The 57,671-nt window shown below is 63.9% G+C and carries 48 protein-coding genes and 1 pseudogene (2 of these 49 only partly in view); 14 read left to right on the top strand and 35 right to left on the bottom strand.

The window, feature by feature from the left end:
- The 6 genes from P9254_RS05630 to P9254_RS05605 form a co-directional block, all read right to left on the bottom strand.
- On the bottom strand, window positions 1–1,371 hold the 5' portion of the coding sequence (locus P9254_RS05630) for a type I secretion system permease/ATPase (protein ID WP_278054712.1). The gene continues 453 nt to the left of window position 1, outside the view; the window shows 1,371 of its 1,824 coding nt (coding positions 1–1,371); its start codon is at window positions 1,369–1,371; its stop codon lies beyond the left edge, outside the window.
- A 387-nt stretch (window positions 1,372–1,758) separates the two neighbouring features.
- Window positions 1,759–3,123 (bottom strand): polysaccharide biosynthesis/export family protein, encoded by a 1,365-nt coding sequence (locus P9254_RS05625; protein ID WP_278054333.1) that lies wholly within the window; start codon window positions 3,121–3,123, stop codon window positions 1,759–1,761.
- Window positions 3,124–3,259: 136 nt separating this feature from the next.
- Window positions 3,260–4,480 carry a glycosyltransferase gene (locus P9254_RS05620; protein ID WP_278054332.1) on the bottom strand — a complete coding sequence of 407 codons (1,221 nt, stop codon included), beginning with the start codon at window positions 4,478–4,480 and terminating at the stop codon, window positions 3,260–3,262.
- Between the two features lie 185 nt (window positions 4,481–4,665).
- Window positions 4,666–6,414 (bottom strand): hypothetical protein, encoded by a 1,749-nt coding sequence (locus P9254_RS05615; protein WP_278054331.1) that lies wholly within the window; start codon window positions 6,412–6,414, stop codon window positions 4,666–4,668.
- A gap of 272 nt (window positions 6,415–6,686) precedes the next feature.
- Entirely contained in the window at window positions 6,687–7,250 is a 564-nt protein-coding gene (nusG, locus tag P9254_RS05610) for a transcription termination/antitermination protein NusG (protein ID WP_095802267.1), read from the bottom strand.
- Window positions 7,251–7,271: 21 nt separating this feature from the next.
- Window positions 7,272–9,362, bottom strand: coding sequence for a GumC family protein (locus P9254_RS05605; protein ID WP_278054330.1), 2,091 nt, complete (start codon window positions 9,360–9,362; stop codon window positions 7,272–7,274).
- A 360-nt stretch (window positions 9,363–9,722) separates the two neighbouring features.
- Between P9254_RS05605 and P9254_RS05600 the strand changes: the two genes are divergently transcribed.
- A complete protein-coding gene (locus P9254_RS05600) occupies window positions 9,723–10,331 on the top strand; it encodes a hypothetical protein (RefSeq protein WP_278054329.1) in 609 nt (202 codons plus the stop codon).
- Between the two features lie 466 nt (window positions 10,332–10,797).
- Window positions 10,798–11,502, top strand: a complete 705-nt coding sequence (locus P9254_RS05595; protein WP_278054328.1) for a Crp/Fnr family transcriptional regulator — start codon at window positions 10,798–10,800, stop codon at window positions 11,500–11,502.
- Window positions 11,503–11,594: 92 nt separating this feature from the next.
- Here the strand turns inward: P9254_RS05595 and P9254_RS05590 are convergent, their stop codons facing one another.
- The 3 genes from P9254_RS05590 to P9254_RS05580 form a co-directional block, all read right to left on the bottom strand.
- Window positions 11,595–13,130 carry a 3-hydroxyacyl-CoA dehydrogenase gene (locus tag P9254_RS05590; RefSeq protein ID WP_278054327.1) on the bottom strand — a complete coding sequence of 512 codons (1,536 nt, stop codon included), beginning with the start codon at window positions 13,128–13,130 and terminating at the stop codon, window positions 11,595–11,597.
- A gap of 1 nt (window position 13,131) precedes the next feature.
- The gene (locus P9254_RS05585) at window positions 13,132–13,920 is read right to left on the bottom strand and encodes an enoyl-CoA hydratase-related protein (RefSeq protein ID WP_278054326.1); all 789 of its coding nucleotides are present in this window, start codon (window positions 13,918–13,920) and stop codon (window positions 13,132–13,134) included.
- 173 nt (window positions 13,921–14,093) lie between these two features.
- Window positions 14,094–15,212: an NAD(P)/FAD-dependent oxidoreductase gene (locus P9254_RS05580; RefSeq protein ID WP_278054324.1), complete on the bottom strand. Its 1,119-nt coding sequence runs from the start codon at window positions 15,210–15,212 to the stop codon at window positions 14,094–14,096.
- Between the two features lie 263 nt (window positions 15,213–15,475).
- On the opposite strand from P9254_RS05580, the gene P9254_RS05575 reads away from it, so the two are divergent.
- Window positions 15,476–16,852: an aspartate aminotransferase family protein gene (locus P9254_RS05575; RefSeq protein WP_095802338.1), complete on the top strand. Its 1,377-nt coding sequence runs from the start codon at window positions 15,476–15,478 to the stop codon at window positions 16,850–16,852.
- 78 nt (window positions 16,853–16,930) lie between these two features.
- Here the strand turns inward: P9254_RS05575 and P9254_RS05570 are convergent, their stop codons facing one another.
- From P9254_RS05570 to P9254_RS05480, 19 genes and pseudogenes are all read right to left on the bottom strand, one after another.
- Window positions 16,931–17,743, bottom strand: coding sequence for an NAD-dependent epimerase/dehydratase family protein (locus P9254_RS05570; RefSeq protein ID WP_127245863.1), 813 nt, complete (start codon window positions 17,741–17,743; stop codon window positions 16,931–16,933).
- A 3-nt stretch (window positions 17,744–17,746) separates the two neighbouring features.
- Entirely contained in the window at window positions 17,747–18,949 is a 1,203-nt protein-coding gene (locus tag P9254_RS05565; RefSeq protein WP_278054322.1) for a pyridoxal phosphate-dependent aminotransferase, read from the bottom strand.
- A complete protein-coding gene (locus P9254_RS05560; RefSeq protein WP_095825002.1) occupies window positions 18,946–20,565 on the bottom strand; it encodes a hydantoinase B/oxoprolinase family protein in 1,620 nt (539 codons plus the stop codon). Before P9254_RS05560 ends, P9254_RS05565 begins: the two co-directional genes overlap by 4 nt.
- Window positions 20,562–22,658: a hydantoinase/oxoprolinase family protein gene (locus P9254_RS05555; RefSeq protein ID WP_278054319.1), complete on the bottom strand. Its 2,097-nt coding sequence runs from the start codon at window positions 22,656–22,658 to the stop codon at window positions 20,562–20,564. The genes P9254_RS05560 and P9254_RS05555 overlap by 4 nt, the downstream gene beginning before the upstream one ends.
- Window positions 22,655–24,324: pseudogene (locus P9254_RS05550) on the bottom strand (thiamine pyrophosphate-binding protein). Before P9254_RS05550 ends, P9254_RS05555 begins: the two are co-directional and overlap by 4 nt.
- Window positions 24,325–24,441: 117 nt before the next feature.
- Complete coding sequence (locus P9254_RS05545) at window positions 24,442–25,176, bottom strand: FAD-binding oxidoreductase (protein ID WP_278054711.1); 735 nt, start codon at window positions 25,174–25,176, stop codon at window positions 24,442–24,444.
- Window positions 25,176–25,847 carry an FAD-binding oxidoreductase gene (locus P9254_RS05540; protein ID WP_278054318.1) on the bottom strand — a complete coding sequence of 224 codons (672 nt, stop codon included), beginning with the start codon at window positions 25,845–25,847 and terminating at the stop codon, window positions 25,176–25,178. The genes P9254_RS05545 and P9254_RS05540 overlap by 1 nt, the downstream gene beginning before the upstream one ends.
- A 53-nt stretch (window positions 25,848–25,900) precedes the next feature.
- Window positions 25,901–26,656: an amino acid ABC transporter ATP-binding protein gene (locus tag P9254_RS05535; RefSeq protein WP_278054316.1), complete on the bottom strand. Its 756-nt coding sequence runs from the start codon at window positions 26,654–26,656 to the stop codon at window positions 25,901–25,903.
- 13 nt (window positions 26,657–26,669) lie between these two features.
- Complete coding sequence (locus P9254_RS05530; protein ID WP_278054315.1) at window positions 26,670–27,749, bottom strand: amino acid ABC transporter permease; 1,080 nt, start codon at window positions 27,747–27,749, stop codon at window positions 26,670–26,672.
- A 3-nt stretch (window positions 27,750–27,752) separates the two neighbouring features.
- On the bottom strand, window positions 27,753–28,919 hold the full coding sequence (locus P9254_RS05525) for an ABC transporter permease subunit (RefSeq protein ID WP_278054314.1): 1,167 nt from the start codon (window positions 28,917–28,919) through the stop codon (window positions 27,753–27,755).
- Window positions 28,920–28,996: 77 nt separating this feature from the next.
- The gene (locus tag P9254_RS05520; protein WP_082980382.1) at window positions 28,997–30,031 is read right to left on the bottom strand and encodes an amino acid ABC transporter substrate-binding protein; all 1,035 of its coding nucleotides are present in this window, start codon (window positions 30,029–30,031) and stop codon (window positions 28,997–28,999) included.
- A gap of 87 nt (window positions 30,032–30,118) precedes the next feature.
- Window positions 30,119–31,066: a LysR substrate-binding domain-containing protein gene (locus tag P9254_RS05515; protein ID WP_066992107.1), complete on the bottom strand. Its 948-nt coding sequence runs from the start codon at window positions 31,064–31,066 to the stop codon at window positions 30,119–30,121.
- An 83-nt stretch (window positions 31,067–31,149) separates the two neighbouring features.
- A complete protein-coding gene (locus tag P9254_RS05510) occupies window positions 31,150–31,899 on the bottom strand; it encodes an SDR family NAD(P)-dependent oxidoreductase (RefSeq protein WP_066992110.1) in 750 nt (249 codons plus the stop codon).
- Between the two features lie 11 nt (window positions 31,900–31,910).
- A complete protein-coding gene (locus tag P9254_RS05505) occupies window positions 31,911–32,621 on the bottom strand; it encodes an SDR family oxidoreductase (protein ID WP_278054312.1) in 711 nt (236 codons plus the stop codon).
- Window positions 32,622–32,902: 281 nt separating this feature from the next.
- On the bottom strand, window positions 32,903–33,691 hold the full coding sequence (locus P9254_RS05500) for a FadR/GntR family transcriptional regulator (RefSeq protein ID WP_278054311.1): 789 nt from the start codon (window positions 33,689–33,691) through the stop codon (window positions 32,903–32,905).
- 76 nt (window positions 33,692–33,767) lie between these two features.
- Window positions 33,768–34,115, bottom strand: a complete 348-nt coding sequence (locus P9254_RS05495; RefSeq protein ID WP_066992119.1) for a RidA family protein — start codon at window positions 34,113–34,115, stop codon at window positions 33,768–33,770.
- A 14-nt stretch (window positions 34,116–34,129) separates the two neighbouring features.
- Window positions 34,130–34,936 carry an SDR family NAD(P)-dependent oxidoreductase gene (locus P9254_RS05490; protein WP_127245853.1) on the bottom strand — a complete coding sequence of 269 codons (807 nt, stop codon included), beginning with the start codon at window positions 34,934–34,936 and terminating at the stop codon, window positions 34,130–34,132.
- Window positions 34,929–35,741 (bottom strand): shikimate dehydrogenase family protein, encoded by an 813-nt coding sequence (locus tag P9254_RS05485; protein WP_278054308.1) that lies wholly within the window; start codon window positions 35,739–35,741, stop codon window positions 34,929–34,931. Before P9254_RS05485 ends, P9254_RS05490 begins: the two co-directional genes overlap by 8 nt.
- Before the next feature lie 3 nt (window positions 35,742–35,744).
- Window positions 35,745–36,635, bottom strand: coding sequence for a 2-hydroxy-3-oxopropionate reductase (locus P9254_RS05480; RefSeq protein ID WP_278054307.1), 891 nt, complete (start codon window positions 36,633–36,635; stop codon window positions 35,745–35,747).
- Window positions 36,636–36,739: 104 nt separating this feature from the next.
- On the opposite strand from P9254_RS05480, the gene P9254_RS05475 reads away from it, so the two are divergent.
- Window positions 36,740–37,504 (top strand): HpcH/HpaI aldolase family protein, encoded by a 765-nt coding sequence (locus P9254_RS05475; protein WP_278054305.1) that lies wholly within the window; start codon window positions 36,740–36,742, stop codon window positions 37,502–37,504.
- A gap of 15 nt (window positions 37,505–37,519) precedes the next feature.
- Window positions 37,520–38,737, top strand: coding sequence for an NAD(P)/FAD-dependent oxidoreductase (locus tag P9254_RS05470; RefSeq protein ID WP_278054303.1), 1,218 nt, complete (start codon window positions 37,520–37,522; stop codon window positions 38,735–38,737).
- Window positions 38,738–38,753: 16 nt separating this feature from the next.
- Here P9254_RS05470 and P9254_RS05465 read toward each other — a convergent pair whose 3' ends face one another.
- The 7 genes from P9254_RS05465 to P9254_RS05435 form a co-directional block, all read right to left on the bottom strand.
- Window positions 38,754–41,423 (bottom strand): nitrate reductase, encoded by a 2,670-nt coding sequence (locus P9254_RS05465; RefSeq protein WP_095802289.1) that lies wholly within the window; start codon window positions 41,421–41,423, stop codon window positions 38,754–38,756.
- Between the two features lie 3 nt (window positions 41,424–41,426).
- Window positions 41,427–41,756, bottom strand: coding sequence for a nitrite reductase small subunit NirD (nirD, locus tag P9254_RS05460; protein WP_095802290.1), 330 nt, complete (start codon window positions 41,754–41,756; stop codon window positions 41,427–41,429).
- 58 nt (window positions 41,757–41,814) lie between these two features.
- The gene (gene nirB / locus P9254_RS05455; protein ID WP_278054301.1) at window positions 41,815–44,265 is read right to left on the bottom strand and encodes a nitrite reductase large subunit NirB; all 2,451 of its coding nucleotides are present in this window, start codon (window positions 44,263–44,265) and stop codon (window positions 41,815–41,817) included.
- Window positions 44,266–44,282: 17 nt separating this feature from the next.
- Complete coding sequence (locus P9254_RS05450) at window positions 44,283–45,584, bottom strand: MFS transporter (RefSeq protein WP_095829417.1); 1,302 nt, start codon at window positions 45,582–45,584, stop codon at window positions 44,283–44,285.
- 63 nt (window positions 45,585–45,647) lie between these two features.
- On the bottom strand, window positions 45,648–45,827 hold the full coding sequence (locus P9254_RS05445) for a hypothetical protein (protein ID WP_095802340.1): 180 nt from the start codon (window positions 45,825–45,827) through the stop codon (window positions 45,648–45,650).
- 357 nt (window positions 45,828–46,184) lie between these two features.
- A complete protein-coding gene (locus tag P9254_RS05440; protein WP_278054300.1) occupies window positions 46,185–47,417 on the bottom strand; it encodes a CmpA/NrtA family ABC transporter substrate-binding protein in 1,233 nt (410 codons plus the stop codon).
- A complete protein-coding gene (locus P9254_RS05435) occupies window positions 47,414–48,016 on the bottom strand; it encodes an ANTAR domain-containing response regulator (RefSeq protein WP_066992153.1) in 603 nt (200 codons plus the stop codon). Before P9254_RS05435 ends, P9254_RS05440 begins: the two co-directional genes overlap by 4 nt.
- 274 nt (window positions 48,017–48,290) lie before the next feature.
- Here P9254_RS05435 and P9254_RS05430 point away from each other — a divergent pair, with 274 nt between their 5' ends.
- From P9254_RS05430 to P9254_RS05390, 9 genes are all read left to right on the top strand, one after another.
- Entirely contained in the window at window positions 48,291–49,175 is an 885-nt protein-coding gene (locus tag P9254_RS05430; RefSeq protein WP_066992353.1) for an AraC family transcriptional regulator, read from the top strand.
- 225 nt (window positions 49,176–49,400) lie between these two features.
- A complete protein-coding gene (locus P9254_RS05425) occupies window positions 49,401–50,468 on the top strand; it encodes an ABC transporter substrate-binding protein (RefSeq protein WP_066992156.1) in 1,068 nt (355 codons plus the stop codon).
- Between the two features lie 229 nt (window positions 50,469–50,697).
- Window positions 50,698–51,510 carry an ATP-binding cassette domain-containing protein gene (locus P9254_RS05420; protein ID WP_066992159.1) on the top strand — a complete coding sequence of 271 codons (813 nt, stop codon included), beginning with the start codon at window positions 50,698–50,700 and terminating at the stop codon, window positions 51,508–51,510.
- Complete coding sequence (locus P9254_RS05415) at window positions 51,507–52,760, top strand: sugar ABC transporter permease (protein WP_066992162.1); 1,254 nt, start codon at window positions 51,507–51,509, stop codon at window positions 52,758–52,760. The genes P9254_RS05420 and P9254_RS05415 overlap by 4 nt, the downstream gene beginning before the upstream one ends.
- A gap of 21 nt (window positions 52,761–52,781) precedes the next feature.
- The gene (locus tag P9254_RS05410) at window positions 52,782–53,510 is read left to right on the top strand and encodes an SDR family oxidoreductase (RefSeq protein ID WP_278054299.1); all 729 of its coding nucleotides are present in this window, start codon (window positions 52,782–52,784) and stop codon (window positions 53,508–53,510) included.
- A gap of 40 nt (window positions 53,511–53,550) precedes the next feature.
- Complete coding sequence (locus P9254_RS05405) at window positions 53,551–54,309, top strand: SDR family NAD(P)-dependent oxidoreductase (protein WP_095802296.1); 759 nt, start codon at window positions 53,551–53,553, stop codon at window positions 54,307–54,309.
- A gap of 40 nt (window positions 54,310–54,349) precedes the next feature.
- The gene (locus P9254_RS05400) at window positions 54,350–55,120 is read left to right on the top strand and encodes an L-iditol 2-dehydrogenase (protein ID WP_127239832.1); all 771 of its coding nucleotides are present in this window, start codon (window positions 54,350–54,352) and stop codon (window positions 55,118–55,120) included.
- Window positions 55,121–55,213: 93 nt separating this feature from the next.
- The gene (locus tag P9254_RS05395) at window positions 55,214–56,272 is read left to right on the top strand and encodes a glycosyltransferase family 4 protein (protein ID WP_278054298.1); all 1,059 of its coding nucleotides are present in this window, start codon (window positions 55,214–55,216) and stop codon (window positions 56,270–56,272) included.
- Window positions 56,273–56,312: 40 nt separating this feature from the next.
- Window positions 56,313–57,671 carry the 5' portion of an amylo-alpha-1,6-glucosidase gene (locus P9254_RS05390; protein ID WP_278054296.1) on the top strand. 804 nt of this gene lie beyond the right edge of the window, so 1,359 of the gene's 2,163 nt are visible here — the first part of the coding sequence; its start codon is at window positions 56,313–56,315; its stop codon lies beyond the right edge, outside the window.

The raw sequence follows: 57,671 nt of genomic DNA, 5'->3' as shown, positions 1-57,671 counted from the left end.
ATCGAAGCGCGCGATATTGTCGGCAACCGTTCCCGCGAACAGTTCGACGTCTTGCGGAAGGTAGCCTATGTAGCGGCCCAGCCGCTCCGACGACCACTGGTCGAGAGCGGCGCCGTCCAGCTTGATACGGCCCGCCAACGGTCGCCATGCGCCGACCAGCCCGCGAACCAGACTCGATTTGCCGGAACCGCTTGGTCCTATGATGCCTAGCACCGAGCCGGCATCCAGGCTGAATTCCACACCTTGCACGATGATGCGTTGCGCGCCCGGCGCACCGATCGCGATGCGCTCCACAGTCAACTTCGACCCGGGCACCGGAAGCGCCATCGGTTGAGCGTCCTGCGGCAACCGGGCGAGCAATTTGCTCAGCCTGCTCCAGCTCTGTCGCGCCCCGACGAAGTTGCGCCAATGGGCGATGGCAAGATCGACGGGCGCCAGCGCACGGCCTACAAGGATGGAGCCGGCGATGATGATCCCGGAGGTCGCCTCGCCCTCGATCACGAGCCAGGCGCCCACACCCAGCATCGCCGACTGAAGCATCAGTCGCAACGCGCGAGCGAAACTGCCGAAACCGCCAACGATGTCGCTGACACGCTGTTGCAGCGCAAGATGCTCGCGGCTCGCTTCGCGCCAGTGGTCGTGCAGGCGCCTGCCCATGCCCATCGCCTGAAGCACCTCCGCGTTGCGGCGGCTGGCCTCGGCCAAGCTGTTGCGCCTCACGCTGCTTTGAACCGCGGCGCCCATCGGTCTGCGCGTGAGGATCTCCGTCGCGACCGTCAGCGTCACCAGCACCAACGCGCCGCAAGCGGCGGTTGTCCCGAGGGTCGGATGAAGGCTCCAGATGATCGCCAGATAGAAGGGCAGCCAGGGAAGATCGAACAGGGTGCCAGGCCCGGCACTCGACAGAAAAGTACGGATGTTGTCGAGATCGCGTTGCGGCTGCAATCCATCTCCCTGCTGGCCGATGTACAGGGGCAACCTCGAAACGGCGGTGAATACGCGTCCCCCAACCGCTTCGTCCAACTCAGCACCGATCCGGTTCATGATGCGGCCGCGCACGAGGTCGATGACTGCCTGCCCGGCAAACAGAGCGCCGGCCAGTATTGCCATGGCGATCAGAGTGGGGACGCTGCGGCTCGGCAGCACCCTGTCGTAGACCTCTAACATGAACATTGCGCCGGTCAGCATGAGGATGTTGCTCACGCCGCTGAAAACCGCAACGCCCGCGAAGGCTGCCTTGCAGGAGCGCAACGCACTGGCCAGTTCGGAGCCGGGCGCCGGTTCCTTGGTCGAGGACCGGGCGCCGGCGTTCGCGAATGCGCCGGGCAAGTCGTTTCTTCGTCTCCGCCTTGCGCTGCGGACGGCTGCCATGAGCAGACCAAGGGCCGCGACCGCCACGAAAACCTGGAGGGCACCCGGACCGGCCAGCAAGGCCCGCGGATCGGAAAAATAGCGCCAGCCAGCCACGAGGTCCGTCCAGGGTCGCGTCTGCGAAACCCTGGCGAGATCAACAAAGCGTGGCAGAAACTCCGCACCCGCAAGCGCGGCGGCGAGAAGGAGCAGGATTGCAGCGGGAAGTCGGACGATGAGGCGGCGGCGCGGGGCCTTGCTCGACTTCTTGCGGCGCGCAGTTGTGCGGGGGCGCTTTGGCGGCCGCTGCTTCGTCTTGGCATGGAAATTCGCCCGGCGGGGACGCGCTCCAAAGGCCGTCAATACTGTGCCAAAGATCACGTCAAAATTCCGAAGATATCTGCTGCTCTATTGGCCGACCATGCTGCGCTGGACGGCCGGATTTTGCACTTTGGGAGAGGTACCAGAGTCCGGAGCGTAGAACCCCTTGTTGGCCACGACGGAAACCTCGATGACGTCGCCGGCTCTCACTTCCGTGTTTTGATCGGCGACGATGTCGTGGGCGATCTTCTGGTCGCGCCTGAAGATGGAAATCCTCACCGAGCCCTGCAGGTCGTCGAAGGTTCTCTGTTCGCCGTAAGTGAAGATAAAGAGAAGCTTGTCGGCCACGTATCTGATTTGACTTTGGATTTTTCCGAGCTCAACTTGCGCGTCCTGAGTCTGGCCGATCAATTCCATTTCGTGACTTTGGTGCTTCTTTCGCAGCTCGCTTTCAGCGTTCAGCATCGCCTGCTGCGCCTGTTCCTGCTGCAATTCCGTCTGCGCCAGTTCAGCCCGATAGGTGGTATGTGCTCGTTCCGCCGTCAACACATTCGAGTTCGTTATCAAACCCTTTTCCCGCAGAGACCGGGCAGACTGCAGTTCTTGCAGTTGGATGTTCGCGGTCTTTTCACGTTCTTCCCTGGCCGCGGCTAGCATGGCCGCTTCCTTCTTCGCCCGATCCAGCGAGGCCTCCAGGTAGGAAACGTCATCCCGATACGCGGCAAGGCGGGCGTCCAGCTGCTGCTGTTCGGACGCGATGATGCCGTCAATCAATTGCCCGCCAAACTCGACGGGCGAATCGGGAGGAGCGACGAAGGACTTTTCCAGTCGACTTTCCGCCTGGAGCCGAGCAAGACGGACCTTCAGGCGATATTCTTCAAGCGCCAGGTTTGAGCGCGCGCTTCGCAGATCAGCTATTTCCAGGGCCGGCTCCGTGTTGCCCACAGCGCTGGCGCGAAACCCGCCTGCTATAGCGAGTGCATGGCGAACCGTTATTCCGGGTTGAAACGGATAGGATCCAGGGTGGGCCACCGTTCCGGAGATGAAAAATGGCCGGTATTGTCCGATCTCCACTTTCACGAACGGCTGGAGGATCAGCTTCTGCTGCTGAAATGCTTGCTGGATGGCCTGCGAGAGGGCAACGGTGGTCAGGCCGCGCGCTTTGATGTCACCCAACATTGGCAGTGAGATAGAGCCCCGATCATCGACCACGACCTCCAGCGGATAGGATTGTTCGCCGATCACGGACACACGCAGGATGTCACCGGTGTCGAAGGTGTATCCATCCGCGCGCGATGCACTTGCGGTGAGCAGTACAATGGCAACGGCAAGTCCACCGATCATTGCGAGCATGCTGCCGACCGCGGGTTCGAAGTTGGAAACTAGCCGTCGGCACCAGCCCTTCATGCGCAGAGGCTTGGGAGGAAATTGCTGGTCAATACGCATACGCATCGTCGGTACTCCGGTTGTCTAGCCTGCTGCCATCGGGGCCCGTCGACATTCGCCGGCGGGAGCGTGACAAGAGGTTCTTCCTATGGTTCGAGAAGTAAGCCTGCATTGCGAACTCCATCGGAGCAGCAAAGGCTGATCAAAATCCGTGCAGCCCGAAGGTTTGCCCGGCGAGGCGGTCGCGAATTCTCGCCTCGTTTGGCCTCGCGGCCGAAGGGGCGGGCTCCAGCACGGATTGATAAATCTGCTCGACGCTTTCGCACATGGCGTCCAGCCCCCAGGACGACAGGTCGGTGCGTTTCGCGCCGTCGGCCAGTTGAGTGCGGTGCTGCTGGTTCTCGAGAAGACCGGCGACAGCCGCCGCCGCGGCGCCCACATCCTCGGCCGGGGTCACAATTCCGTTCACGCCATGGCGGACAACCTCTTCCACGCCCGGCAAATGCGAGACCACGCTGGCTCGACCGCCGGCCAAATACTGCATCATGACGCGAGGCAATCCCTCTCGCATCGAGGTCAGCACGCACACGTCCGCCAGACTGATCAGTCGTTCGGGCTCGCTATGGTAGCCGATCATGCGAATGTTGTTTGCGAACCGGGATCGTTCAATCGCCGATTCAACGTCCGAACGCGCCGGTCCGTCACCGGCGAGGAGCAGTCGCACGTTTGGAACTCGGTCAACGACTTTGCCGAATGCCTCAATGAACTCGACGTGGCGTTTTCTCGGTTCCAGCGCGGCCAACATCAGAACCACCGGCGGCTTTGGCTCCCCGGCAGCCGTCCCCAGGAGCAGATGCGGATCTTGCGGCCATCGCGCGTTCGCGAAGCGTGCCAGATCGAAGCCGGAATGGACGACATGGTGCTGATCGGGGCTGCCCAGATGATTGGCGATGCAGATGTCGCGCATAGCCTGACTGACATCGATGAAAGCGCGCGTGAACTTCGCGGCCAGGCGTTCGGCGGCCAGGAACACCAGCCTCTGCCCGCGGCCGACATGCACGAAAGGCAAGATGTGGACACCGTGTATGATGCCAGGGATATTGGCTTCCTTGGCGGCGAGGCGGCCGACAATGCCGGCTTTGCTTTGATGGGTGTGCACGATGTCGGGCCGCCAATCACGCATAAGGCGGGTGAGCTGCCTTAAGGCGGAAACGTCGCGGGATGGCGCGATCGGATTGATAAGTTTTTCCAGCGTCACCACTCGCAGGGCTCCGGCAAGGGATGCCCGTAACCTTGGGTCGTATTCCGCGCCGTGAACCAACAGCACTTCATGGCCGTGCCGCGCCTGAGCGAGACAGCAAGCCAACGTGTTCTCCTCGGAGCCGGCTCGAAGCAGTCTGGTGATCACATGAACGATCTTCATTTGCTTGTACCTCAGGGACATGAAATCCGGGAGCGGCGAGAGATCGAGGGGATCGAGCGGGAGTGTCGCGGGGCGCCTTCCGCGGGTTTCGGGGCACGGGCCGGGCTCGCCCGTCGTTCGGCGCGATCGCGTAAAAGCTGCACGTCGGGGATGATGCGGGGCGGTTGGACCGCCCGATTTGCCTCTCAGAGAGACAGCCAGATATGCCTGAACAACTCTTGGCCGACGGCCTCTATGCCGGCGCTGGCGTCAACGGTCCGGATATCCTTGTCCTTCGCCCGCAGTTCCGCCATCAGCGATAGCCGCGCGTCGAACGCTTCTTTCCTGATGTCCCCGGGCTTTCGCTGTTCGGAGACCGCAAAGTCTGAAACGAGGTGCAAAACGAGGTGTGGGCGGCGTTCCGCCATCTTCTCGTAGAGTCGCTGCTCAAGCCGGGCGAGAACTGACAGGCCTGGGACGGAGAACAGGCGAGCGGGAATGGTCGGCCCGTCCAGATATCCCCTGCCGAGCGCCTGCGGCCACCGGTCGCAAATGACGATCATGCCGCGCGTCGACCATCGATGTGCGCGTTTCACTACAGCGTATCGCTCAAACGCGATCAAAACCGCCCAAAACGCCAACGCGGCAGCGACAAATCCTCCCTTCGACCAAGCCCGGCCGGAGGAATCGTTGCCATCGTTCTGGGCCAGGGACTTGAGGCGCCGTCTATGGGGAGAGACGACGGCCTGCAGTGCCTTGCGAAGCCGCCATCCATTGCCATCGCCAGTTCCGACATAGACTTGGGCACATCCGAATTTCCACCCGAATATCTGCCTCAGCCAGGTAGCCTGAGTGCTCTTGCCCATGCCATCGGGACCTATCAAGGCCACCACGAATCCACCAGCTGCGGGCCGTCTCTTCGGTGGAAAGCGCCCCGGCATCAAGCGGTGGAGGGATCTCAGGGCGAGATAGCAGGTCTTGCGCACCAGATGGACCGCCGCATCGGCGATAGCGGGGCGTCCCGTATAGCCACACATTTCGCGGATCGAACGCCGCAGCCTGGCCAGATCTCCGCGGTGGGCGGCCAAGCCGTCGGCGCTTTGCAGGAACCTGCAGCGCACCGTTCTTGCGCCGTCAAACGTGCAGTCGACGACCTGCAAGCCGTGCTCGTCCGACGTGGACGGCAGGCGCGCAAAGTGCTGCTTCCAACCCTCGTCGAGGGTGATCCATTGCCTCCATGGAAGCGCCGAGGCGCGGAAGGCGAAGCGGGCAATCGCTATTCGAAGCTCGTCTTCGGGAGAGACCACCGGAACCGATACTCCGTCGACGCAAATCGCCTCCCATCGCGTGATCGCCGCATAATCGAAAGCCGGATAGCGCTTGCGAAATTCCCGGCCGACGCGGGCACCGATATGCATGTCGAGATGGAGATAGCGGCCATGCGTGAAGTCAGGCAGGAACCAGTCTTCTCTGCCGGCACAGACATTATCGTAGCAGGAGAGGCTCACGCCGCGCCGGCCGTGCAATTGACAGACGATAGAGCAGAAGAGCGGGTAGTCATGCTTGTCCAAAAGGACATCCAGATCATCCCGGCCGGCAAATCCGTCGTGCACGGACGCGAGATCCTGAATAATTCCGTACCTCACGCCAGCTTCATTGAGTGCTCGAAACAGTTCGCTGGCAATCGGCAGTGCCGGCGCCGTTTCGATCGGCCTGAAAGGAGCGTCTCCGTCAGTTTGATACGGCGCTGCACCTGAGTGGCTGCCCAATGCGCCCGCGCCAACAGTCTTCGCCGACGCTGAAACATTCGCTCCCGGCGCCAACGTTTCCGCCACGATCTCCGCCTTGGCCTCCGTAGCCCAGCGTCGATACTGCTGCGGCTGCAGACGATCCCGAAGGTCTCCGGCCGCGGCCGGAGGGAAGGCTGCCGATTTGGACTTGCGTGGTGTTTGCAAGAGATTTCTCGTGATTGGTCGCGGGCGAGCGTCACCCGCTCGTCGTCGCCGGAAACGTCGTGGAACTGGCGTGCGGTAAGTCCAAGCCCCTCGGTGGGCTGGTGTTCCTGGGATGTCGAACGACCAATCGTCTCAGTGCCGGCCCGCAGGTTCTGACATCACCTTCGCAGGCTACCGCACCGAGGGTGAATTGGGTGCCAACTCATCACTCCCTGCCGAGTATTTCGGCATCTGTGTAACGAAAGCGGTGAGTAAAAACTCACCGGGTAGTTTCAAGACACTATCGACAACTTGTCCCGATCAATAGTGATAGGAGTAGACCGGTTCATGATGTCGAGAAGGATTCTGACCGCTCCGGCGCTTCCGACATGATCAAGTACCCCGAGCTGGTCCGAAAATGGCCCGTCTATGATCCTGATTTTCTGGCCCGGCCTCAACAGGATGTCCGGGTGCAAAATCCCGTCCTCATCGGTTGCCGATATCAAGGATTCAACCACCCCATAAGGCGCCGGTACCGGCATGCCCTTGCTCATGACGAGCTTTCGGACGCCCACGGTCGAGTTGATCGGGTACCAGCTCTGCTGATGGACAGCCAGGGAGACGAACAGATAGCAGTCGAAATACGCGCTGGAGACGGTCCTGACCCTGCGGGCGTGCCGGACGGTTCGCCTGCGCTTGGGCAGATAGGTCCGGAAGTTCTGCGATAGCAGGTGCCGCTCGGCAAGGCTCTCGGAATGCTGGTGCGTCTGGACCACGCACCAGCGCGCAGCTTCGCCGCCGTGACTTTTGTCCGCCGAGTCAGGAAAACCGTTGTTGCAGAAGTTAGTGTGCAGCATGACGCAATACTTTGTCTTTCCCTAATTGAGGTAGTAACTGTCCGAGACACTGCTTTCGAGCGACGTGTAACGGCCGTATCTGGGCAGCTTTGGTTCGTCCACCATCGTCAGGGCAATGCCGGCAAGCTTGGACCGATCGCCAAGATGTCGAATTCCTTCGGCAACGGCCTCGCGCGAGGTTTCCCGCCACCTCACGACGAAGACGACCTTGTCGACATGCCTGGCCAGGATCGAGGCATCGGCCGCGGGTCCGACGGGTGGTGCGTCAATGATCACCGTGTCGAATTTGCCCCGAACTTCCTCAAGCAGCGAGCGCATTCGCGCCGAAGCAAGAAGGGCAGGCGGGTTGCGGGTTCTTGCTCCTGCGGGCAGCATGGATATGCCCGAGCGTTCGTCCAGATGGATCGCGTTTGCGGCCTTCACCGGCAAGGTCAGGAGATCGACCAATCCGACCTTGTCAGCCATGCCGAAGAAGGCCGTGGCGGCCGAAAGACGCAAGTCCGCGTCGATGACCAGAACCCGTTCGCCGTCGGCAGCCGCCGAGCAAGCCAGGCTCAATGCCAGCGTTGTCTTGCCTTCGCCGGGCATCGCCGATGTCACGAGCACCAGGCGCGGCGAACGGTCCAGTTCCGGCGTGGCCTGGATACCGAGGCGAAGCCGCCGCACCGCTTCGCTGTACCTGGAGAGCGGTTTGCGCTCGAGATAGGCCACAGGCTGAGCATGGACGTCTTTCGACCAGCCTGACATCCTTGGCATCGACGCAAGAACCGGAACGGCCAATTCTTCCTCGATCTGCTTCTTTGCCATGAAGCCAGAAGCGAAGAGTTCACGCAGAACGGCGCCGGCGCCCCCGAAGAAGATGCCGAAAACCACACCCAAAGCCGCAAAAAGAGGCCTGTTTGGGAAGCTCGGAGCGCCAGGAACGCTGGCATCGGTGATTACACGCACGCCGCTGTTGAGGAGGGTGGATTTCTCCTCGGTGAGCTTGGCGCGCGACAGGAACGTCTCAAAGAGTTCCTTGTTCGCGGCCGCGATCCTCTCCAGATCGCGTAACTGGACGCCAACCTGACCTTCGATTTCGGAGCGGTTGGATACCGAGTCCAGGGCGCGAGCCAGAGAAGCCTCCCGAGCTTCGGCCGCGTCGACCTCGTTCTTGAGATTGCCGATCAGGCGCTGGACTTCGGCGGCGATCTGTCCCTCGATGTCGCGGCGCTCGGCCTGAGCGGACAAGACCTCGGGATGCCGCTCGCCATACTTCAATTTGAGGTCGGCTTCCCGCCGGGTCACTCCGGAGAGCTGAGCCCTGAGCGCGTTAATCACCACCGACTGCAGCACGTCCGGAATCGACTGGATGTCGCCTCCGGCAGCCTGTACCTTGCTAACTTGCTGATATTGCGAACGTTTCTCGGACAACTCGGCGCGAGCATTGATTAGGGCGACGTTCAACTCGGACAGTTGCTGGTCAGTCAAGCTGCCCGCCTGCGTCGCTACTAGATTGTGATCGATCCGAAACTTCTGGACAGCTTGCTCCGAGCGGCTGAGCTCCGCTCGCAGATAGGCGGCCCGATCGCTGAGCCACGAGGAGGCCTTCTGGACCCCTTCGTAACGGGACCTTATTCGATCTGCCACATAGGCCTGGGCAATCGCGTTCGCGAGCGATGCCGCTTTTTCCGGATCGTAGGCGCCTACATCAAGCTCAATGACGTTGCCAAGCCCGACGCGCGAAACTCCCAGCGCGTTCTGGAGCCATACCAATGCTCCCGGTCCTATCTTGGGGTCTTCCGCCAGCTTTTGGCTGTCGACGACCTGCTGAAGAAGTGACGCAGACCTCAAGACAGCGATCTGACTTTCAATGAATGTTGGATTGTCAGAAAAATCGGAATTGGAGTAATCCTGTGGAGTCATATAGTCGATCGGAGCGTCGAGCAATATCTGAGAGACGCCGGTGTATGTTGTCGGAAGAATATATGCGGCAGCCATAAACAGTGTGAAAGTGATGACGGCAATTCCGCACACCAGCTTCCACCGACGAAGAAAGAAATCGAAGACTTCCCTGACGTCGAGGGGCAGGAATTCCCGAATCATCCTCGGATTATCAGTTGGACTGGCCATTTCCCGAATCCTCACGATCGACAGCACAACTCCCAGCCCTTCAGCGTCGGCTGAATGGCGTTCATTTCAAAATGGGTCGGGCAGCTAGCCGTTATGCGCTCTCAAACGCATGAATCGTAAGGGTTGGTGTCCCGCCGACATGTCCAAATCGCTCTTCTGCGCCCACTCACCGATCGCGTCACCGGTAAGGCAGAAACATATCAGCTTCGCGGACATCGCCGCCATTACCATTATTGAGTAGTAACTCGGCTAAAGGTCGATCTGGTCTACCCCGTATGCCTCTCCGAGCTTTAAGAAGTCGCCGAGACACCTTCCTCTCGCCCTTCAGGGAGGTCCACTACAACGCTACGATCGCCAAGGATGATCCTGACGATGAGAGAAGCGGCCGGCCTCGGCAGTTCTGAGGTTGACATGGACACTTATAGCGAAGTCGTTCCGAGTTTTGCAGGTTGGGTGCTCGACGGTCCCGGGGTCATTCTTCTGCTGGCGGCAACCCTGCCGCTGATGCTTCTTCTTAAGGGCCGGCAGCTGGGCTACGGGACCCTTGCCGTCGTTATCGGCACTGTCATGTTGCTATTGTTGGGTATCGAGAATTGGGCGGGAGCGGTCGCCGCTCTTCTCGCCTATTGCGTCCTCGTTTCATTGGCTTTGCTTTCCACCTGGAGGCGTATGAAGCAAATCGAGGACCGCCTCGCATTGGTCGCGTCGGCAATAGACGGCCTGGAAGTCGCCGAGGAGCGGCGACAGACCTACAGCGTCAGGCGTTCGCGCCGGAAGCCGGAAGCCGGAGCAATGGTGCAAACCGTCGCGGTCGGCGCGACGGACAATCCAGAAAGCGAGACGCGATATATCCCAGGGCCGCCTTGGCAAGAGCTGCAAGCGCCCGGTCCGCGACCCGAATCCGCGGCTCCGGCGTCAACGCAATCGGCAGGGCGCGATTTTGCCTCATCGACGGGTGGGAGCCCCTGACAAAAGGTTCGAAGACAAGGATCGGTGTTCCGGCGGCAGGTTCTCGGGCAGCCTGTCCGGACCGACAGCGCGGTTCAACTTTTCGCTGCATCCGCAGCGTCGCGCGTAATGACGAGACTCTGCCGGCCTCCCGCCGGGGCTTTGCGATGGTCCAGACGATACTGTCGGGCGCAGTATGCGGGATCGGTGCGGTGGGGCCTGCATTTCGACGGCATGCGGGCACGCCGCGGCATGCTGCTTGGCATCGGTGCGGCACGAGCTGTTGTTCCGAAGTCATCATGCGCTGCAAGCCAAAGCTGTGCTGCCTGAGCGACTTTAATATACCAAGGGTGTAGGGTTGTACCAAAAGGTGGTAGACTGCGCTGCAATTCGGATGAGGTGACAGATGGAACTTTTTGCCTAGTCGATAGTTGCAGCTTCAGGTTGACCCGGGGGGGTGGATCATGGGCTTGGGCGATTCGGGGAAATGAACTTATCGAAGCAAGTTGGATTGGTGAAAGGACCCACGCTTGCTGACGCAAGCTGGGAAAGGGGAATCTCCGTACTGCCAGGAGCCGTGCGCCGCACCTATGCGGCCAACGCGACTATTGCAGGCGAATACCACACCAAATCCTCTATTCTGATTATGATCGCCGGCTGGGCGGCATTTGCGAAGACATTGCCAAATGGCTCACGTCTCATCGTCGATTTTGCGCTTCCTCGCGAAATTGCGGTGATCGAGTTCGCCGGAAAAGCGGGCGATACGGTGACGGCCCTCTCGGACGTTATCGCGATCGAGCTGGCCGGCCCCGTCCGTACATGTTCTGCGCGTTATCCGCAGTCCATCTGCGAAGCAATCCTGCGGGCTGAGGCGGATCGATATTCAAGGGTTGCGGAACACCTGGCAAGCGTCAGCAGAAGGGGTGCCGTTGAGCGTACGGCCCATTTCCTTCTCGAACTGGCCTGCCGCTCACATCGATCGGCAACGAGCTATCCGGCCCGCTTTGAATGCCCGCTGACCCAGGGCGAAATGGCCGATGCATTGGGACTTTCGGCTGTGCATGTGAGTCGCGTGTTGAAAACGTTGCGACAGACCGCCCTGGCCTCATTCCGTTACGGGGTCGTCGAGTTGCACGATCTTCCAGGACTGATCAAAACAGCCGGATTTGATCGGTCCTACATTTCAAGCTGATGCAAGGCGCTCAGGCCTGGCACGGGCAGTTCAGAGCGCGGAAGTGCTGAACTGCCCAAACCGTTAGGGCCAAATCGTCTCCTTCCGGCAGCCTATTCTTCCAGCGCAAGCCCCAATTCGGCGCGCCGTCGCAGCCAAAGACTTGCGCGGTAGCGAGGATCCCGGGTGCGGTCATGGATCGTATCCAGGATGCGCAGAATGCGGGCAGGGCCGAGCTTGTTGCCCCACTCCAGAGGTCCGTGGGGATAGCCGAGCCCCAGCCGTACGGCGGCGTCCACATCCGCCGCCGATGCAATCTTTTGCTCGACGATCTCGCTGCCGATATTGACGATCATCGCGACCACGCGCTGGCAGACCGCGCCGCAACTATCGCTCACCAGGGTCGCCTTGCGGCCGGCGCTTTTGGCAAGCGCGAGGGCGGCGCTCCTGGCCGTATCGGATGTCGCCGCCGACGCGACGAGCGTGACGTGACGGTCCAGGCCGAAATAGGGATCGAACCCGACGCATAGTGAAGATGAGAGGCCAAGACGCATCGCGGCGCCGGCGACATCGTGCCCCTCCAACCCTACGAGGATGAGGCCGTCCCGCCCTAGCGCCTGATCCTGGAGACCGCAAACAGTGGCGCCGGCCGACGCGACCAGTTTTTGCATTTCGCCGGTGTCATTGTCGGCCAGAACGGTGACGCGATCCGGAATCCCGGCGGTCTCCGCCGGCTGTGTCGATGCGGGCGGAACGGCTTGCCGGCTGCCGTCGTAGGCATAGAAGCCGCGTCCGGTCTTGCGCCCGAGCAGGCCCGCAGCCACACGCTGCGCCGCGATGACGGAAGGGCGGTAACGCGGATCCTGATAGAACTGGTTGTAGACACCCTCCATCACCGGGTGGGAGACATCGAGCCCGGTGAGGTCCATCAATTCGAAGGGGCCCATCCTGAAGCCGGCGGCGTCGCGCAGGATCGCATCGATCTCGGCGATCGAGGCCACGCCCTCCCGCAGCATGGCCAGGGCCTCGGTGCCGAAGGCGCGGCCGGCGTGATTGACGATAAAGCCGGGCGTGTCGCTGGCGACGACGGGCCGGTGGCCGAAGCGGGCCGCAAGCTCGACCAGCGTGTGCTCGACCTCAGGCGCCGTGTGAGCTCCTGAGATGACCTCGACCAGTTTCATCACGGGCACGGGATTGAAGAAATGGTAGCCGGCAATCCGCTCAGGTCGCTTGGCCGCGGAAGCGATCGCCGTGACGGACAGCGAAGAGGTGTTGGTCGCGATGATGGCGTCCGGCCTGACGATTGTCTCCAGCGCCTCGATGAGCTGACGTTTGGGCTCGAGACGTTCGACAATAGCTTCCACCACCAGATCGGCGCCTGCCAGTCGCTCAAGTGTTTCGGCAGGTTCGATATGGGCGAGCAGCTTCTCGACCACGTCCGAGCTGACTTTGCCGGCGGCTGCCCTGGCGCGCTGACGCGACGCGATTTGCTCGATGGCCGCCGCCGCCTTTCCGGGGGCATCATCGACCATCATCACATCGATGCCTGCCGCCGCCAGGACCTCCGCTATGCCGGAACCCATCACCCCGGCGCCTACGACACCGGCTTTCTCGATCCGACTGGTGGGCTCCCCTCCCGCGCCTGCCAAGTCAGCGCCCCTTGAACGAGGGTCTGCGCTTCTCCAGGAAGGCGGCAATGCCCTCCCGTTTGTCCGCGGTATCGAAAAGCAGCTGGAAGGCTTTGCGTTCCAGCCTCAAGGCGGTTTCCAACGGAGCGTCTTCGCCGTTGACGACCGCCTCCTTGATCTGCTCGACGGCCAGCGGCGGAAGACGGCCGATCCTCTCAGCGATTTGCAGCGCATGCTGCAAGGCCTGGCCCTCACCCGTCAGGGTGCTGACCAAGCCGGCACGCTCGGCATCCTCGGCCGAAAACATGTCGCCGGTGAGAAGGAGCATCAGCGTCTTGTATTTGCCGATTGCCCTGAGCAGGCGCTGGGTGCCGCCGGCGCCCGGCATCAAGCCGAGCTTGACTTCAGGCTGGCCAAAAGTGGCTGACCTTGCGGCGACGATGATGTCGGCGTGCATGGCAAGCTCGCACCCGCCGCCCAGCGCGAAGCCTTCGACCGCGGCAATGACCGGCTTCGGGCACCTTGCGATCGCGTCCCAGTAGCGGTGGGTGCGCTGCAGAAGCATGTCGGCCGAGCCGAGCTTTTCGAACGCTTTTATGTCGGCTCCTGCAGCGAAGTTGCCGCCGCGCCCAGCAATGACGATCGAGCGGATTTCCGTGTCCTCGGAAAAGCTTGTCACGGCGGCGGCCAGCTTCTCCCGCACTTCGAGGTTGAGCGCGTTGCGCACTTGGGGACGATTGATTTCGACCAGCCCCACATTCTCGACAGGGCGGCTCTCGACGACAACAAGGGATTCTTTCGCGGAACTCATTTCGTGCTGCGGAATCTAACAGGGAAACTCAATTTCATACCCGAACTATGGTCAGCGCCCGCGAGGCCCGCAAGGATATTGTTTGCTGCGACCGGTGCGATCAGGGCGGTCCGCAGGCCTGAGGCGGCTTCTCAGCGTCATGCTTTCGCTCGAGCTCCGATGAGTTCTATCCATTAGCGATGCTCCAGCAAGATGCGCGTCACATGCTCGGCGATGGCCAGGCTCGAGGTCAGCCCAGGGCTTTCGATGCCAAATAGATTGACCAGGCCCGCGATGCCATGCGTCCCGGTATCCTGGATGACGAAATCGCTGTTGGCTTCGCCGGGACCGGAAAGCTTTGGCCTGATACCGCTATAGGCCGGCTGCAGGCTGCCGTCGGCCAGTTCCGGCCAGTATTTGCGGATTTCAGCATAGAAGCGGGTGCCGCGTGCGGGGTCGACGCGGTAATCGAGCGCATCGGTCCATTCGACGTCAGGCCCAAAGCGCGCCGTGCCACCGAGGTCGAGCGTCAGATGGACGCCAAGCCCGCCGGGCTCCGGCACGGGATAGATGAGGTGCGAAAAGGGCGCTCGCGTCGCCACTGAAAAATAGTTGCCTTTGGCGTAGCGAAGCCCGGGCAGGAACCGGCGAGCGAATCCTGTGATCGAGCCGGCAAGCGCGACAGCGTCGAGCCCCGCCGCGTTCACGAGCCGCGATGTGGCGATCTCGAAATCTTCGCCGCTTCCCGTGCTGGTTGTCTGGAGAACGATGCGGTCGGCTTCGATCCGGCCCGACACGATGCGGGTGTTGAGCGACAGCATCGCACCGCCGCCCTCGGCTTCGCCGAGCAGGGCGAGCATCAGCGCGTGGCTGTCGATGATGCCGGTGGAGGGCGAAAGCAGGCCAGCGGTGCAATGCAGCGCCGGCTCAAGCTTGTGAGCCTCGGCGGCAGAGAGGAAACGCAAGTCACCGACACCGCAGGCCGCGGCATTGGCTCGGATATTGGCAAGCACCGGCTCCTGCGCATCATCGGTCGCGACGATCAGCTTGCCGCAGCGCCGGTGCGGAATCGAGCGCTCGGCGCAGTAGCGATAGAGCATCTCGCGTCCGGCCACGCAGAGCCGCGCCTTGAGCGAGCCTTGCGGATAATAGATGCCGGCATGGATGACTTCCGAATTGCGCGAGCTCGTCTCGGTGCCGATGGCATCCGCCGCTTCGAGGATCAGCGTGTCGAAACCTTGCGCGGCAAGGCCGCGCGCGATTGCGAGGCCGACCACGCCGGCACCGGCAATCACGCAGTCAACCCGTTCCATGCCCAGTCCATTCGGTTGCGCGAGCGGCGCCTCACAGCCCTTTCTCAAGGATCATCTGGCTGTTGTCCATTGCTATCGGGCAATGATGTGCCCGCCGCCGCTTCCGAGACCGACCATGCGCCAGGTTCCCATGGCGCTATCGATCGTGACAGGGCGGCTCTTGCGGCTTGAACCCGCGATGATGCATCACAGCTCAGACACGAGGGCAAATTTCGGACTTCTCGACCAGCGAGATGGTCCTACACTCGCAGACAGGAGCCATCATGGACGCCAGACCGAATTCCCCTGAAGCCCGCGACATCCGCTACCACATGCACGCCTACACCAATGCCCGCAAGCATCAGGAAACGGGACCGCTGGTCATCGAAAAGGGCGACGGCGTCTATGTCGAGGACATTGCCGGCAACCGCTATATCGAGGCGATGGCCGGCCTGTGGAGCGTTGCCGTCGGCTTCTCGGAAAAGCGACTGGTCGAGGCGGCCACGCGGCAGATGTCGAAGCTGCCCTTCTACCACGATTTCGGCTCGAAGGCGCATTCGCCGCTGATCGATCTGGCCGAGAAGCTGGTGCAGATGGCACCGGTGCCGATGAGCAAGGCCTACTTCACCAATTCGGGCTCCGAGGCCAACGACACGGCGATCAAGATGATCTGGTACCGGTCGAACGCGCTCGGCCAGCCGACGCGCAAGAAGATCATCAGCCGCAAGCGCGGCTATCATGGCGTCACCATCGCGTCCGCAAGCCTGACCGGGCTGCCGAACAATCATCTGTCCTTCGACCTGCCGATCGCCAATATCCTGCACACCTCGACGCCGCACCACTGGCGCGATGCCGAGCCCGGCGAAAGCGAGGAGCAGTTTTCCAGCCGTCTGGCCGACGACCTGGAAAAGCTGATCCTCGCAGAGGGGCCGGAAACCATCGCCGCCTTTATCGGCGAGCCGATCATGGGCGCCGGCGGCGTGGTCGTTCCGCCCGCCGGCTATTGGGGAAAAATCCAGGCGGTGCTGTCGAAATACGACATTCTTTTAGTGGCCGACGAGGTCATCTGCGGCTTCGGCCGCACCGGCGAGATGTTCGGTTCGCAGACCTTCGGCATCAAGCCCGACATCATGGTGTTGTCCAAGCAGATCTCGTCGTCCTACCTGCCGATCTCGGCGCTGCTGATCAACGACAAGGTTTTCGAACCGATCGCCGACGAGAGCGATCGCATCGGCACCTTCGGCCACGGCTTCACCGGCGGCGGTCATCCTGTCGCCGCGGCCGTCGCGCTGGAAAACCTCAAGCTGATCGAGGAGCGCGACCTTGTCGGCAATGCGCGCACGGTCGGCGCGCATTTGCAGGCCAGGCTGCGCAAGCTCGGTTCCCATCCACTGGTGGGCGAGGTGCGTGGCGTCGGCCTGATCGCCGCCGTCGAGCTGGTCGCCGACAAGGCGAGCAAGGCGCCATGGGGCAAGCCTGCGGCTCTCGGTGCGCTGGTCAATGGGTTCATGCAGCACAACGGCGTGATCTCGCGCAACATGGGCGATGCGATCGCTTTCTGTCCGCCGCTGATCATTACCGAGGCTCAGGTCGACGCTTTGGTCGACGCGTTCGAACGGTCGCTCGAGGCCGCGCTGCCGCAGGTGCGGCCACGGGACTGACCCATCGATCACTATGGCAGCGCCCGTGTCGGCTCGGTCAGATAGGCATTTCCGAACTGACCTGCTTGCGAGGCATGGTTATTCGGGCTTGTCGTCCGGATGACCGAGTTCGCAGAACCAGCCGCCGAGATATTTCACCGACGGCCTCCTTGGGTCGGGAATTGGCGTCTTCGCCTCGACGGCGGCCCGGAACGGCTCGGCGCTGTCCTGCGGGATAAATCCGAGATGATCGGCGCCGCTGTTGTCGACCATCTTCAGCTTGTTGTTGGATAGGCCGAACGAGATGGTGTGGCCGACGCGCGGCGCTGTCAGCGATGCCTCGACCAGGCGCACGCAGTCGGCGAAGGAAAGATACGACCACAGCATGCGCCGGTCGGCCGGCTCGGGGAACGACGAGAAGATGCGCAGGCACACCGTCTCGATGCCGAACTTGTCCCAATAAAGCCGGCTGAGGCTTTCGACGAAATTTTTCGACACGCCATAAAGACTGTCCGGGCGCACCGGCGCGTCGACGCCGATGTGCGCCTCGATTTCGTGATAGCCGATGGCATGTACCGAGGAGGCGTAGACGACGCGCTTCACGCCGTGTTTCCGCGCGCCTTCATAGATGTGGTAGGAGCCGCGAATGCTGGAATCGAGGATGGTATGCCACTCGCATTCGAGCGGCGCGCCGCCGAAATGCACGATCGCATCGCAGTCCTTGGTGGCCGCGATGGTCGCCTCCATGTCGGCAAGATCGAAGACGGCTTCTTCTTCATGAGGCGCAAGATCGCTGAACGGCCCGCGGCCCGCCAGGCGGATCTTGCTTGCCAGCGGCACCAGTCCCTTGCGCAATTGCGAGCCGAGCCGGCCAGCGGCGCCGGTGATCAATATACGTTCGTAGTGCGGCATCGTTTACTCCACTTGCGCGACGGCGGCATTGATCCGCGAGATCGCCTCGGCCAGCACCCCTTCGCCGGTCGCCGTCGAGATGCGGAAATAGGGTGACAGTCCATAGGCGAAACCCGGCACCGACGCCACGCGTCCTTCGTTGAGAAGATAGTTGGCCACGGCCGCGTCATCCTCCAGGACGAGACCCTTGGGCGTCTTGCGGCCGATCAGGCTGGCGCAGCCGATATAGGCGTAGAAGGCGCCCTCCGGCGGCGACAACGTCAGTCCGTTTATCTTCCTGATGCCGTCCACTACCAGGTTGCGGCGCGCCTCGAAGGCCTGCCGGAAGCGCGCGACTTCATCCTGCGGCCCGTTGAGGGCGGCGACGGTCGCGGCTTGTGCGATCGAGCACACCGAGGTGCAGGACTGGCTCTGGATCGTCGACATCGCCTTGATGAGTGGCGCGGGGCCGGCTGCGTAGCCGACGCGCCAGCCGGTCATGGCGTAGGACTTCGAGACGCCGTTGACGATCAGGGTGCGGTGCTTGAGCTCGGGGCAGGCCTTGCCGAAGGAGACGAATTCGCGTCCGTCGAAGAGGATGTGCTCGTAGATCTCGTCGGAAAGGACCAGCACCTGCGGGTGTTTTGCCAGGACCGCGCCCAGCGCCTTGAGATCGGACGCGGAATAGACCGCGCCAGACGGGTTGCCGGGCATGTTGAGGAAAAGCCACTTTGTCCTTGACGTGATTGCCTTTTCCAGCAGCGCCGGCGTCAGCCGGAAACCTGTGGTCTCCGGGCATTCGACGACGACGGGCGTGCCGCCGAGCAGCTTCACCATTTCGGGATAGGAGACGAAATAGGGCGCCGGCAGGATCGCCTCGTCGCCTGGCTCCAGCGTCGCCATCAGGGCGTTGAAGATGATCTGCTTGGCGCCGTTGGCGACGACGATGTCGTCGGCCGTGTAGTCCAGCCCGTTCTCACGGCGGAACTTGCCGGCCACGACTTCGCGCACTTCGATGGTGCCAGCGGCAGCGGTGTAGAGCGTCTGTCCTGCTTTCGCCGCGAAATGGGCGGCATCGATGATGTGAAGCGGGGTCGGGAAATCGGGTTCGCCCAACCCGAGGTCGATCACGTCCACACCCTTGGCGCGCAGCGCCTTGGCGGCCTGCGAAGCCGCCATGGAAGCCGAAGGCTTCACCGCCGAGAGGCGCGAGGCAACGTAACTCATTGGTCGTTCTCCCAGATGTAACCCTTGGATCGGTCGTTGACCCGCGCGGCGGCACTGCGCTTGGCCGGATCGCCATAGCCGCCGCCGCCCGGCAGTTCGAGGATCAGCCGCCGCCCGGCGGGGACGTGCTGCCAGCCCTTGGGGCGCATCTTTGTGCCGTCGTCGAGCTTGACCACGCCGGCGACGCCGGGCTCGCCGCCATTGCGCCCGCGCGGGGGATGGTTCACTCGGTCGAACATGGCGGAGAAGTCGAACTCGTGGCCGTCGGTCGCGGCGATCTCGATGATCTGACCCAGGCCGCCGCGGAACTCGCCGTCGCCGCCGGAATTCGGCCGCAGCTCTTTGCGCCAGATCACGATCGGACCGGTATGCTCCGTCGCCTCGATCGGCATCGTATGGACACCGGACGGGAAGGCCGTCGCCGACAGCCCATCGAGCTCAGGCCGCGCGCCCATGCCGCCGGAGTTGAACATCAGCACTTCGGCGCGGCGGCCGGACGCGCCGGCGACGGGCCGCGCCGAAATGTGGATGTTCCACAGCGCGCCGGCGCCTTCGGCGAGGATCTTTCCGGGCAACGCCTTGGAGAACGCGCCAAGTACCAGATCGGGCACCATGTGGCCGAAGATGTGCCTCAACGCCACCGGGGCCGGCCGCACGGCATTCAGGATGTTGACCGGCGACGACACGGTGAAGAAGGCGAGCGAGGCGGCATTGTTCGGGATGTCGGGCGCCACCATGCATTTCAGCGCATAGCAGGCATAGGCCTTGCTGTAGATGATCGGGCAGTTGATGCCCCAGCGGCTCATCGGGTCGGTGCCGGTGAAGTCGACCTCGACATGGTCCTCGCGGACCGACACCGTGGCCGCGAGTTTCACCGGCTCGTCGTAGCCGTCGGTCACCAGCTCGTTCGACCAGCTTCCCTTGGGCAGCGCCTCGATGCGTTCCAGCATGGCGTCGCGGGTGCGCGAGAAGATGAAATTGCCTAACCCATCCAGCGAGGTCAGGCCGATCTCCTTCATCATGTCGACGAGGCGCCGGTGCCCGACCTCGTTGCAGGCAGCGAGCGAATAGAAATCGCCGACCACCTGGTTGGGCTCGCGGACATTGGCGCGCAGGATCCTGACCAGATCGAGATTGACCTTGCCCTTTTCCGCGAACTTCATGATCGGGATCTGGATGCCTTCCTCGTAGACCGACTTGCCGTCGGCGCCGAAGCCGCGCCCGCCGACATCGACGACATGTGCCGTGCAGGCGAAGAAGGCGACGAGCTCGCCGTTGAGGAAGGACGGGGACACCATGGTGATGTCGTGCAGGTGGCCGGTGCCCTGCCAGGGATCGTTGGTGACGTAGGTGTCGCCTTCGAACATCTGGTCGCGCGGGATTTCGTGCATGAAATGCAGCACCGCCTCGGCCATGGTGTTGACGTGGCCCGGCGTACCGGTGACTGCCTGCGCAAGCATCTGGCCGCGCGGGTCGAACACGCCAGCTGACAGGTCGCCGGATTCGCGCACCGAAGTCGAGAAGGCGGTGCGCAGCAGGGTGAGCGCCTGCTCCTCGACCACCGAGATCAATCGGTTCCACATGACCTGCATGCGGATTTCGCCAATATCGCTCATGCCTGGCTGCCTTTGCGGATCAGTAGGATCGCGCCGTCGCTCTGGATGACGGCGTCGAAGCTGGTGGTGACGACGGTGGAAGTTTCGCGCTCGACGATGACCGCGGGGCCCGCGATCCGATCGCCGGGGCGGAGCGAGTCGCGCTCGACGATGCCGTAGCTGCGCGGTGCGCCGCTGACCGGATCGAACACCTCGCGGCTCGTTTTGAGTTCGCTCGTTGTCTTGCCAGTTGTGAGCTCGTGCCTGGCGACGGCGGGACGAACATCCGTCGCCTTGACCGACCAGGTGACGATCTCGATTTCCAGTCCGTCGAGCCCCTCGATGGCGCGGCCGAAGAAGCGCTGGTAATTCTCCTCGAACAACGCCTTGAGTTCTGCAACGGCATCGTCTCCGAACGGCTCGTCTGCCACCGGCACGGGGATTTCCCAGCCCTGGCCGGCATAGCGCATGAAGGCGGTGATTTCGCAGACGATCCTGCCGCTGGCGCCGCCGCGCACAAAACCCTCGGCGGAGGCCTTGAGATCGGCGAGCAGGGCATTCACTTCGGCAGGCTGGAACCGCGACAGGCGCGTCAGCTTCGAGGCCAGCGCCTCGTAGCCGAACGGCGCCTTGAGGAAGCCGATCGCCGAGCCGACGCCGGCGCCGCGCGGAACGATGCACTGGTCGATGCCGAGCTTTTCGCACAGTCTCGCCGCGTGAAGCGGGGCGGCGCCGCCGAAGGCGATCATCAGATTGTCGGATATGTTCTTGCCGTTCTCGACCGCATGGACGCGGGCAGCATTGGCCATGTTCTCGTCCACTACCTCGCAGAGTCCGAAGGCCGTCGACATGGCATCGAGCGACAGCCGCTCGCCGACATCGCGCAGAATCGCCTGCTCGGACGCAGTGCTGTCCAGCTTGATCGCCCCGCCGGCGAAATTGTCGGGGTCGAGCTTGCCGAGCACGAGATCGGCATCCGTGATCGCCGGACGCTTGCCGCCGCGCCCGTAGCAGGCCGGCCCCGGCTCCGAGCCGGCACTCTCCGGCCCGGTCTGGATACGGCCCATGGCGTCGACCCAGGCGATGGAACCGCCGCCGGCGCCGATCTCGATCATCTCGATAACCGGGATGGAGATCGGCATGCCCGAGCCCTTCGAGAAGCGGTAGGTGCGCGCCACTTCGAAGGTTCTCGCCGTGCGCGGCGCATAGTCCTCGATCAGGCAGATTTTGGCGGTGGTTCCGCCCATGTCGTAGGAGACGACCTTCTCAAGACCAAAGCGCCTGGCGATGTCTGCGGCGAAGATCGCGCCGCCCGCCGGGCCGGATTCGACCAGCCGGACCGGAAATTCCGAAGCGGTCCCCACCGAGATCAGGCCGCCGCCGGAATGGATCATGAAGACGGGGCAATCCGCGCCCATGTCCTTCAGGCGCGTCTGCAGGCGGGCGAGATAGTCGGCCATCTGCGGCCGCACATAGGCGTTGGCGCAGACCGTGTTGAAGCGTTCGAACTCACGCATCTGCGGCGAGACTTCGGCGCTGATCGAGATCGGGATGCCGAGTTTTCTGGCGAGGATCTCGCGCGCCCGGCGCTCGTGGTCGGGGTTGGCATAGGCATGGATGAAGCCGATCGCCACCGAGCCGAAACCACCCGCCGCAATGCGGTCGGCGATGTCCTCCAGAGCGGCTTCGTCGAGCGGCTGCAGCTCTTGGCCTTCCGCGCCGATGCGGCCCTTGACGGTGAAGCGATCCTCGCGCGGAATCAGCGGCGTCGGCAGTTGCAGGTTCAGATCATACTGCTCGAAGCGGTTTTCCGTTCGCATCTCGATCACGTCGCGGAACCCTTCCGTCGTGACCAGCGCGGTCTTCGCGCCACGGCGCTCAATCAGCGCGTTGGTGGCGAGTGTCGTGCCGTGGATGATGATGCCGATCTCGGACGGCGAAATTCCGGCGTCGCGAATGACGATGGCGATGCCGTCGAGGATCGCCTGCTCGGGAGCCGCATAGTTGGTCAGCACCTTGGTCGAAAACATCGTCCCTCGGACATCAAGGGCGATGTCGGTGAAGGTGCCGCCGATGTCCGCGCCGAGACGGATGTCGTCAGTTCTGGAGGTCATGACTTGGCCTTCTGGGAAGCGAGCGCGGCGTCGCGCATCTGAGAGAGGGTCTGCCGGGGCGTTATCGCTTCGGGCGAGATGGCGATGTCGAGGACGGCGCCGGTCGTCGAGCTAAGCGCCCGCTCGAACGCCGCCGCGAAATCCCCCTTGGATTCGACCCGCTCGGCGTGAAAGCCATAGGCCTTCGCCAGCGCCACGAAGTCGGGATTCTCGAGCGAGGTTCCGGAGACGCGAGCCGGATAGTTGCGCTCCTGATGGGCACGGATGGTGCCGTAGATGCCATTGTTGACGATCAGCACGATCGGCTGCGCGCCGGCCTGCATGGCGGTTCCGAGTTCCTGGCAGTTCATCTGGAAATCGCCGTCACCGGCAAAGCAGACCACGGTGCGTTGCGGGTATGCGACCTTGGCCGCGATCGCGGCCGGCAGGCCATAGCCCATGGCGCCGGATTGCGGCGCAAGCAGGCGCGCTTGCGGTCCAAACTTGAAGAACTTGTTCGGCCACACGGTGAAATTGCCGGCGCCGTTGGCAAGGATGACGTCGGCCGGGAGATTCTCGCGCAGCCAGGTGCTGACCGCGACCATGTCGACCGGGCCGGGCTGCACGGGCGCAGCGAACGTGCCTTCATAGGCCTTGCGTGCCGTCGTGCGCCAGTCGGCCCAAGACCCTTGATCGGGGTGAGCGCCTTGGCGAAGGCGTTCGGACCGGCATGGATACCGATCGTGGGCACATAGATCTTGCCGATCTCGCGATCGGAGCCGTGCACGTGGATCAGCTTCTGGCGCGGTACGGGAACTTCGAGCAGGGTGTAGCCGTCGGTCGTCATCTCGCCGAAGCGGACATTGACGGCGAGGATCACGTCCGCATCGCGGATCAGGTTTTTCACATGCGGCACCATCCCGACGCCGGCCTCGCCGACAAACACCGGCGAATGGTTGTCGAACTGGTCCTGATACCGGAAGGCTGTCACGACCGGGATATCGGAGGCCTCAGCGAAAGCCTGAAGCGCCGCGCGTCCGTCAGCCGTCCAGTTGGTGCCGCCCATCAGCAGCACCGGATTTTCGGCGGCGGCAAGCATCTTCAATGCCGACGCAATTGCCTCCTGTGCCGGCGCCGCTTCGAAGACAGACGCCGGTCCGCCGAGCGGCGCGGCTCCGGTCATGGCCGTCAGCATGTCTTCCGGCAGCGCGACCACTACGGGGCCGGGCCGTCCGGTCAAAGCGGTGGTCCAGGCCCGCGCCACGATTTCGGGAAGACGATTGACGTCATCGATCTCGACCGCCCATTTTGCGACGGTTCCATACACCGCCCGGTAGTCTATTTCCTGGAAGGCTTCGCGGCCTTTCATGTCGGTGCCGACCTGGCCGACGAAGAGGATCATCGGCGAACTGTCCTGCATGGCGGTGTGCACGCCGATGCTGGCATTGGTCACGCCCGGGCCGCGCGTCACAAAGCTAATGCCCGGCGTGCCCGTCAGCTTGCCGTAGGCGGAAGCCATGAAAGCCGCACCGCCCTCATTGCGGCAGAGCACGTAGTCCAGCTTTCCACGCGTGTCGTGCAGCGCGTCGAGAACGGCGAGATAGCTTTCGCCGGGAACGCCGAAGCTCTTGGTCGCGCCAAGCGAGATCAGGCACTCGACAAGAAGGCGACCGCCATTGCGGACCATGCTTCGGCATCCTCTTACGCTGGTGGCAAGCAGACGGAGCCTGCCTTTCGAACTTATACCTGCACTCTGGCGGGCCGACGCGAAATCAAGAAATGCGATCCATTCGAAAGTTTTTCTTTATTCTGCAATTCGAACCAGGACACCGGGATTCATCGTGCCCTGCGGGTCGAACGCGCCCTTCAGCCGCGCCATGAGTTCCCGCTCCACAGAACTGCGATTCCGCTCGGCCATGGCGATCTTGGCGCGCCCAAGCCCATGTTCCGCCGCGAAGCTGCCCCCCATCTCGGTAGCGAGCGCAGCCAGCGCCTCGGCAAATTGTCCCGCCTTGCCGTCGAAATCGGCGCGGCCTTCCGGCGGCGACAGATTGTAGTGGATGTTGCCGTCTCCGAGATGCCCGAACGGGTTGATCCGCACGCCGGGCAGGATGTCGTCGCAAATCCCGGCGCCGGTCTCGATGAAGCGGGCGATGGCGCCCGGCGGCACCGAGATGTCGTGCTTCAACTGTTCGCCTTCCAGCCGCTGCCCCTCGGGTTGTTCCTCGCGCAGCCGCCAGAATTGCGCCCGCTGCGCGCCCGAATTGGCCAGCGCGCCATCCACGACCAGACCTTCCTCCATACCCCATTCCAGTGCCGAATCGAGGATCTCGTCCAGCGGAACGCGCGCCGAACCTGACGCCAGTTCGACGAGCAGGTAGACGTCGCCTCGTGTTTCCAGCTGGTAGGCGAGATCAGGCAGATTTTTGAGCGCCAGCGTCAGGCCGACATCGGAGAAGAATTCGAGCCCGGCAAGGAACTCGCCGGCCTCGCCGCGCAGATAGGTGCCGAAGGAAACGGCCGCGGCGAAGTCGGACATTACCAGAAGCGCGCTCGCCTGTTGTTTTGGGGTGGGATAGAGCCTGAGGACAGCGCGCGTGACGATGCCGAGCGTGCCTTCGGCCCCGCAGAACAGCTTGCGCAGCTGATAGCCGGCATTGTCCTTCTGCACCGCGCGAAGGCCTCCCACATCGCGCCGTCCGGGGTCACGATTTCGAGGCCGAGCACAAGGTCCTGCATCATGCCATAGCGAAACGCCTGGCTGCCGCCGGCATTGGTGCCGATCAGGCCGCCGATCCTGGCGCTGCCTTCGGCGCCGAGATGCATCGGGAACATCAGGCCATGCGGCTCCAGCACGTCGTGCAACGCGGCGAGCACAACGCCCGCGTCAACCGCTATCGACCCGCTCTCCGGATCCGGTTCGCCTATTGCCGTCATGCGCGAAAGCGAGACGATCACCGCGCTCGCCCGATCGGCGACGGCGCCGCCGCATAGGCCGGTGTTTCCGCCTTGCGGAATCACGGCCAAGCCCGCCATCCGGCATGCCTTGACGACTGCCGCAACTTCGGCCGTGTTTGCGGGCCTGGCAACGCCCAAAGGCGCGACGCCATAGCGGTTCAGCCAGTCGCGCTGATAAGGCTTGGCGTCGGTGCCCGAAAGCCAGCCTTTCGGTCCGAGAATCTCGCGCAAAGCGGTCACGGGGTCGGTCATTGCGATACCTGCGATGTGTGGCACGCCGCGTATAGACAGCAGCGGCGCCTGGCTCAATGACCCAGCACCTGCGACAGGAATTGCCGGGTGCGCTCGTTCCGGCAAGAGGTGAAGAACTGCTCCGGCGGCGCCTCCTCGACGATTTCGCCGCTGTCCATGAAAATGACGCGGTCGGCGACGCGGCGCGCGAAGCCCATCTCGTGCGTGAGACAGATCATCGTCATGCCGTCCGAAGCAAGGGTCACCATGACGTCCAGCACTTCGGCGATCATTTCCGGGTCGAGCGCCGACGTCGGCTCGTCGAACAGCATGAGCTGCGGCTGCATGCAAAGCGCGCGCGCAATCGCCACCCGCTGCTGCTGGCCGCCGGAGAGCTGTCCGGGAAACTTCGTCGCCTGCTCGGGAATGCGGACCTTCTCCAGATAGCGCCGGGCGGTCGCCTCGGCCTCGGCGCGCGGTCGCTTGCGCACGATCATCGGTGCGATCATGCAGTTCTCCAGCACGGTCATGTGCGGGAACAGGTTGAAGTGCTGGAACACCATGCCGACTTCGCGCCTGATCCCGTCAATGTTGCCGACATCGTCGTTGAGCTCGGTGCCGAGCACGGTGATGCGCCCGCCATTGTGCTGCTCGAGCCGATTGATGCAGCGGATCATGGTCGACTTGCCGGAGCCCGAGGGGCCGCAGACGACGATCTTTTCTCCGCGCTTCACGCAAAGGTTTATGTTCCGCAGCGCGTGGAAAGAGCCGTAGTATTTGTCCAGGTTCTCGATATGAACCGCGGCGCCAGATGACTGCGTCGAATTCACTTTGTGCGCCTCCCTACCGTTCGCCGACCGACATGCGGCGCTCGAGGTAAGCACCGTAGCGGGACAGGCTGAAGACGAAGACGAAATAGATCAACGCAATGAAGGCATAGACCTCGACATAGGCGAAGCGCCATTCGCCGGTGCCGTAGGCGGCATTGCCGGAAGCGAGGATCTCGAAGAAACCGACGATAACCACCAGCGAGGTTTCCTTGAACGAGATCACGAACTGGTTGATCGTCGCCGGCAGCGCGTTGCGCATGGCCTGCGGCAGGAGGATGCGGCCGATTCGCTGCCAGTAGCTCATGCCGAGCGCCATGGCGGCTTCTTCCTGGCCCTTCGGAACGCCCTGCATGCCGCCGCGCACGATCTCGGCCTGATAGGCCGAGAAGAACAGGGCCGAGCCGAGAATGACTCTGTACAGCTTGTCGCCTGCCATCCATTGCGGCAGCGCGAAAGGCAGCACGACGGCGAAGGTGAAGAGGATAGAGATCAGCGGCAGCGAGCGCACTCCGTCGATGATCAGGCCCGTGGTCCTGGATATCCAGGGCAGCTCCGAGCGGCGCAAGAGAGCCAGGCAGATCGCCAGCGGGAAGCCGATCAGGCAGGTGGTGACGAAGATGAAAAGGGTGAGCGCCAGCCCGCCCCAGGCTTCCTCGCCGACATAGGGAAGACCGAGCACGCCGCCTTTCATCAGTACATAGTAGAGCGCCGTTCCGGCGCCCCAGACGAGCGCGATGCGGCTACCGGTCCAAAAGGCCGGGATGCAGCTCAGCACGGTCATGACCACGACGGCCACACAGGCCAAGGCCGAGCGCCATTGCTCCTCGAAGGGATAGAGGCCGAAGAGGATGATGCGCCACCTGGCGGCAATGACCGACCAGCAGGCTCCTGCCGCCGCCTGGCAGGCCTCGGGCCCGCCGCTGGTGGTGAACACCGCTGAGAACACCGCCCAGTTCAGCAGCTTCCAGAGAACGAAAGTCATGATCGCCAGCGATATCAGCGACAGCAGCGCCTGCAGCGGCGTGGCGAAGAAACGGCGCCTCACGTCTTCGAGCTTGCCAGGGGCAGGGGGAGCGACAATTACCATCTCCATCACTCACCCCCTCAACTGATTGCCCTTGAGGGCAATGGTTTTGTTGATGCGGTTGAACACGGCGGCCAGGCTGAGATTGATCGCCAGGAAGCCCGCCATCAGGATACCGATCGCCTCCAGCGTCTGGCCGGAGTGGTTGATGGTCAGCGCCACGATCATGAAGAAGTCGGTGAAGCCCACCGCAATGCCCATGGTCGTCGCCTTCATCAGCCAGACATACTGGTTCGCGAGGATCGGCAGCATGGCACGCAGCGCCAGCGGCAGCCGCACCAGCGTGAACACGCGCCAGGGGCTCAGCCCCAGCGAAAGTGCGGCCTCCATCTGGCCCTTGCCGACTGCCTTGAAGCCGCCGCGCACGATTTCGGCGATGTAGGAGCCGCCATAGATGGCGATGGCGATGGCTAAAGCGGAAAATTCGGGAGGAATGCGCAGGCCGCCCTTGAGGTTGAGGCCTTGCAGGGCAGGGAAGTCGAGCAGCGGCAGGTCCGGCAGGCGACCCAGCGCAAGGACAATGACTGCGCTGGCCAGTGCCGTCGCGGCCGCGGTCAGTTGAATGCCGAGCCGCTCGCCGGGCGGTTGGCTGAGGCGCGTGGTCCGGCCCAGCCAAACCGGCAGCGCGATCGCGGCGATTACAGCAAGGAAAGCTGCCGCAAACGCGACGCCGCCGACATTGGGGACCGGGACATAGAGGCCGCGGCTGGTCAGCAGCATGCCGAAGGCCTCGTGCGCGGCGCGTGGCGTCGGCAGATGCGTGATGACGGCGTACCAGAAGAAGACCTGGAGGATCAGCGGGATGTTGCGGAAAATGTCGACATAAGTGCGGCCAAGCAGCCGCGCCAGCTCGTTCGAGGAGGTCCGCGCCAGGCCGACGATGGTGCCGACGATCGTCGCCAGGATCAGCCCGGTGCATCCCAGGAATAGCGTGTTGATGACGCCGATGAGGACGAACCACCAGTAGGGGTCGTTGGCGGTGGCGGGCAGCAGCGAGAAGTTGACATCCCAGCCCGTCGACTTGAACAGGAAGTCAAAGCCGGAGGTGATGCCTTGCTGCGCCAGGTTCCGCCGGGCGATCATCACGCAGGCAAGGATCATCGCGGCAATCGAGCCGACATAAAGAACCTGTAAAAGCGTATTGCGGACCCTCTGATTTCTTAGCAGGCTGACCATCATGGTCTTCCCCGAATTGTCGCCGGCTCCGCCTGGCGGTGCCAGGCGGAGCTCAGAGCGAGCTGCGTTGAGAGGTGGAGTCAGTCGATCACCAGCGGGAACAGGACGCCGCCATTGTTCCAGAGGTTGGTCAGCTCGCGATCCATCTTGTAGGGCGACTCCTTGCCGAGATCGCGATCGAAGATCTCGCCGTAGTTGCCAACCTTCTTGATCACGTTGTAAGCCCAGTCGTCAGGAAGTCCGAGACCCTTGCCCATGCCTGGCGCGGCACCCAGGAACTTGGCAACTGCCGGCGACGTGGGCTTGGCCTTGATCTCATCGACATTTTTGGACGTGATGCCTTCCTGCTCGGCGAAGAGCAGGGCGGAGAGCGTCCAGTTGGCGACGTCGACCCAGTTGTCGTCGCCTTGCCGCACGATCATGACCTCGGGTTCGACGGCGAGCACGTCGGGCAGGATCACGTGGTCGTCGACCTTACCCTTGGCGACACGCGCGATTGCGAGAACTGGCCCCCACTGGGCATACATGTCGCAGCGCCCCGAAAAGTATGCTTGCTCGAGCTCTTCCGTCTTTTCGATGACGACAGGCTCCAGCTTGATCCCGACCTTCTGCGCATAGGCCGCGACCTGCTGCTCGATGGTCGTCCCCGCGGGGATGCAGATCGAGCCGCCATCGGCGTCCTTGAGCGACTTCAGATTGAGCTCCTTATGCGCCATCACCTTGGTCGTTCCGAGGTAATAGGACATCGAGAATTGCAGGCCGAGCTCGGTATCTCGGCTGAGCGTGCCGCCCGACGCCTTGATGATGATGTCGACGTCCCCCGACTGCAGCGACGGCCAGCGCTGCGCCCAGCTGATCGGGACGATCTTCAGCTTGGCCGGGTCGCCGAACACGGCGGTCGCCACCGCCTTGCAGAGGTCGATGTCCATGCCCTTCCAGTTGCCCTTGTCGTCTACCTCGGCGAAGCCGAGATAGGAGCCGTCATGGCCCGTGCAGTTGAGCACGCCGCGCGCCTTCACGGTTTCCAGCGTCTTGCCGCCCGCCGCCTCGGCCGGCGCCGCAAAATGAACCAGGCCAAGGGCCATGGCTGCGGCCCCCCATTTCGTCATTTTCATGTTTGTTGTCTCCACTGTTGAGGTTCACTTGTTCTTGTTGTTGGAGGCCCGAAACACGCGCTTCGGCCCTCGGTCGCGAAGCCGCTCCTAATCGGAGAGCGGTGTCGGTTTCGGCAGAGAAAGCTTGAGGTCGCTGCCCCAATCCTGCTGGACGAGCCAGCGATGCAGGGCGGCCACCGCCTTCACGCGCAGATGCCCGCGCGGCATGACGAGGTAGAAGCCGGGGACTTCTTCCGGCTTCATGTCCGAGAGGGCGTCACGGCCAAGTGGCGCGACCAGCGCGCCCGACCTGAAGTCCTCCTCGGCATCGATGACGGAAACCAGGCCGACACCGATGCCTTGGAGCGTCGCACGGCGCATGGTGGCGGCGTCATCGAACCCGATGCTGCGGTCGCCCTCAGCCAGTTCCACTCCGAGGTGCCGCAATATGTCGGGCCACAGCCGCTTCGACTTGACGGTGTCGAGCAGCGTGAACCGCGTCAGGTCCTGCGCCGACTTGATCTTCTCGCCGATCGCCGGGGTACAGCATATGATCTTCGGGTCCGGCACCAGCAGCGTGGTCTCGTAGTCCGGCCAGTTGCCATAGCCCCACTGCACCGTCATATCGATGTCGTCACGCCCGAAATCGGGCAGGTCGACCATCGTCGTCAGGCGCAGATCAGCGCCCGGCAGGATCTCGCGGAACAATGAAAGCCTGGGCAGCAGATAGTGCGTTGCGAAGTAGGGGCTCGCATTAAGATTGATGCGGTCCCGGTAGTTCGATTTGGTGACGCGGCGAACGCCTTCGGAAAATTCGTCGAAGCCGGCTTTGACATAGTGCGAGAGCAAGATCGCCGACTCAGTCAGTTCGATCGAGCGCCCCTTGCGCTCGAACAGCGTCACCTGCAGCGTGTCTTCCAGGAGCTTGATCTGCTGACCGACGGCTTGCGGCGTCACCAGGAGCTCGTCGGCGGCCTGCCGGAAGCTCTTGTGCTGTGCGACGGCGTGGAAGACGCGAAGCGCATTGAGCGAAGGAAGGCGAAGCTTGCCGGTCATCGTGAGGTCCGCCTCCTTTCGTTCGAGACTCCGTTGATCATGCACTGCTGGATTTCAGACGCCGCCGGCTTATGAAAACCGATTCAGGCGTAGATGTAACCGCCTGAGACGATTACGTTTTCACCGGTCATATAGGTGTTCTTCGGGCCGCCGGTCATGAGCACCCACTCGGCGATCTCGGTCGGCTCGGCGCCGCGGCCGAGCGGGCTTGCCTTGGCCAATTCCTCGAGAAAACCGAGCGCCTTGGCCTTCTCGGTGGCCATGCCGGCGGGCGCGACGGAATTCACCAAAATCCCGTCCTTGGCGACGTGATGGGCAAAGGAGCGCGTAAGGCTGACGACGGCGGCCTTGGTCGCCGCATAATGGGCGTTCTGCGGATGCGCCTTGAAGGCGTCGACGGAAGTGAGGTTTACGATCCTTCCACGCACATGCGCTTTTGGCTCTTGCGACTGCATGTGGCGAACGGCCGCCACCATCATGTGGTACGTGCCCTTGATGTTGATGCCGTTGGAGGCGTCCCACTCGGCGTCGGTGATCTCGAGGAGCGGACGCCGAGGATAGATCGCGGCGCAATTGATCAGCGTGTCGACGCGCCCGAGCTTCGCGACAATGGCGTCGAAGGCGGCGTGACACTGCGGTCCGACCTGGATGTCGCAAGCTGCGGCAGCCGTGGGCAGGCCCTTGGCTTTCGCCGCGTCGAGAGCGCTCTCAGCGGCTTCCTGGTTGATGTCGATGATGCCGATCTTTGCCGCCCCGGCCTCCACAGCCATGCGGGCGAGAAGGGCGCCAAGGCCGGCGCCGCCGCCGACGATCAGAACGGAAAGATCCTTCATTGCAGTTTTCCTTACTTGGTGCCGCTGGGCGAGCTCGGCCAGGTCGGCATGATGTCGAAACGGGTAACGTCGGCCCATGCGGGGAGCGCCAGCACAGCGACGACCATCCTGCCCACGTCGTCCGGCTGCACTACTTTTCCGGCGTACATCGCCGCCCGGGCGTCGGCGTCGAGGATGCCTTTGTAGAGCTGCGTCTCGACCCGACCGGCGACGATCTCGGTGACGCGTATGCCGGACGGCGAGAGGTCGGCGCGCAAGGCAGCGGCAAAGCCGGAGATCGCCGCCTTGGTGGCCGAATAGACGGCGATGTTGGAATAGGCCGCGTGGCCGGCGGTGGAGCCGGTGAACAAGATGTGGCCGGACTGGCGCTCGCGCATCTGCGGCACGACGAGGCGGGTGAGCAGGATCGCCGCGCTGAGGTTCACCTCCAACGTGGTGTCGATGTCTGCGATCGTCATGTCGGCGAAATTGCCGAGCGGCGGCATGATGCCGGCGTTGTTGATCAGTACATCGATTGTGAGATCGGCCAGGACCGATTCCAAAGCCTCGCGGTCGGTAACGTCAACGGCGATCGGCAGGATGCCCGGGCGCTCGGCCTGCAGTTCTTTGAGCGCGGCCTGGCTGCGGCCGACCGCATAGACGTCGTAGCCGGCGTCGCTCAACGCGATGGCGATGGCTCGCCCAATGCCGCTCGTCGCACCTGTGATGAAGGCTGTCGTCACGTGGGCTTCCCCTTATTGCCTGATCTTCAGTCTGCGGCCTCGACCGGTGACGCGAAACCAAGAAAAGCAGCAAAAAGGAAAGATAAACTTTCGAGAGCCTTTCCGGCAGCTCAAACGTTCCACGCTGCCTGCGCGGCCTCCAACGCTGCGAACCAAAGGAAAACAAATCCCGTCGGCGCGCGGGAGAGGGTTTCCGGTCGCCGGTGGAACAAAAACACGGCTTTCGCAACGCGCGGCAGGTCGCATTCGGTGCCGACGCGAAAGATCGACCCCGTCGCGCCTTACCCGGCCGTTGGTGCAGGCCTTTTCATTTCGGTGAAGAGCGAGGCTGCGGCGGCCTTTTGCTCCGCGTCGGTCGCCTCGACTCCGGAAGCCCGCGCCAGGGCTCGAACGCGCCCGAGGCTGTTGTGCAGATGCTTGCGCATGGCCTGGCGAGCCTTGCCGCCGTCCTGTCGTTCGATGGCATCGACGATGGCTTTGTGCTCGCTGTGGATGCGCGCGTAATAGCTGTCCTTCAGCGCTGGCTCGACGACGTAGCCGAGCTGGAAGCGCGGCACGATCATCGGTCCGAGATAGGTCAGGAAGCCATGGATGAATTCGTTGCGCGCGGCTTTGGCGATCGCGAGGTGGAAATCGTAGTCGTAGTGGATCTGGACGGCTGCCGGGTCCGCCTGCTGCGCGTCGATGTCATCCATCATGGCACGGATGTCGCTCGCCTCCTTGTCGGTGCGGCGTTCGGCGCATAGCCCGGCGGATTCGACTTCGACGCTCAACCTGAGCTCGAGCAAGGCGATGGTTTCCGGCAAGGTTCTCAGCGCCTCGTCCGGGATCGAGAAATTGCGCGGCACGGGCGTTTCGCTGACGAACATGCCGCGTCCCTGCTGCGGCACCACCATGCCCTCGGAGCGCAGCCGCGCCACGGCTTCGCGCACGACGGTGCGGCTGACATCGTATTCGGCGCAAAGCTCCGCCTCGGTCGGCAGTTGCGCGCCCGGCTGCAACTCACCGGAGCGGATTTTTTTTGCCAGGCTCTCCGCCACGAGGGTGGAAAGCGGCTTGCGCTTCGTCATTCAGGCCTTCCGTTCAAGTCCAGACTAGGGCCGTTCAAGTTCAGATTCGGGATGATGCCCGAACCGGCGAGACCATTCAAACCGCCGCGGTGACGATCAGTTCGACCAGCATGCCGGGCTTGGCCATCCGCCCCTCGCCGGAAGAGCGTGCCGGCGCATGCTCTTTCGGCATCCAGGCGTCCCAGACCGCATTGACCTCGTCGAAATCCCGCACGTCGTCCAGCCACATCTGGACGTGGAGGATGCGGGTCTTGTCGGTGCCTGCCGTGGCGAGTAGCGCATCGATCTTGGCGAGCACCTCGCGCATCTGGTCGGCCGCCGGTTGGCCCGGCTTGGCAACCTGGCCGGTCAGGTAGAGCGTGCCGTTGTGGATGACGCCATGATGGATGCGGGTGTCGAAGTCGAAGCGCTGGATATCGCCCACTGGATTCTTCCTCGTCAGATTGCCGGCGTCTGCCGGATGGGGTTGCCCTGCAGGTACTGCGCGTACGGCGCCTGGACGAGCCAGCCCGCATCGACGGGCAGCGTGACGCCGGTGATCGAGGCGGCACGGTCGGAGCAGAGGAACAGCGCCGCCTCGGCGACATCGCGCGGCTCGACGAAGCGGCGCAGCGCGGTGGTGGCCTGGATCGCTTCCGGGTTGCGTTCGCCCTTGGCGATCCTGGCCTTCAGCCCGTCGGAGAGGGTATAGCCCGGCGCTACGGCGTTCACACGGACTCCATGCGGGCCGAGTTCGGCAGCCAGGATCTGGGTGAGCGCCAGGACCGCATGCTTTCCGGGCGTGTAGGCCGGAAGCGACAGCGGCGCGAAGGAGGCGAGCGAGCCGACATTGAGGATCGCGCCGCGTCCGGCGGCCGACATCAGCCGGCCGAACAACTGGCAGCCAAGCAGCGTGCCGCGATAGTTGATCCGCCACATCTGCTCGTCTTCGGTGAGGTCCTGGTCGAGCACATGCTTGCCGCTCTGCAGGATGCCGGCGCAGTTGACCACGACATGAGGGGTGCCGAACGCATTGCTGACGTCTTGCGCGAGCGCCTCGACGGAATCGGGATCGCCGACATCGGTCTGGACAAACACGGCGCGTGGGGCGCCGGCGCTCTCGCAGGCCTCGGCGGCTTCCTTGCCGCGGCTCGCGTCCCGGCCGGCGACGACCACCTGGTAGCCTTCCTCGGCGAAGCGCTCCGCAATAGCGCGGCCGATCCCGGACGTGCCGCCGATAACGACCGCGGTCGAAGCCTCAGCCATTGTCGCGCTCCTTTCGCTCGATGTCGAAGAATGCGGCCATGGCCTCGACCTGGAAGTCCATCATCGGGCGTCCGGGCTGGATGCGGCAGCCGATCTCTTTCGCCGCCTTGAGCAGGGCCGTTTCGGCCGGCTCCATGATGATGTCGACCACGGTCATCTCCGGCGTCAGCTTGTTCAAATCCATCGGCAGCGGATCGCCGGCCTTCAGCCCGGAGGGCGTCGCGTTGATCGCCATGTCCATTCCGGACGGATCGGGTTCGCCGACCTCGATGCGGCAATCGGGGAACGACCTGCTGACCAGCGAAGCGAGCTTTTGCGCGCGTTCCCTGTCGATGTCGGCGAGGCGGATCTCCGTCGCGCCTTCCTCGGCGAGGCAGTAGGTCAGCGATGCGCCCGCACCGCCTGCGCCGACCTGGAGGATGCGCCGGCCGACGATCCGGTGTCCGCCGGCCTTCAAGGCGTCGATGAAGCCGACGCCGTCGAAATTGTCGGCATACCAGGTGCCGTCCGCCTGCCGGCGCACGGAATTCGCGCTCTGCACGCGCGCGGCGCGATCGTGGGCGGCGGCGCATTTGTGGTAGACCGGGACCTTATAGGGCACCGAGATGATGACGCCGCGGATGTTCTCCGCCGCCGTGATGCCGGCCCAGAAAGTATCGAAATCTTCCGGACGGCAGCTCAGCGGCACCATCAGACTGTCGAGCCCCTTCTGCTCGAAGATCTCATTGAAGATGCCAGGGCTTTTCGCGTGGCCCACGGGATGGGCCAGCATGACGAAGACATCGGCCTTGCCGGTTCCGCGCATCGGTTATTCCTTTCCGTTTGACAGTTCATGATCGCTCAGGACCTCGAGAGCCCGGACGAGCGACGAGTGGTCTGCTTCCGCGCCGCCCGGGCGGGCCGCACAGGCATTCATCAGTTGCTGCGCCAGCGCCGTGCTCGGCAGGGCGGCTCCAAGCGCGCGGGCGCTTTCGAGCGCGAGGTTGAGATCCTTCTGGTGCAAGCGGATGCGGAAGCCCGGCGCGAAGGTGCGGGCGATCATGCGCTCGCCATGCACTTCGAGCACGCGGGACGAGGCGAAGCCGCCCATCAGCGCGCTTCGCACCTTCGCCGGATCGCAGCCCGCTTTGCTGGCAAAAACAAGCGCTTCGGCGACGGCTTCGATGTTGAGCGCGACGATGATCTGGTTGGCTATCTTGCAGGTCTGGCCGGCGCCGTTCTTCTCGCCGATCAGGGTGATGTTCTTGCCGAGCTTCTCGAAGATGGGCAGCGCACGCTCGAATTCGGCAGCCGGCCCGCCGACCATGATGGTGAGACTCGCCGCTTTTGCGCCGACCTCGCCGCCGGAGACGGGTGCGTCGAGGAAGCCGCCTCCCGCTTCCCTGAACTTCGCCGCGAATTCCGCGGTGGCGATCGGGCTGATCGAGCTCATGTCGATGACCAGCTTGCCGGCTGAAATCCCTTCGAGCACGCCACCCGGCCCGAGCAGGACGCGCTCCACGTCGGGCGTATCGGGCAGCATGGTGATGATGATTTCGCAAACCCGCGCCACTTCCGCCGGGGAAGCCAGCACCGACGCTTTCAGATCGGCAGGCAGAGGAGAGCGATTGAGCACCGTGACGATCTCGTGCCCGGCATCGGCGAGATGCCGCGCCATGGGCGCGCCCATGACGCCAAGTCCGATGAAGCCGATTTTCATGCGCAACTCCCGTGCTCGCCAGAGCGTCTTGCAGCTTAACGGAGGCGTATGATATAGGACATCATACGAATTTCAATGCCTCTTCCACTGGAGACCGATCGCAAATGCAAGAGCGCGTCAATTCGCTGAAGGCGGCCGTCAGGGCTGGCCGGCCTCATATCGGCATCTGGTGCTCGCTGGCTTCAGCGCTGACCACAGAAGTGGTGGCTGGTTCCGGAGCGGGCTGGCTGCTGATCGACGGCGAGCACAGCCCTAACGATCTGCGCAGCATCATGGCGCAGCTTCAGGTCGCGGCGGCATTTCCGTGCGAGGCAGTGGTGCGCCTGCCGTCCGACGATCCCAACCTGATGAAGCAGGCTCTGGATGTCGGTGCCCGCAGCCTGATGATTCCGAATGTGCGCACGCCGGACCAGGCGCGCGCAATCGTCGCGGCGATGACCTATGCTCCGGGCGGGTTCCGCGGCTTCTCGGTCGGCCATCGCGCCAACGCCTTCGGCCGTATCGCCGGGTATCATGCGAAAGCGCGCGAGCAGCAGCTGTTGGCCGTGCAGATCGAGGACGCGGCCGGCGTCGCCAATGCGGCTGAGATCGCAGCGGTGGAAGGCGTGGACGTTCTGTTTGTCGGGCCCGGCGATCTTTCCACGAATATGGGTGCGATGGGCAATCCCGGCGCTGCGCATGTGCAGGAAGCGATCGCTTCCGTGCGCAAGGCCTCGGCCGCGGCAGGCAAGGCGAGCGGGATTTTGGCTCCCGTGAAGGCCGACGCCGACCGTTATCTCGCCGACGGCTTCACCATGGTTGCCGTCGGTTCCGACCTCGGCCTGCTGGCGCGGGGCTCGGACGCCCTGATTGCGTCCTTCAACCGCTAGACTCGGGAGACGGCCGTGGCGATCCCCCCTTACAAAGCACCCTCGCGCTACGCCTACGACATCGTCATCGTCGGCGGTGCCGTCATCGGCTCTTCGACGGCATATTGGCTGAGCCAAGCGCTGGGCAGCGGCGCCTCGATCCTCGTGGTCGAGCGCGACTCCAGCTACGAATTCTCCTCGACGGCGCTCTCCACCAGCGCCATCCGCCAGCAATATTCCAATCCGATCAATGTGAAGATCAGCCAGTTCGGCATCGAGATCATCCGCGGTTTCCAGGAGCGGATGGCGCCCTTCTACACGAACGAGCCGGCGCCCGATCTCGGCTTCAAGGAGCACGGATATCTCTATTGCTGCTCGCCGGAAGGGGTGGAGGCGGCCAAGGAGCGGGTCGAGCTGCAGCGCAGCCTCGGCGCCCACACCGTCTTCCTTGAGCCGGGTCCGCTGAAGGAACGCTTCCCCTGGCTGAATGTCGACGACCTCGGCGGCGGTTCCTGGGGTGCGCGCGAAGAGGGCTGGTTCGATTCCATGGGCATGTTGAACGGCTTCCGCCGCGCCGCCCGCGCCAGCGGGGTCGAATACATCGACAATGCCGTGACCGGACTGGATGTCGTCGATGGGCGGGTTGTCTCCGCTCGGCTGGCGACCGGCGAGACAGTCGCTTGCGGAACCTTGGTCAACGCCGCCGGCCCGCGAGCGCAGCAAGTCGCTGCCATGGCCGGCCTTTCCATTCCGGTCGTTCCCTACAAGCGCTACAGCTTCGTCTTCGCCAGCGCCAACCCGATCCCTGGGCGAATGCCCAACGTCATCGACCTTTCCGGCACTTTCGTGCGCCCGGAAGGCGAGCTATTCCTCACCGGCAACACGCCGCAGGGCGACGGGCCGGCCGATTACGACGATTTCGAAATCCATTTCGAGGAGTTCGACGACTATATCTGGCCGGCGCTGTGGCACCGCATTCCGGCCTTCGACGCGCTCAAGGTCCAGACCAGTTGGACCGGCCACTACGAATACAACATGCTCGACCACAACGGCATCGTCGGCTTTCACCCGGAGGTGAAGAACTTCATGTTCGCCAACGGCTTCTCAGGGCACGGCCTGCAGCAGTCGCCGGCGGTCGGGCGGGCGGTGTCGGAGCTGATCGTTCACGGCGCCTTCCAGACGCTGGACCTGTCACCGTTCTGTTACGAGCGCATCCCGCGCAACGAACCGTTCCTGGAAGAAGCGGTGATCTGAGCTGTTCCGGAGAATTTCACTCGGCGGCCTGAACGTGCCGGGCGTCGATGATCGCCCTTATCTCCGAGCGGCACGACCCGCAGTTGGTTCCGGCGCGCAGCGTGGAGCCGATCGCCTCCAGACTGTCGCAGCCCGCAGCGACCGCCGAAGCGAGCTGGTTGGCGCCGACGTGGAAGCATGAGCACACGATCCGCCCGATGGCGGGCATCGGCGCTGGTGAACGCCCGGAAAGAAGCGCATGGCGATCGGCTGGCGACAGCGGCTGGCGGGTGGCCAGCAGCGAGACCAGCCAATCCCGCGTCGGCAACTGGTCTGGAGCGGCGACCAGCACGGCCTCAGCCATGGCGCCGCCTTCGTCGATCGCAGCGGCGCGATAAGCGAGCCCGCGGCGATCGGTGTATTCGAGCAGTTGATCCTGCCGTTGAACGCCGAGCAGCTTGCGCGCCAGAAGAATGCCCTGGTCCGGCGGCTCGGTCCCCGTCAGTTCGTAGACCCAGCCGCCTTCGACCGTGTAGCGGCTCCAGTGGACGAAACCGGTCGGCCTGAGATCGCGCCGCGTGATGAGCACGCCGGCCCATCCAGTGTTTTCGCGCACGATTCTGGCTGGGACATGCTTCAGTTCTGGCTGGCCGGAATGCGGGTCGGTGACAGGCGAGGACAGCAGGCCGGCGGCGGCCCTGGCCGCGAACTGGCCGCTCCAATGCATCGGCATGAAGGCATGGCCGCGCCGCTGCGCGTTGGCCACACGTACTCTCGCGCGCACGAAGCCGAAGCGCGTCGACAGATGGGCAAGGTCGCCATCCTTGAGCTGGTGCGCGGCCGCATCCGCCGGATTGAGGTCGACCGCCGGTTCCGGCGTGTTGGCCATCAGGCGCGGCACGGTGCCGGTACGCGTCATGGTGTGCCATTGGTCGCGCAGCCGGCCCGTGTTCAGCGCAAGCGGATAGTCCGCATCGACTGTAAACGCCGTCGCCTCCTGCCGCACCGGCACGAAACGCGCACGGCCGTCCGGTGTCGGGAAACGACCGTCCGCAAACAATCTCGTCTGGTACTCGCGCGATTCTGGTGCCGGCCAGTGGCGCGGCGCGAAGCCGGCATAGCCCGCATCGCTGAGGTCCATCAGGCCGCCCAGATCGAACAAGCGCCCCCCATTGTTCTCGAAAGCCGAGAGCGCGGCATGCTCGCGGAAGATTTCGGCCGGCGTCTGGTAGGCAAAAGCATCGCCGAAGCCCATGCGCGCGGCGACCTCGCAGATGATTCGCCAATCGGCTTTCACGTCGCCCGGCGACCGCATGAACGGCCGCTGACGCGAGAGGCGCCGTTCCGAATTTGTGACCGTGCCGTCCTTCTCGCCCCAGGCAGCGGCGGGCAGCAGCACGTCGGCATAGCGCGTGGTGTCGGTGCGGGTCACATCCGAAACCGCGACGAAATCGCATTTGGACAGGGCGGCGCGCACGCGCGACGCGTCCGGCATGCTCACCGCGGGATTAGTGCCCATGATCCACAGCGCCTTGATGCGGCCGTCGGCAACCGCCTGGAACATGTCCACGGCCTTCAGCCCGCCGCGTCGCGCGATTCCGGGCGCCTTCCAGAAGCGGGAGACCCGCTCGACAGCGGCCTGATCCGCGAAGTCCATGTGCGCGGCAAGTTGGTTGGCGAGGCCCCCCACCTCGCGGCCGCCCATGGCGTTCGGCTGGCCCGTGACCGAGAACGGCCCCATGCCTGGCTTGCCAATGCGGCCGGTGGCGAGGTGGCAGTTGAGGATGGCGCTGACCTTGTCGGTTCCATGTGCCGACTGGTTGACGCCCTGGCTGTAGACGGTGACCGTCCGTTCGGTGCCGGCGAAGATCTCATAAAAGGCCTGGACATCCGTGGCCACCAGCCCGCAGCCTTTTGCGACGCGCGCGACCGACGGCGCATCGGCACCGGCCAGCGCGGCAGCGGCTTCGAAGCCCGATGTGCTGGTGCGGATGAAATCCGCGTCGATCTTTCCGCTCTGGACGAGATGCGCCAGAAGGCCGTTGAACAAGAGCACGTCCGTGCCCGGATCAAGCGCCAGGTGCAGGTCGCATTCGTCTGCCGTGGCGGTGCGGCGCGGATCGATGACGACGATCCTGGTTCCGCGTTCGCGCTGCGCCGCGAGCATGCGCTGGTAGAGCACGGGGTGGCACCATGCGGTGTTGGAGCCGGTGAGCACGATCAGATCGGCGTGCTCGAAATCCTCATAGACACCGGGAACGATGTCCTCGCCGAAAGCGCGGCGGTGGCCGGCGACCGACGACGCCATACACAGCCGCGAATTGGTATCGATATTGCCCGAGCCGATGAAGCCTTTCATCAGCTTGTTGGCGACGTAGTAATCTTCGGTAAGCAACTGGCCGGAGACATAGAAGGCGACCGAGTCCGGCCCATGCTCGGCAATCGCGTCCGAGAATTTCGCGGCGACGAGGTCGAGCGCTTCGTCCCAACTCGTCTGCCTGCCTTGGATTTCCGGCTGAAGCAAGCGGCCATCGAGGCCGAGCGTCTCGGCAAGCGCGGCACCCTTAGAGCAAAGGCGGCCGAAATTGGCCGGGTGCTCGGGATCGCCGCGGACGGTTGCCTTGCCACCCGCGGCGATCTCGGCCACCACGCCGCACCCCACCCCACAATAGGGGCAGGTGGTCCTCACCTCGCGTGCTTCTTCCATGGCTCAGGCCGCTTTCGAGGCCAACGCTTCGAGCGCAATGAACAGCCGTTCGCCTTCGATCCTGACCGGGATCGTCCTAACCGAGCCTTCGTCGGCGCCGAGCGCCTTGCCGGTCTCCAGCGAGATCACCCAATTGTGCAGCGGGCAGGTCACCGCCGCGCCATGGACGATGCCCTGGCTGAGCGGCCCGCCTTTGTGCGGGCAATGGTCTTCGATGGCGAAGACCTTGTCATCCGCGGTGCGGAAAACAGCGATCTTGCCTTGCGGGGTGGCCACGCAACGCGCGCCGCGGCGAGGGACGTCGGAAACGGAGCCGATTGCGATCCAGTTCATTGGGACACTCCCGTGTTTGCTTGATAGGCGAGCGTCCAGGATGGCGCGAACTTCTCCATCACTCGGCCGCCTCGGCGAACCCGACCGAGGCCAGCGGCCGGAACTCGTGCTTGTCCTTGCCGGAGACGCGTTCGGACCACGGGTCGACCTGAGCGAATTTCTGCGAAAAGACGAAGCGCTCGAAGTAAGCGCGGCGCTTCTCCACGTCATCCAGGACCTGCTTTTTGATCTCGGCGGTACCGACGCGCTTGGCCCATTTGTAGATGCGCTCGAGGTAGCGGGCCTGCTCGCGATACATCTGGACGAGCGCCACGATCACCTCCAGCGCTTCGTCCTCGGTCTTCACCAGGCCGAGCACTTCGGTGCCCTTGATGTCGAGGCCGGCGGCGCCAGCGAAGTGGATCTCGTAGCCAGAATCGACGCAGACCACGCCGACATCCTTGCAGGTCGCTTCGGCGCAATTGCGCGGGCATCCCGAGACCGCCATCTTCACCTTGGCCGGGGTCCAGGAACCCCACATGAACTTCTCGATGCGGATGCCCAGCCCCGTCGAATCCTGGGTGCCGAAACGGCACCAGTCGGAGCCGACGCAGGTCTTCACCGTGCGCAGGCCCTTGGCATAGGCATGACCTGAGACGAAGCCAGCCTTGCCGAGATCGGCCCATACCGCAGGCAGGTCCTCCTTGCGGATGCCAAGCATGTCGATGCGCTGGCCGCCGGTCACCTTCACGGTCGGGATGTCGAACTTATCGACCACGTCGGCGATGGCGCGCAATTCGCTCGCGCTGGTGACGCCGCCCCACATGCGCGGCACGACCGAATAGGTGCCGTCCTTCTGGATGTTGGCGTGCACACGCTCGTTGATGAAGCGCGACTGATAGTCGTCGGCATATTGGTCCGGCCAATCGCAGACCAGATAGTAGTTGAGCGCGGGCCGGCACTTCGCGCAGCCGCAGGAGGTCTTCCATTCGAGCTCCTGCATGATGGCCGGTATCGTTTTCAACCCCTTCGCCTTGATCAGGCGCCGCACGTCGTCATGACCGAGGCTCGTGCAGCCGCACATGGGCTGCACGGCCGCCGGATTGTAGGCCTCGCCCAGCGTGAGTTTCAGGAGTTGTTCGACGAGACCCGTGCACGAGCCGCACGAAGCCGAGGCCTTGGTGTGGGCGCGCACGTCGTCGAGCCCGGTCAGCCCTTTGCCGGTGATCGCGCCGGTGATCTTTCCCTTGCAGACGCCGTTGCAGCCGCAGATTTCCGCATCATCCGCCAGTGCCGCAACGGCCGCCAAAGGGTCCGAGGAAGCGCCTCCCTGGAATGCCTGGCCGAAGATCAGCGTGTCACGCATCTCCGAGATGTCGGTCGCCTTCTTCTTCAAATCATTGAACCAGGCGCCGTCGGCGGTCTCGCCGAACAGCACCGTGCCGATGATGCGGTTGTCCTGCAGCACGACCCGCTTGTAGATGCCGGCGGATGCGTCGCGCAGGATGATCTCCTCGCGGTCGTCGCCGTCGGCAAAGTCGCCGAGCGAATAAAGGTCGATGCCGGTGACCTTGAGCTTGGTCGGCGTGTCGGAATGGACGAAGCGCCTGTCCTCGCCGTTCGCCAGCCCGGCTGCCGCGACGCGGGCCATCTCGTAGAGGGGCGCGACCAACCCGTAGACATGGCCGCCGACCTCGGCGCATTCGCCGAGCGCCATGATCGCCGGATCGGATGTCTGCATGCGGTCGTCGACGACGATGCCGCGATTGACTTCCAGCCCTGCGTCCTTGGCCAGCGCGATATTCGGGCGGATGCCGACCGCCATCACGACCAGCGTCGCCGGAATGATCGTGCCGTCCATGAGTTCGACGCCCTCGACTTTGCCATTGCCGACAATGGCCTTGGTGTTGGCCTTGGTCATGACCTTGATGCCGCGCGCCTCGACGGCCTTCTGCAGCAGATAGCCGGCAGCCGGATCGAGCTGGCGCTCCATCAGTGTCGGCATGACGTGCAGGACGGTCACGTCCATGCCGCGCTCTTTAAGCCCGGCCGCCGCTTCAAGGCCGAGCAAGCCGCCGCCGATGACGATCGCCTTGGCGCGCGACTGCGCGGCAAGCAGCATGGCGTTGACGTCGTCGAGATCGCGGTAGCTGAGCACGCCCGGCAAGTCCTTGCCCGGCACCGGGATGATGAACGGCACCGAGCCGGTGGCGATGATCAGCCTGTCGTAGCCTTCGGTCACGCCGTGGTCCGAGGTGACGGTCCTCGCGTCGCGGTCGATGGCGACGATCCTGTGGCCCTTGTAGAGGGTGATGCCGTGCTTGATGTACCAGCCGTCGCCATGGATGACGATTTCCTCGAACTCCTTCTCGCCCGAAAGCACCGGCGACAGCATGATGCGGTCGTAATTCACGCGCGGCTCGGCGTTGAAGATGGTGACGGCGTAGCGGTCGGGTGCAGCTTCCAGCAGGTGCTCGAGCATCCTGCCGGGGGCCATGCCGTTGCCGATGATGACGAGTTTCTCGCTCATGTCCGGTCAGCTCCGATCTATTCGGCGGCGTAGGTGAGGGGCGCGGGCTTTACGGCGGCCGCGCGCTCCATCCGGCGGATGGTGGCGTGCATCCAGAGAAGGCACGAGACCACGATGACGAACAGCAGCATGAAGCAGCTCGACCAGACGCCGGTGAGGTCGTTCAGCGCGCCGAAGGCGATCGGCAGGATGAAGCCGCCGAGGCCGCCGATCATGCCCACCACCCCGCCGACCGCGCCGACGCTCTGCGGGTAGTAGACGGGGATGTGCTTGTAGACGGCGGCCTTGCCGAGGCTCATGAAGAAGCCGAGCACGCAGGCGACGGCGATGAAGGCGAGCGGGCCGATCTCGACATGGAACGGGATCGGCCCGCTGATACCGCGCACGACGTAATCTGCCGAGGGGAGAGACAGAACGAGGGTCGCGACGGCAGATACGGCGAAGGTCCAATAGAGCACGGTACGGGCGCCGATGCGGTCGGAAAGCACGCCGCCATAAGCGCGGAAAATGCTTGCGGGGATCGAATAGGCGGCCCCGATCATGCCGGCGGTGGCGATGCCGAAGCCATAGACGCCGATCAGATAGCGCGGCAGCCAAAGCGACAGCGCCACGAACGCACCGAAGGAGAAGAAGTAGTAGAAGGCGAAGCGCCAGACCTGCAGGTTCTTCAGCGGCGCGAATTCCTGCCAGAAGCTTCTCGCCGGTACTGCCTTACCGGCACGGCGCTCGCGGATAACCGGATCGTCGCTGGTCATGAACCAGAACACGCCGGCCATGACAACCAGCGCCGCGGCCCAGATCAGCGCGACCGACTGCCAGCCCCAGGCAATCAGTACGAGCGGCGCCAGGAACTTGGTGACCGCAGCGCCGACATTGCCAACGCCGAAGATGCCGAGAGCCGTGCCTTGTTTGCGCGCGGGGAAGAAGCGCGAGACATAGGCGACGCCGACCGCGAAGGAGCCGCCGGCAAGCCCGACGCCGAGCGCCGCGACCAGCATCTGCTCATAGGTATGTGCAAAGGCGAGCAGGAAGGTCGCGACCGCCGCCGCGAGCATGGTCATGGTGTAGACCAGCCGGCCGCCGTAGCGGTCGGTCCAGACGCCGAGCACCATGCGCACGAGCGAGCCGGTGAGGATCGGCGTGCCGACCAGCAGTCCGAACTCGGTCTCGTTCAAGCCGAGCTCCTGCTTTATGCGCACGCCGATGATGGAGAAGATCGTCCACACCGCGAAGCAGACGGTGAAGGCGATGGTGGAGATGACGAGCGCCTGCCGGGAGCTACTGTCCTGGCTGGGCGCGGCTTGGAGGTTTGCGGTCATGGTCGGCTCCGTTTGCGGCGTGGGAGGCACCGCGTGTTGTGTTGATCAAAGGCTCGGCATCGGTCAGCGCGCCGAGGCTGGGACCTGCGCGGTGACTTGCGGACCCTTGGCCTCTCTGTCGTGATTGGTGGGAAACAGCAGAAGCGCGGCGGCGAACCCCACCGCCGTCAGGATGCTGCTCGCCAGGAAATCGCGGCGGGTGAAATCCTTTAGGGAAGCGCCAGTTCCGATCCGTTTCGTCATCGTCGTCTCCGTCCGGCGCCGCCTGGGATCGGCGCCTTCGATTGCAATTCGGTCCAAAACAAAAAAGCTGCCGGCCAGGCCTGTCGCGTCCGTACATCCGGGACACGCGTCGACCTGAGCGGCAGCTTTGCCTGTGGCGCCCGCCATTGGACGCCTGTTCTATTGCCCGCGAGGGGCGCGATTATCTTAAAGCACGAAGCGTGCCAGTTTTGCGTGGAAGACGGATTTCCAGGAGAATCAAAGCGGTAGGCGCTTCAGGCGCCGGCCCGGCCGAGCCGAGACACGGTCAAACGTTGATCAACGGAGCGGGCAGGGCGCACAAATTTTGTGCAATGCACAAGAATGGCGCGCAAATGATCAGTCGCGATTCTGGGCCGCGATGTAGGCATCGATCCGATCGGGATCGAAGATCTGGCCGTCGAAGAATCCGTCCGGGCCGAGCACAAGGCTCGCCCCGGCCGAGCCGACCGGCGTCGCGGTCTTCAGCGCGCCTTCCACTTTGGCGTTGGCGCCGGGCAGGGCCACGCCGAGCGGCTTCAGCGCCGAGCGGTAGAGATCGGGCCGGTAGCAGTCGCGGGCGATCGCCAGGTTTTGCGGCGTATGCGGCAATTGTCCCCAGCGCACCATCTGCGTGTAGAACCAGAGCGCATGGCTCTTCCAGGGAAAGTTCGCCGCCTTGTCGAAGGGCAGGAAGAAAGCCTCAACGCTGCGCTCCGGGCCGCCGCCGAGCTGAAGTCGCCCGGTGAGTGCCGGCATCTGGATCGCCTCCCGCTGCCCGAGGAACGCAGGCTTGGCCATCAGCGCGGCCAGCGCGCCGCGGTTCACCGGATCCTGGCACCAGCGCGCGGAGTGATGCAGCGCTCTCAGCAGCGCCGCCAGCGCGTCGGGGTTTTCCTCGGCCCAGCTTCTGCGCGCGCCGATCACCTTTTCCGGGCTGTTGCGCCACAGCAGCGCCTTGACGGTGACGATGCGGCCGGTGCCGGCGGCGACGGCGGCACTGTTCCAGGGCTCTCCGACGCAATAGCCGTCGATGCGGCCGGCGGAGAGCGCATCGGCCATGAAGGGCGGCGGCACGATGACGATCTCGACATCGCGGTCGGGATCGATGCTGCAGGCGGCGAGCCAGTAGCGCAGCTCGTAATTATGCCCGGAATGCGGATGGACGACGGCGAAACGCAAAGGCTCGCGGCCGGCGGCCGCCCGCTCGCGGATCAGAGCGCCAAGCGCCGTCCCGGCGCGCGCCGGATCGAGATCGGGCGCGGCCCCGTGCGCCGACATGCCTTGCCACACCGCATTGGAGACGGTGACGCAGTTGCCGCCAAGCCCGAGCGAGAAGGGCACTATGGTCTCCGAGGCAAGCGGCGTGAGGCCGAGGCTGCAGGCGAGCGGCATCGGCCCCAGCATATGTGCCACGTCGAAATGGCCGATGGCGATGCGGTCTCGGATGTTGGCCCACGAGGTCTCGCGATGCAGCTTGAGCTCGATGCCTTCGCGGGTGGCAAAGCCCATCTCGCCGGCTGCTACAAGGACGGCGCTGTCGAAGAGCGGCATGAAGCCGGCGGTGATCTGGTGCGCGGCAGTCTTGCTCATTCGCCCTCCAGCGGGCCCAGCAATCCCGCCGCCGTCACCAGGCTCTGGGCGATGTCGGCGATCTTGCGGTTCTGGTTCATGGCGGTCTTGCGAAGAAGCGCGTAGGCGGCCTCCTCGCTCAAGCCGCGCGATTTCATCAATATGCCTTTGGCGCGATCGACGACCTTGCGGTTCTCGAGCTCGCTGCGCGCCTCCTCCAGTTCGCGCGCCATGCGCGAGAAGGCGTTGAAGCGGCTGATCGTCATGTCAAGAATCGGTTTGATGCGCTCCTTCTTCAGCCCGTCGACCACATAGGCGGACACGCCGGCTTCGACCGCCGCCTCGATCGAGGCCCGGTCGGAGCGGTCGACGAACATAGCGATCGGCCGTTTCACTGCTCGCGAAAGCTGGAACATGTTCTCCAGCATGTCGCGGTTGGGGTTTTCGAGATCGATGACGATGACATCCGGCTCGATCTCGGCGATGCGCTTGGCAATGCCGGCCACGTCATGAACAACGGTGACATGGCGATGGCCGGCGTCCCGCAATCCGGCCTCAATGATCGAGGCGCGGATGCGGTTCTCGTCGATAACAAGGATGGTCAACGAACCAGCGGACATGCGCCCTATTGTGCAGCCCGGCCGGAATTGTGCAATGCGGTAGCGTGGTCCGCGGCGACTTTCCCACGCCCAAACGCCGCCGGCCAGTCGCCGATATTCGAAGCTTCTAATTTTCGAAGGCAGGTTTTTCGCTGGGCCAAAAAGGTCAAAAACGTATCAGTCGGCGCGGCGTGGCGAGGTGGCGGACATCCTTGGCCGCCGCTATCCTGACCCTAGATGAGCCGGAACAAACGGCCGCGGTTCGAAGGCTGGCGACAGCCTGCGGGAGGAATCGATGGGACCCGATCTGGAAGTCATACAGATAAGGCCTGGCGAGTCGTTCGCGGTGAGGTGGCATGGCTATCCCTACCATACGGTGCGCTGGCATTTTCATCCGGAGTACGAACTGCACCAGATCGTGGCGACCAAGGGCCGCTATTTCGTCGGCGACTTCATCGGCGAGTTCGAGGTCGGCAACCTCGTTCTCACCGGTCCCAACCTGCCGCACAACTGGATCAGCGAGGTTCCGGAAGGTCAGTCAGTTCCGCTGCGCTGCAGGCTGGTCCAGTTCAGCGAGGAATTCATCGGCGGCGCGATCGCCACTTTTCCCGAGCTTGGCGCGGTCTCGCCACTGCTCGAGCTCGCGCGGCGCGGCGTCCTGTTCAGCGCCAGTGTGAGCAGGGCGGTCATGCCGTTGCTGGCGGAGATCACTCATGCTTACGGCGTTCACCGGATCAGCCTGTTCATGTCGATCATGGAGGCGCTGAGCCGCGAAACTACGCCGCGCGTGCTCGCCAGCGAGAACTATCTGCCGGACCCGTCCGGATACATGTCTGCGGGCATGAACCAGGCGCTCGCCTATATCCGCGAGAACCTGACCCAGCAATTCAACGAAGGCGATCTGGCGGCAATCGCGGGACAGACGCCGAGCGCCTTCTCGCGCTCGTTTCGCAAGCATACCGGCATGTCGCTGCTGCAGTACATCAAGCGGCTGCGCATCAACCTCGCTTGCCAGATCCTGATGAGCGACGAAGAGGCTCAGATCTCGGACATCTGCTTCGAGGTCGGCTTCAACAATCTGTCGAACTTCAATCGCCAATTCCTGGCCGAGAAGGGCATGCCGCCTTCGCAGTTCAGGAGATTGGTTGCGGATAATTTCGCGGCCGCGCGCGCCGCATAGAAAGGAGTTCGGGAGGAGAAACAAGCCTTAGACAAGAACCAGGACGAAGCGGTGGGTCGCGCAAGCGAACCAGCGATGGACGAGTATTTCCTCGTGTTGCCAGCGGGAGGAAGCCGTGAGGCTGCTGCACGAGTTCACTGGACTTCCAATCGGGTGCGCGAGCAGCATCCGCGGCTCGATGTCGAAGTCCGTTTAGATCACACAATGGGAATTGGAGAAGACCTTATGTCCAGATACGTGTCCAGATTGACAGCAGCCGCGATGGCCGTCTCGAGCCTCGCTCTTGGGGCGACTTTTGCCAATGCGCAGGATATCGCCGGCTCCACGGTCGCGTTCCTGATGCCCGACCAGGGCTCGACGCGTTACGAAGAGCATGATCATCCGGGCTTCGTCGCTGAAATGAAGAAGCTTTGCGACAGCTGCAAGGTGCTCTATCTCAATGCCGACGCCGACGTCACCAAGCAACAGCAGCAGTTCAACTCCGTCATCACCCAGGGCGCGAAGGTTGTCGTGCTCGACCCGGTCGATTCCGCGGCGGCGGCCTCGCTGGTGCACAATGCGCAGGCTCAGGGCGTCAAGGTGATCGCCTATGACCGTCCGATCCCCACGGCCAAGGCCGATTTCTATGTATCGTTCGACAACAAGGCCATCGGCAAGGCGATCGCCGCCTCGCTGGTCGAGCATCTCAAGGCCAAGGGCGTGTCGAGCGACGGCGATGTCGGCGTGCTGCAGATCAACGGCTCGCCGACCGACGCCGCGGCGGGCCTGATCAAGGACGGCATCCATGAGGGTCTCAAGACCGGCAGCTACAAGACGCTCGCCGAGTTTGACACGCCGAACTGGGCGCCTTCGAATGCCCAGCAATGGGCGGCGGGACAGATCTCGCGCTTCGGCAACAAGATCGTCGGCGTGGTCGCCGCCAACGACGGCACGGGCGGCGGCGCCATTGCCGCCTTCAAGGCAGCCGGCGTCGATCCGGTGCCGCCGGTGACGGGCAACGACGCGACGATCGCCGCCTTGCAGCTCATCATTGCCGGCGACCAGTACAACACTATCTCCAAGCCGAGCGAAATCGTCGCCGCGGCGGCGGCAAACGTTGCTGTGCAGCTTCTCAAGGGCGAGACTCCGAAAGCCGAGACAACGCTGTACGATACGCCCTCGCAACTCTTCGTGCCGGCGGTGGTGACGCAGGAGAATTTGAAAGCCGAAATCATCGACAAGAAGATCCAGACCGCAGCCCAGCTCTGCACCGACCGCTACGCCGAAGGCTGCAAGAAGCTCGGCATTCAATAAGGCGCGATGCGGCTGAAGCCGCATCGTCTGCCAGAAGCGATGCGGCCCAAGGGTGCATCGTCTTCGAGGAGCGAGGCGGCGGAGCCGTATCGTCTCCAACAGCGATGCGGCGCAGCCGCGTCGCTGCGATATGCTCGGCTGGCCCGTCAGGGCTGAGAGCCGGGTGTGTCCGGCCGCTCCCTCCTGGCGGCCGGACAGATCGACCAAAACGCGGGAAGAGAGACACGCAATGGCAATACCCGACGCACCGCCCACGACGAGCCGTCCGCCGGTGCTTAGCCTGCGCGGCATCTCGAAGAATTTCGGCGCGGTGTCGGCTCTCACCGACGTCGATCTCGACATCAATGCTGGGGAAATCGTAGCCCTGGTTGGCGACAACGGCGCCGGCAAGTCGACGCTGGTGAAAATCCTGGCCGGCGCGCATATGCCGAGCTCGGGCTCGATCACTTTCGACGGCCAGCCGGTGACGCTTGCCAATCCCGCCGCGGCGCTGAAGCTCGGCATCGCCACCGTCTTCCAGGATCTCGCGCTCTGCGAAAACCTCGACGTCGTGGCCAACATCTTTCTCGGCCGCGAGCTTCATCCGCTTCGCCTCGACGAGGTCTCGATGGAGGTCCGCGCCTGGACACTGCTCAACGAGCTCTCGGCACGGATTCCCAGCGTGCGCGAGCCGGTGGCGTCGCTGTCGGGCGGGCAGCGGCAGACGGTGGCGATCGCCCGCTCGCTGCTGATGGAGCCGCGCGTGATCCTCCTCGACGAGCCCACCGCCGCACTCGGCGTCGCGCAGACCGCTGAAGTGCTGAATCTTATTGAGCGCGTGCGGGATCGCGGGCTGGGCGTCGTCATGATCAGCCACAACATGGAGGACGTGCGCGCCGTGGCCGACCGCATTGTGGTGCTGAGGCTCGGCCGCAACAACGGCATCTTCCTGCCCGGCGCCTCCAATCAGGAGCTGGTCACGGCGATCACCGGCGCCGACGACAATGCGGTCTCGCGGCGCGGCAGGCGCACGGCCGAGAAAGCGCAAGGAGAACAGCCATGACCACGGCGTCCGACCGCAATCCCGGCGCGCTGCTCGATCGCAGCGACGAACGGCTGAAGGATCGCAGCGGCGCCAAGGGCGCCATCAGGGGCTTCCTCGACCGCGTCCGCTCCGGCGATCTCGGCTCGCTGCCCGTGGTTGTCGGGCTGGTTTTGATCTGCACGATCTTCCAGACGCTCAACCCGGTATTCCTGTCGCCGAACAATCTGGTCAATCTTTTGTTCGACTGCTCGACCGTCGGCATCATCTCGCTCGGCATCGTCTGCGTGCTGATGGTGGGCGAGATCGACCTGTCCGTCGGGTCTGTCAGCGGCCTGGCCTCCGCGCTGCTCGGCGTGCTGTGGGTGCAGTGGGGCTGGCCGGTCGCGCTTGCCATGCTGGCGGCGATGGCGGTCGGGTTCGTGACCGGCTGCGTCTACGCGCTGCTGCTCAACAGGCTCGGCATGCCAAGCTTCGTCTCGACGCTTTCGGGCCTGCTCGCCTTCCTGGGATTGCAGCTCTACATCCTCGGCCCGACGGGCTCGATCAACCTGCCTTACGATTCGCCGCTGGTGAATTTCGGCCAGCTTCTGGTGATGCCACACTGGGTGTCGCACACTTTGGCCGTCGTGCCCGGCGTGCTTGCCCTGGCTCTCGGCTATCGCAAGGCGCAACGCCGCCAGGCCGCCGGCCTGTCATCGCGTTCGCTGGGCGGGCTGCTGCTCCAGGCGGTCGCGATCACGGTCGCGCTCGAACTGGTGGCTTACTACCTCAACCTGTCGCGCGGCGTGCCCTGGATGTTCGCGTTGTTCGTCGGCCTGGTCGTGGCGATGAACTATGCGCTGAAGCGCACCCAATGGGGCCGCTCGATGACCGCTGTCGGCGGCAACCGCGAAGCGGCGCGTCGCGCCGGCATCAATGTCCGGCTGATCTACGCCAGCGCCTTCGCGCTCTGCGCCACGCTGGCGGCGACGGGCGGCCTGCTCTCGGCAGCACGCCTGGCAACCGCCAGCCAGCAGGCCGGCACCGGCGACGTCAATCTCAACGCCATCGCGGCGGCCGTCATCGGCGGCACCAGCCTGTTCGGCGGCCGCGGCAGCGCCTATTCGGCGCTGCTTGGCATCATCGTCATCCAATCCATCGCAAGCGGCCTGACGCTGCTCGATCTGTCATCCTCGCTCCGGTACATGATCACCGGCTGCGTGCTGGCGATCGCGGTCATCGTCGATTCTCTCGCCCGCCGCTCGCGTGTTTCACACGGCCGCGCCTGAGGCCTATCGAAGAGGATCGCAATGTCTGAAAGTCTTTCCGGCAAGGTTGCCGCAATCACTGGCGCTGCCTCGGGCATCGGGTTGGAATGCGCCCGCACCATGCTCGCAGCCGGCGCGAAGGTCGTCCTGGTCGACCGGGCCGAGGACCGGCTTCAGGAACTTGTCGCGGAGCTCGGCGACAATGCTTATGCCGTCGTCACCGACCTGCTCGATCCGGCGAGCGTCAACCGCATGATGCCCGAGATCCTCGAAAGGGCGGGCCAGCTCGACATCTTCCATGCCAATGCCGGCGCCTATGTCGGCGGGGAGGTGGCATCGGGCGACCCCGATCAGTGGGATAGGATGCTCAACCTCAACGTCAACGCCGTGTTCCGCACGGTGCACGCCGTGCTGCCGCATATGATCGAGCGGAAGAAGGGCGATATCATCGTCACCAGTTCGGTGGCCGGCTTCGTTCCCGTGGTCTGGGAGCCGATCTACACCGCCTCGAAATTCGCCGTGCAGGCATTCGTCCATACGGTCCGGCGCCAGGTGCTGAAGCACGGCATTCGCGTCGGTGCAGTCGCTCCCGGTCCGGTGGTGACGGCGCTGCTCAGCGACTGGCCAAAGGCCAAGATGGAAGAAGCGCTCGCCGCCGGCAGCCTGATGGAGGCGAAGGAAGTGGCGGACGCCGTGCTGTTCATGCTGACGCGACCGCGCAACATCACCATTCGCGACCTCGTCATCCTGCCGCAGAGCGTGGACATCTGAGCGGCTCGCCGACCGGCCCTCACAGAACGGAACCGCCGCCATGATCCTCGACCGCTTCAGACTGGACGACAGGGTCGCGCTGGTGACCGGCGGCACGCGCGGCATCGGCCTCGCCATCGCGAAGGCGCTCGGCGAAGCCGGCGCACGCGTCGTCGTTGCGGGCCGGACGATGAAGGATGATGCGCGGCAGGAACTCGCGGGCCTCGCCTTCGACTTTCACGCCGCCGAGATGCTGGACGAGAAAGCGCCGGACAGGCTGGTCGCCGACACGCTCGCCAAGGCCGGCCGCCTCGACATCCTGGTCAATAGCGCCGGCATCGCCATCCATGGCGACAGCGGCGACTATCCGGAGGACATCTGGCGGCAGACGATGGCGATCAATGTCGATGCCGTCTTCCGCTGCTGCAGGGCGGCGCTGGCGCCGATGCGGCGCCAGGGAGGCGGCGCGATCCTCAATGTCGGCTCGATTTCCGGCATCGTCTCCAACATTCCCCAGAACCAGGTTGCCTATAACAGTTCCAAGGCGGCGGTGCACATGATGACCAAGAGCCTCGCCAGCGAGGTGGCGGCCGATAACATCCGCGTCAACGCCGTCGCGCCCGGCTATATCGAAACGGACCTTTCGCGCGGCGGCATCGAGAATCCGGAATGGTTCCCGATCTGGCGCGGCATGACGCCGATGGGCCGCGTCGGCCAGCCGGAAGAAGTTGCGGCGGCCGCACTTTTCCTGTGCTCTCCCGCCTCAAGCTATGTGACCGGCGAGGTGCTGGTCATCGACGGCGGCTATACCACACGCTGAGATGGCGCTGAGCTTAGGGCGCTGAGACAGGAGAATTGCGATGAAACTCAAGGACAAGGTCGCCGTCGTCACTGGCGGCGCGCAAGGCATCGGCGCAGCCATCGTGCGCGGTTTCGCCGCCGAAGGCGCCCATGTCGTCATCGCCGATATGGCACTAGACAAGGCGGAAGCGCTTGCGCGCGAGCTCGAAGGCAAAGCTACCGCTCTGCAACTCGACGTGCGCGACCTCGCCTCGATCGAGGCGATGGTCGCTTCGGTGACGAGGACGCATGGCGGGATCGACATCCTGGTCAACAATGCCGCCGTCTTCGACATGGGGCCGCTTCTCGAGATTTCGGAGAAAAGCTTCGACCTGCAATTCTCGGTCAATGTGAAAGGGCTGTTGTTCACGCTGCAGGCGGTGGCCAAGCGTATGGTCGCCCAGGGGCGCAAGGGGAAGATCATCAACATGGCCTCGCAGGCGGGTCGGCGCGGCGAGGCGCTGGTCGCCGTCTACTGCGCCACCAAGGCCGCCGTAATCAGCATCACGCAGTCGGCCGGCCTTGCGCTGATCAAGCACGGCATCAACGTCAACGGCATCGCGCCGGGTGTGGTCGACACGCCGATGTGGGACCAGGTCGACGCGCTGTTCGCGCGCTACGAGAACCTGCCGATCGGCGAGAAGAAGCGGCAGGTCGGGCTGGCGGTGCCGGCGGGGCGCATGGGTGATCCCGACGATTACCGGGGTGCGGCCGTCTTCCTGGCATCGAGCGAGGCCGACTACGTCGTGGCGCAGACGCTCAATGTGGACGGCGGCAACTGGATGAGTTGATTGGCCGAAGCTCGAGGCCTCGCCTGCGACAATCGGGCAGGAACGATCTGGCGGCTGACGCATTTTGGTTCCCATCAACCGTTTGAGGGAACCATGCGCATCGCTCATGTCGCGCCGCTCTATGAATCCGTGCCGCCGAAACTATATGGCGGCACCGAGCGGATCGTGTCCTATCTCACCGAAGCGCTGGTGGAAGTCGGGCACGAAGTGACCCTGTTCGCCAGCGGCGACAGTGAGACCTCGGCGCGGCTGGTGCCCGGCCGCGACCAGGCGATCCGTCTCGATCCGCGGCCGAAAAAGTCCGAGATTGCGGCGCATATGGCGATGCTTTGCCAGGTGCGCGAGCGGGCGGACGAGTTCGACGTCATCCACTTCCATCTCAGCCATTTCGTGCATTTTCCGTTCTTCGAACACATGGCGGGGCGAACGGTGACGACGCCGCATGGCCGGCTCGACTATGTCGACCTGGCGCCGGCCTACAAGCGCTTCCCGCGCTTTCCGATGATCTCCATCTCGCACAGCCAGAAGCGCGGATTGCCCGACGCCAACTGGCTGGCGACGATCCATCACGGGATTCCGGTCGATGCGTATCAGCCCACCTACGATCCCTCGGCCGAGGAACCCTATCTGGCTTTCCTGGGCCGGCTGTCTCGCGACAAGCGCCCGGATCGAGCGATCGAGATCGCGCGAAGTTCCGGTTTGAAGCTTAAGCTGGCGGCCAAGATCGGCGATGACGATCGCGCCTATTTTCACGACGAGATCGAGGCGCTCATCGACGGCGACCGGGTCGACTATATCGGCGAGATCGCGGAACACGAGAAGGCCGAGTTTCTGGGCAATGCCGCGGGGCTGCTGTTTCCCATCGATTGGCCGGAGCCGTTCGGCCTGGCGCCGATCGAGGCGATGGCTTGCGGCACGCCGGTAATCGCCTGGAACTGCGGCGCCCTGCCGGAGCTCATCGACCAGGGCGTGACCGGCTTTGTCGTGGACTCTGTCGATGATGCGGTCGCTGCGATGCCGGCCCTGCTCGGACTTGACCGACGGCAGGTGAGAGTGGTCTTCGAAAAGCGGTTTTCAGCCACCAGGATGGCGCGCGACTATCTTGCCGCCTATATGCGCCTGATCGGTATCCAGGAGGCGAGAGCCTCCTGATCGGCATTCTCTTGGGGCGGGGCAAGCGAAGAGGTCACGAATGACGCAGCTCGACGAGCGCAAGCTCGATCCCGCCGTAGCCCTTGCCTCGCTCGACGAAACTGCGCCGCGGGAGCCGCACCGGCTGTTCGCGCTCAAACAGGGCGATTGTTTCGCGGTCACCGACGCCTATGGTGACATCAGGGGCGCCGGCGACGGTTTCTTTCGCGACGACACGCGCGTTCTTTCCGAGTTCCGCCTGACGATCGGCGGCAGGCCGATGTCGCTGCTCGGCGCCTCGCTCAGCCAGGACAATGTTCTCTTCACCAGCAACCTCACCAACTTGCCGATACAGAGCGCCGCCGGCCGCGACATTCCGCAAGGCGCGATCCATATCGAGCGCGTCAGGCTGATCTGGCAGGACAGGCTATTCGATCGCATCACGCTTTCCAACTACAGCCGCGAGCATTCGACCATCGCCATCTCCTTGCATTTCGCCGCCGACTTTCGCGACATGTTCGAGGTGCGCGGCTCGACACGGCCGAAACGTGGAACGGTCCATCTGGCGAAGACCCACAAGGCCTCCGTTATGCTCGGCTATGACGGTCTCGACGGCCTGCCGCGCCAGTCGGCAATCTCCTTCTCGCAAGCTCCCGACCAACTGAGCGACAATCGAGCCGACTTCCTGATCGCGGTGACCAAGCGCAGCAGCAAGGTGCTTTATGTCGAGGTGGGCCCGGAAGTTGCCGAAACGCCGAATCGCGACCGGTTCCGGGCCGCTGCCGCACGCGCGCGTTTTGCCATGCGCGCCAAGCGTCGGCATGGCGCCACGGTCCACAGCTCCGGTCGCGTCTTCAACGATTGGGTCGAACGCGCCCGCGCGGATGTCGCGTTGCTTACCACCGAGCTTCCTACCGGGCCTTATCCTTATGCCGGCATCCCGTGGTTCTCCACGGCCTTCGGCCGCGACGGCGTGATCTCCGGCTTGCAGATGCTGTGGCTCAATCCGGGTCTCGCGCGTGGCGTGCTGGCGTTCCTTGCCGAACATCAGGCGACGGAGACGTCGCCCTTCATCGATTCCCAGCCAGGCAAGATCATGCACGAGACGCGCAAGGGCGAAATGGCGGCGCTGCGCGAACTTCCCTTCGGCCGCTATTATGGCGGCGTCGACACGACCCCGCTCTACATTCATCTCGCCTGCGCCTATGCCGACCGCACCGGCGACATGGCCTTCATCGACACGCTCTGGCCATCGCTCAAGGCGGCGGCCGAGTGGACGGAAGAGGCAAGCCGGGCAACGGGTTTCGTCACCTACCAACGCGCAGCGGAGTCCGGCCTCGCCAACCAGGGCTGGAAAGACAGCGTCGACTCGGTCTTCCATGCCGACGGCCGCATGCCCAAGGGACCGATCGCGCTGGTC

Origin of the sequence: Mesorhizobium sp. WSM4983, assembly GCF_029625765.1 — a bacterium.
Classification (GTDB): Bacteria; Pseudomonadota; Alphaproteobacteria; order Rhizobiales; family Rhizobiaceae; genus Mesorhizobium.
This window is presented reverse-complemented; position numbering and strand designations above follow the sequence as displayed.

What these genes read in the sequence shown, in the direction of transcription:
- P9254_RS05625 (WP_278054333.1), bottom strand. Translation starts at nt 3,123, where the DNA reads ATGCGTATGCGTATTGACCAGCAATTTCCTCCCAAGCCTCTGCGCATG.
- P9254_RS05620 (WP_278054332.1), bottom strand. Translation starts at nt 4,480, where the DNA reads ATGAAGATCGTTCATGTGATCACCAGACTGCTTCGAGCCGGCTCCGAG.
- nusG (WP_095802267.1), bottom strand. Translation starts at nt 7,250, where the DNA reads ATGCTGCACACTAACTTCTGCAACAACGGTTTTCCTGACTCGGCGGAC.
- P9254_RS05605 (WP_278054330.1), bottom strand. Translation starts at nt 9,362, where the DNA reads ATGGCCAGTCCAACTGATAATCCGAGGATGATTCGGGAATTCCTGCCC.
- P9254_RS05600 (WP_278054329.1), top strand. Translation starts at nt 9,723, where the DNA reads ATGATCCTGACGATGAGAGAAGCGGCCGGCCTCGGCAGTTCTGAGGTT.
- P9254_RS05595 (WP_278054328.1), top strand. Translation starts at nt 10,798, where the DNA reads ATGAACTTATCGAAGCAAGTTGGATTGGTGAAAGGACCCACGCTTGCT.
- P9254_RS05585 (WP_278054326.1), bottom strand. Translation starts at nt 13,920, where the DNA reads ATGAGTTCCGCGAAAGAATCCCTTGTTGTCGTCGAGAGCCGCCCTGTC.
- P9254_RS05580 (WP_278054324.1), bottom strand. Translation starts at nt 15,212, where the DNA reads ATGGAACGGGTTGACTGCGTGATTGCCGGTGCCGGCGTGGTCGGCCTC.
- P9254_RS05575 (WP_095802338.1), top strand. Translation starts at nt 15,476, where the DNA reads ATGGACGCCAGACCGAATTCCCCTGAAGCCCGCGACATCCGCTACCAC.
- P9254_RS05570 (WP_127245863.1), bottom strand. Translation starts at nt 17,743, where the DNA reads ATGCCGCACTACGAACGTATATTGATCACCGGCGCCGCTGGCCGGCTC.
- P9254_RS05565 (WP_278054322.1), bottom strand. Translation starts at nt 18,949, where the DNA reads ATGAGTTACGTTGCCTCGCGCCTCTCGGCGGTGAAGCCTTCGGCTTCC.
- P9254_RS05560 (WP_095825002.1), bottom strand. Translation starts at nt 20,565, where the DNA reads ATGAGCGATATTGGCGAAATCCGCATGCAGGTCATGTGGAACCGATTG.
- P9254_RS05555 (WP_278054319.1), bottom strand. Translation starts at nt 22,658, where the DNA reads ATGACCTCCAGAACTGACGACATCCGTCTCGGCGCGGACATCGGCGGC.
- P9254_RS05545 (WP_278054711.1), bottom strand. Translation starts at nt 25,176, where the DNA reads ATGTCCGACTTCGCCGCGGCCGTTTCCTTCGGCACCTATCTGCGCGGC.
- P9254_RS05540 (WP_278054318.1), bottom strand. Translation starts at nt 25,847, where the DNA reads ATGACCGACCCCGTGACCGCTTTGCGCGAGATTCTCGGACCGAAAGGC.
- P9254_RS05530 (WP_278054315.1), bottom strand. Translation starts at nt 27,749, where the DNA reads ATGGAGATGGTAATTGTCGCTCCCCCTGCCCCTGGCAAGCTCGAAGAC.
- P9254_RS05525 (WP_278054314.1), bottom strand. Translation starts at nt 28,919, where the DNA reads ATGATGGTCAGCCTGCTAAGAAATCAGAGGGTCCGCAATACGCTTTTA.
- P9254_RS05520 (WP_082980382.1), bottom strand. Translation starts at nt 30,031, where the DNA reads ATGAAAATGACGAAATGGGGGGCCGCAGCCATGGCCCTTGGCCTGGTT.
- P9254_RS05515 (WP_066992107.1), bottom strand. Translation starts at nt 31,066, where the DNA reads ATGACCGGCAAGCTTCGCCTTCCTTCGCTCAATGCGCTTCGCGTCTTC.
- P9254_RS05510 (WP_066992110.1), bottom strand. Translation starts at nt 31,899, where the DNA reads ATGAAGGATCTTTCCGTTCTGATCGTCGGCGGCGGCGCCGGCCTTGGC.
- P9254_RS05500 (WP_278054311.1), bottom strand. Translation starts at nt 33,691, where the DNA reads ATGACGAAGCGCAAGCCGCTTTCCACCCTCGTGGCGGAGAGCCTGGCA.
- P9254_RS05490 (WP_127245853.1), bottom strand. Translation starts at nt 34,936, where the DNA reads ATGGCTGAGGCTTCGACCGCGGTCGTTATCGGCGGCACGTCCGGGATC.
- P9254_RS05485 (WP_278054308.1), bottom strand. Translation starts at nt 35,741, where the DNA reads ATGCGCGGAACCGGCAAGGCCGATGTCTTCGTCATGCTGGCCCATCCC.
- P9254_RS05480 (WP_278054307.1), bottom strand. Translation starts at nt 36,635, where the DNA reads ATGAAAATCGGCTTCATCGGACTTGGCGTCATGGGCGCGCCCATGGCG.
- P9254_RS05475 (WP_278054305.1), top strand. Translation starts at nt 36,740, where the DNA reads ATGCAAGAGCGCGTCAATTCGCTGAAGGCGGCCGTCAGGGCTGGCCGG.
- P9254_RS05465 (WP_095802289.1), bottom strand. Translation starts at nt 41,423, where the DNA reads ATGGAAGAAGCACGCGAGGTGAGGACCACCTGCCCCTATTGTGGGGTG.
- nirD (WP_095802290.1), bottom strand. Translation starts at nt 41,756, where the DNA reads ATGAACTGGATCGCAATCGGCTCCGTTTCCGACGTCCCTCGCCGCGGC.
- nirB (WP_278054301.1), bottom strand. Translation starts at nt 44,265, where the DNA reads ATGAGCGAGAAACTCGTCATCATCGGCAACGGCATGGCCCCCGGCAGG.
- P9254_RS05450 (WP_095829417.1), bottom strand. Translation starts at nt 45,584, where the DNA reads ATGACCGCAAACCTCCAAGCCGCGCCCAGCCAGGACAGTAGCTCCCGG.
- P9254_RS05445 (WP_095802340.1), bottom strand. Translation starts at nt 45,827, where the DNA reads ATGACGAAACGGATCGGAACTGGCGCTTCCCTAAAGGATTTCACCCGC.
- P9254_RS05440 (WP_278054300.1), bottom strand. Translation starts at nt 47,417, where the DNA reads ATGAGCAAGACTGCCGCGCACCAGATCACCGCCGGCTTCATGCCGCTC.
- P9254_RS05435 (WP_066992153.1), bottom strand. Translation starts at nt 48,016, where the DNA reads ATGTCCGCTGGTTCGTTGACCATCCTTGTTATCGACGAGAACCGCATC.
- P9254_RS05430 (WP_066992353.1), top strand. Translation starts at nt 48,291, where the DNA reads ATGGGACCCGATCTGGAAGTCATACAGATAAGGCCTGGCGAGTCGTTC.
- P9254_RS05425 (WP_066992156.1), top strand. Translation starts at nt 49,401, where the DNA reads ATGTCCAGATACGTGTCCAGATTGACAGCAGCCGCGATGGCCGTCTCG.
- P9254_RS05420 (WP_066992159.1), top strand. Translation starts at nt 50,698, where the DNA reads ATGGCAATACCCGACGCACCGCCCACGACGAGCCGTCCGCCGGTGCTT.
- P9254_RS05415 (WP_066992162.1), top strand. Translation starts at nt 51,507, where the DNA reads ATGACCACGGCGTCCGACCGCAATCCCGGCGCGCTGCTCGATCGCAGC.
- P9254_RS05410 (WP_278054299.1), top strand. Translation starts at nt 52,782, where the DNA reads ATGTCTGAAAGTCTTTCCGGCAAGGTTGCCGCAATCACTGGCGCTGCC.
- P9254_RS05405 (WP_095802296.1), top strand. Translation starts at nt 53,551, where the DNA reads ATGATCCTCGACCGCTTCAGACTGGACGACAGGGTCGCGCTGGTGACC.
- P9254_RS05400 (WP_127239832.1), top strand. Translation starts at nt 54,350, where the DNA reads ATGAAACTCAAGGACAAGGTCGCCGTCGTCACTGGCGGCGCGCAAGGC.
- P9254_RS05395 (WP_278054298.1), top strand. Translation starts at nt 55,214, where the DNA reads ATGCGCATCGCTCATGTCGCGCCGCTCTATGAATCCGTGCCGCCGAAA.